The organism is Blautia intestinalis (genome assembly GCF_014297355.1).
Taxonomy (GTDB): domain Bacteria; phylum Bacillota; class Clostridia; order Lachnospirales; family Lachnospiraceae; genus Blautia_A; species Blautia_A intestinalis.
Map to the genome: position 1 here is coordinate 57,672 of NZ_JACOQE010000007.1, position 57,671 is coordinate 115,342.

Here is a 57,671-nt window from a genome sequence, read left to right on the forward strand (position 1 = left end):
AATTTCTACGATTTCCTGAGTGGAAAGTTCTCTTACTACAACCGGAACTTCTTTCAGTCCTGCAAGTTTCGCAGCTCTCCATCGTCTTTCACCAGCAACAATCTCATAGTAGTCTTTTTTATCAGACACGAGTAGAGGTTGCAGTACTCCATACTGTTTGATGGAGTCAGCCAGTTCCTGAAGTGCATCTTCATCAAATTTTTTGCGTGGCTGTTCTCTGTTTGGCTCGATCATAGATAATTTCATCATTCTCTCGCCATTGCTGTTTTCGTGCTGACTGGATTTCTTTGTTTCTGGTGTAGCTATATTTGTTTGTTTTGCAGTTTTAACTGTTGTTTTTGGCTTGCTTTGTACTGTTTTTTCTGGAAACAGTGCATCCAGGCCGCGTCCAAGTCCTGACTTTTTTCCAGCCATCATTCATCCTCCCTGTTTATTACTTCTTCTGCAAGAAGACGATATGCCTCTGCGCCCGCGGATTTTGTGTCATATAAGGTTATAGGCTGTCCATAACTCGGAGCCTCTGCCAGTCTGACATTTCGCGGAATAATCGTTTTGTAAATATTCTGCTGAAGATTATCCTTAACATTTTCTACAACTTGCAAGGAAAGATTTGTTCTTGCATCATACATAGTAAAGACGACGCCTTCCATAACAAGTTTCTTGTTCAGACGGTCTTTGACGAGGTCAATTGTATGTATCAGCTGGGACAGTCCTTCCAACGCGTAATATTCGCACTGAATTGGCACTAATACGGAGTTTGCAGCCGTCAGTGCATTAATAGTAAGCATGTTTAATGACGGTGGGCAGTCAATAATGATATAGTCATATTTTCTGCGGACTTTATCAATGATTTTCTTCAGAATATATTCTTTTTCATCTACACCAATAAGTTCAATTTCTGCTCCGGATAAGTTTACATTTGATGGAATCAAATCTACGTTTTCAACTACATCTTTTACAATTGTATTTTTTGTTTCTGCTTCTCCTAAGAGTAATTCGTATAATGTATTTTCTACATTATTTTTATCTACTCCTAACCCACTTGTGGTATTTCCCTGTGGATCCATGTCGATTGTAAGTACTTTCTTTTCTTTTTCAGCAAGGCATGCAGAAAGATTAATTGCGGTTGTTGATTTACCAACGCCACCTTTCTGGTTTGCTACTGCTATTACTCTTCCCAAGTTTCACCCTCCCTTCGGGATGTCAAGTCAACTATACATTTTTTGTGTATAGCGCACTGGTATTATTATAGCACTTTTAGTTTTATTGTTCCACAAAATGTTTCACGTGAAACATTAAATTTCGAGAAAGTTTTTAAAAATTTATTGTTTATATTTGACAAGATTGATGGGATGTTGTTTTATTTCAGCATACATTTTTTTAATATCACGCAATTGAATAAGATATGGCATGGGACAACGGCTTCGCCGTTCGGCAGTTCTAGGGTGTAATGGTTGCTAGTGTAACTGTTTGCTAATGTTTCACGTAAAACATTTCAGGAACACAGCAGGATCTATAACAGGATGGGTACGGGAGTATTAAACATCAATTCTGTTCATAGATGCTGCGTAAGTTCATATTATTATTTCAGATTACACCTTTTATTTCACGCAATTGAATAAGATATGGCATGCGACAACGGCTTCGTCGTTCGGCAGTTCTATGAGATAACCTGTCTGTTAAATGCATGCGCAGGAAATCACAAACTCGCTGACGCTCAAACAGTGTGATTTCCCACGCACAACACAGCCAGAACATCTCTAAGAACTTCTCGAACTCCTGTAGAGGTTGTCACACACCATATCTTTTCATTGCTGATATATAAAGTTGTAGCAATATACTGGGCAGCTGTGAGGGTGTAATGGTTGCTAGTGGAACTGTTTGCTAATGTTTCACGTAAAAAAAATCTATAGCAAAGCAGATGCAAAAATCTTGAGCAAATTTTATTGTGCTTTCTATCTTTCATTAGTGCTATACAAATATTTAATGTACCGAGTAACGGTGAACTATGGCAGTTGCTAATACATCCACTCAATTATGTTTCACGTGAAACATTGTTAATATACAGCGACCTCTATAACAGGACGACTGCAGGAACCTTGGCCTGATTTCGTTACGAGCTTTGCGCTAGCTGCCGTCACCGAGCGCTCTGTCTGAGCGCAGCGAGTTTGCGCGAATGGCGGCTTATCAGCGCGCGAAACGAGTAGAAATTTGGGCTTGTTCCTGCAGCCGTCCTGTTTATAGAGGATGCGTGAGTTTGTATTGTATTTCGGTGCGCATAAGATTGGAATTGTTATTTTTAGCTTGCATTTTATATTTCACGCAATTGAATAAGATATGGCATGTGTCAACGGCTTCGTCGTTCGGTAGTTCTATGAGATAACCTGTCTGTTAAATACATGCGCAGAAAATCACAAACCCGCTGACGCTCAAACAGTGTGATTTCCCACGCACAAAACAGCCAGAACATCTCTAAGAACTTCTCGAACTCCTGTAGAGGTTGTCACACACCATATCTTTTCATTGCTGACATATAAATATGTAGTGAAATGGAGTAACGATATGTGCCGGAAGTCAAACAAAGTGTTATCTGCCTGGCAATGTTTCACGTGAAACATTGTTATAATACAGCGACCTCTATAACTGGACGACTGCAGGAACCTTGGCCTAATTTCGTTACGAGCTTTGCTCTAGCTGCCGTCATCGAGCGCTCTGTCTGAGCGCAGCGAGTTTGCGCGAATGGCGGCTTATCAGCGCGCGAAGCGAGTAGAAATTTGGGTTTGTTCCTGCAGCCGCCCTGTTTATAGAGGATGCGTGAGTTTGTATTGTATTTCGGCGCGTATAAGATTAGAATTGTTATTTTTAGCTTGCATTTTATATTTCACGCAATTGAATAAGATATGGTGTGCGGCAACGGCTTCGTCGTTCGGCAGTTCTATGAGATAACCTGTCTGTTAAATGCATGCGCAGGAAATCACAAACTCGCTGACGCTCAAACAGTGTGATTTCCAACGCACAAAACAGTCAGAACATCTCTAAGAACTTCTCGAACTCCTGCAGAGGTTGTCACACACCATATCTTTTCATTGCTGATATACAAAGTTGTAGTGACATACCGGGCAGTTGTGGGGTGCAATAGTTGCTAGCGGAACTGTTTGCTAATGTTTCGCGTAAAAAAGATCTATAGCAAAGCAGATGCAAAAATCTTGAGCAAATTTTATTGTGCTTTCTATCTTTCATTAGTGCTACACAAATATTTAATGTACCGAGTAACGGTGAACTATGGCAGTTGCCAGTACATCCACTCAATTATGTTTCACGTGAAACATTTCAGGAACACAACAGAATCTGTAACAGGACAGGTACGGGAGTATTAAACATCAATTCTGCTCATAGATGCTGCGTAAGTTCATATTATTATTTCAGATTACATATTTTTATTTCACGCAATTGAATAAGATATGGCATGTGTCAACGGCTTCGTCGTTCGGTAGTTCTATGAGATAACCTGTCTGTTAAATACATGCGCAGAAAATCACAAACTCGCTGACGCTCAAACAGTGTGATTTTCCACGCATAACACAGCCAGAACATCTCTAAGAACTTCTCGAACTCCTGCAGAGGTTGTCGCATACCATATCTTTTCATTGCTGATATATAAATTTGTAGTGAAATACGAGGCAGCTGTGGGGGGTAATGCTTGCTAGTGTAGCCGTTCACTAATGTTTCACGTGAAACTTTTCATGAATACAGCAGAATCTATAACAGGACGGATACAGGAACCTTGGTCTAATTTCGTTATGAGCTTTGCGCTAGCTGCCGTCACCGAGCGCACTGTCTGAGCGCAGCGAGTTTGCGCGAATGACGGCTTATCAGCGCGCGAAGCGAGTAGAAATTTGGCCTTGTTCCAGTATCCGTCCTGTTCATAGAGACTGCGTAAATTCATATTATTATTTCAGATTACAGTTTTATATTTCACGCAATTGGATAAGATATGGCATGGGATAATAGTTTTGCTGTTCGGAATTATGTAAACTATTTTTATTATTTCTGCATCAGTCTTAGTGTCGCGTACATTTGTCTTTCCGCCTCTCCATTTTATCCTATTATCCACATCTTTCACTACTCTATTTCCTGTTTTCCTTCTCGCCCATCATTCCTGCCCTATCTATTCACACATTTCTCAACTTTCATGCATATCAATTAATAATTATTCATTTCATATTTGTCATTTCATACATCTACATTCGTCAAATCTACCACTCACATCACCATTTCCTACTTATGCTGATAATAAAAAACCGCCACCTGTGTCCGATCCCTCAACTGTAATTTATTCAGAATCGAACTCAGATAATTTCTGACCGTTCCTTCACTCAAATATAACTCCGCTGCAATCTCCTTATTACTGTTTCCGTCCGCGATCAGCCGAATAATTTTCTTTTCCCTTTCATTGATTCCATGCGCTGCATAGTCAAAACCATCCTCATTTCTTATCAAATCTGGGATTTTTGACACAATTTCCATTCCAAAGACCGTCTGCCCCGAACAAACCGCCCGGAGTGCCGGCAAAATGCTTGCATAATCCTGTTTCAAAAGATATCCCTTTGCTCCTATGCGGAGCGCTTTCACAATATATTCATCATCCAGAAAAGTTGTCAGGAGCAGTATATTTGCCTCAGGATACGCATATAAGATTTCTGTTGCTGCCTCCAGTCCATTCATATTTTTCATGCGAATATCCATCAACAGCACATCCGGTTTATGCTCGCCATATAGCCGTACAGCATCCCTTCCATCCAGTCCTGTTGCCACTACATCAACATCCTCATTCGCTTCCAGAATTGTCTTTAATGCCCCTGTAACCAGACAATCATCATCTACAATTACTATTTTCATTTTTAATCCTCATTTATCTTTATAACTTCTTTTTCTTTCTCTTCTTTTAGTCATCTGCGCTCAATCATGTTCTTTCCCTTATGGCATTTCTTTCGGTATCATTGCAAAAATCCGAAATCCTTTTTCGCCCTCAATCCGCAGTGTTCCATTTAATGCCTGCACACGGTCCTGCATGTTTTTCAGTCCGATTCCTGTATTTTTATCCATATTTCCTGTACCTCCACGCCCATTATCTTCCACGCACAACTGGTACAATGCCGGATGTTCTCTCACAGTTATTTTTACATAAGTAGCGCCACTATATTTCATAATGTTAGAAAGAGCTTCTTTTACAACACAAACATAGCAATGCTTTGTACTGCTGTCCATTTTATCGGACGCATCATATTCTAATTCAACTTTGCAGTATTTAAAGTCCCGAATAATTCTCTTTAGTTCTTCCTGTAGATTAATTGCTTCATCATGTAAATCATGCACACTTGAACGAATACTGTCCATTGCAGAATTAAGTGAATCGTCCAGTCCATTGAGTATCGGATCCAGGTTCTGATCCTTATTTAAAGCCTTAGCAGCCCCTGTCAGAAGTATTGTACGCGAAAGTACATGTCCCACATTATCATGGATTTCCCTTGCAATTCTGTTTCTTTCACGGAGTGTCGCCGCATATATTTCATAATTTTGTTTTTCTATCAGAGCTCTGTTTTTTTCTGCCAGAAGAAGTGTTTTTTCTTCTCCTTCATCAATTGTTTTTCGAAATTCTCTGTCCATTTTATCGTACTTTTCTGTTTTTCTTTCCAAAAGCACAGCAAGCAGACATCCAAAGGCAAAATTCAGCAGCATTCCATTTTGCAGATGCGTATTTCCCGTCAATAGTATTCCGCCTGTGATCACACCTGTCAATGCCGCCACCCGGATTTTCTCTTTTAGTAAAACATATTCCATCACCGGATAAAATACTACAAGTTCAGGTATAAAAAACGAAGTACCGGCAAACACCACACAACCCAGAATCTTTGTCAATCTTCGTTCAAAAAAATATTCCCCACATGAAAGAACAACGGTGCAAAGCAGTACAAAGATAAAACTCCTGTCCGCTTTTATCCATAGTAATGCTGTCATACCATACAGCAGTAATACTCCCGTATCCTGAAAATATCCCATTTCTCTCCTCCTGTTGTTATAATAATATAACACATTCCATACCTCTCAAAGTGACAAATGTCATGTTTTTCTTGTGACATCTTACACTTGGTATTGAACGCATCTTATTTTATACTGTAGTTATCAGGTATAAAAGCCTTCATATTCTCATAAGCGACGTTTATATTCCTGATATTACTACGTGAAAGTAACTATTTAACTGGAGGGATTCTTATGATCCATATAGAAAATCTGGTAAAAAGATACGGTGATCTGGTTGCACTCAACCACCTGAACCTGGATATTCATGAAGGTGAGATCTTCGGGCTGCTCGGGCCGAACGGCTCAGGGAAGACAACTGCTATCAACTGTCTGCTTTCCCTTTTGAAATATGATAAGGGAACCATTGAAATTTTCGGACAGCCAATGACACCTGACAATTATCAGGCAAAACAGCAGATTGGAATCGTACTGCAGAATGTTGCTGTTTTTGACGAACTGACCGTGTATGAAAACATCGATTATTTCTGTGGTCTGTATGTTTCTGATAAAAAGAAACGCAAAAAACTGGTTGATGATGCTATCCGATTTGTAGGACTTGAAGATTATTGTAAAATGTATCCGAAGAAACTGTCCGGTGGTCTTCTCCGCAGGCTGAATATTGCCTGTGGAATTGCCCACAAACCACGTCTTATCATCATGGACGAACCAACTGTGGCCGTCGACCCGCAAAGCCGTAATAAAATCCTCGAAGGTATTCAAAAGCTGAATGTGCAGGGATCAACGATCATCTATACTTCACATTACATGGAAGAAATTGAACAGATCTGCACTCGCATCGCAATTATGGATCATGGCCGGGTCATTGCTTCCGGTACATCTGAAGAATTAAAGAAAATGATCAAGACTGGTGAAACCATCACCGTAGAAGCCATTTTTCTGGAAGAAAAGCATCTGCAGGACATCCGCAGTCTTCCTCATGTATTTGATCTGCACTATGAAAATCAGATTCTCATACTCCGCTGCACCGGTGCACAGCATAATCTGATTCGCCTTCTGAATTATCTGCAGAGTCAGGATATCACCTTCGGAAGAGTATTTTCCGAACTTCCGACACTGAACGATGTTTTTCTGGAAATCACCGGAAAGCAGCTTCGCGATTAATAGTTTTTCAGACATATAAACGTGGTATACATAATGTATGTATATTTATTCATTATTTTGTATAATCAATGGTTACAGAAAGGATTTTTTATGCTGCATCTAATAAAATATGACATCCTGGTAAAACTCCGGAATTTTAATATGACTTTCTGGCCGCTTATTTTTCCTCTGATACTCGGCACTTTTTTCTTTTTTGCTTTTGGAAATCTCAATGATGCCGATTTTGAGACCGTACAGGTGGCTCTGGTAAGAGAAACAACCGACAATCCATTATTTGATTTTTACCTTGATCAGGTGCAAAAAAGTGACTCAGATCTGATCAGCCTGCATGAAATGACAGAACAAAAAGCTCTCGCGGCTCTGAAAAACAAAGAGATCTCCGGAATTTATCATGCCGGCATGACGCCTTCCCTGACAATCAACGCACACGGAATCCCGGAAAGTATCCTGCAGTCTATTCTGGAAAGTTATGATAACAGTCTGCACACCATACGGACGATTTTGAAAAAACATCCATCCGGACTCCTGAACGGACTTACACAGATGATGGACACCCGTGATCTGGTTCAGGAGGTTTCCCCGGGTGGAAAAACAATTGACGGTACTTCGCAGTTTTTTTACGCTCTGATCGCAATGGCATGTCTCTACGGATGTTTTATCGGTTTCGGCTCTGCAATCACGTTACAGGCCAATTTAACGGCTCTGGCGGCAAGGCGCAGTGTCACTCCCACCCATAAGCTGAAATTGATCTTATCCGAGCAGATTTCCTCTTTCCTGATCGGCTATGTAGATGTTATCATTCTGCTTATTTATCTGCGAAATATTTTGAAACTTGACTTTCAGGGACAGATAGGAAAAATGCTTCTTATTTCTCTTTTCGGAAGTCTCATCGGTGTCTCCATGGGCCTGTTTATCGGCAGTCTCAGCAAAATAGGCGAAGGAATTAAAGTTGCTGTTATCCTTGCCATTTCCATGGTCTGCAGTTTTCTTTCCGGCCTGATGAACAGTTCGATGAAAGATACCGTAGAAAAACATTGCCCGATCATCAACCGCATCAATCCTGCTGCCCTGATCTCGGATGCTTTTTACTGCATCAATGTATATGATGATCCGGCACGCTATTACCGAAATTTACTTACACTGGCAGTCATGAGCTCCGCGCTTGTTTTTGCCTCATTTTTACTGATCAGGAGGAATCGATATGACAGTATTTAAGTGTTATATGAAAATATTAAAAAAGAATATCGGACTGATCAGCATTTATCTGATAATCTTCTTTTCGACAGCCATGATCCTTCAGGCCTCCGCCAAAAAAGAGCATCTGGAAGATTTTGAAAAAACGCGGATCAACCTTGCCATTGCAGATCAGGATGACAGCACACTTTCTCACGCACTCACAAAATATCTCAAAACTATCCACAATGTATACAGGATTTCCGCAGAACCCACCGTAATGCAGGAGGAACTTTTTTACAGAAATGCAGAATATATCGTGCAGATTCCGAAAGATTTTTATAAAACCTGTATTGTAGATGAAAACCCGCTTTCTGTCACAAAAGTGCCCGGTTCTTATTCTTCTTTTTATGTAGATCAGCAGATAAATGCATGGCTGAATTCCATCCGGACTTATACTGCTGCCGGATTTTCACAGAAAGAAGCCGCTGCTGCTGCACTTGAGCAGTCTGTCTCGGAAGTTACCATGTATCACGATGAGGAAACTGCTGTCGAAACACCGGGATATACGTATTATTTCCGGTATATTCCGTTTCTGTTTCTGGCTGTATTGTGCTACTCCATGGGCTATATCCTTCTGGCATTCCGAAAAGAGGATATACAAAAACGTATGCTGGCATCTGCCATCTCCACCCGCAGACAGAACCTCGAAGGTCTGCTTGCCATGTTTACCATCAGTCTGCTTCTCTGGCTGATTGCAGTCGTCGGTGCCGGTGTTATGTATGGAAAAGAACTCCTGACTTCCAAAGTTCTGGGGTATTATCTGTTAAATACATTCCTGATGCTGACAATTGCACTTTCACTTGCATATCTGATCGGCCTTTTTATGAAAAACATCAACATGCTCAACGGAATTTCCAACATCATTTCCCTTGGTATATGTTTCCTGTCAGGTGTCTTTGTGCCGATGAATATCATGGATAAAAAAGTCCTCATGGTTGCACAGTTTCTGCCTGTTTACTGGTATGAAAACGTCAACGAGACCCTTTCCCGGTATCATGTCGTTTCCGGCAAAGTTGCTGTTGATATCTGGAAATCCATGGGAATCGAAGTCATGTTTACCTTTGCTTTGCTCGCACTGATCCTTGCTGTTTCCAAATACAAACGACAGGGATAATCGCTTAGATTTCTGCATTGATAAACAGATTAATCCCCCATTGCCGATGCTTAATGATTATTATTAACCAAGTCTCAATGAATGACTCGCAATTCTGATATATTCTTAAGTACAACAAAGCCCACAGCATCTGCTGTGGGCTTTATCTATACTCTGTCTTATGACATTTTACTGTATTAATTTCAGAAGAAAATTCCAACCTGCTCCAGGAACTGTTCCGGAGCTTCTACATGTGGGAAATGCTTCGTTTCTTTAAGTGTCGCAACCTCTACAGACGGATTGACATTCTGGTAAGCTTCTACGATCGCTTCACCATTATTTTCTGCTTCACCTTCTACGATATAAAGGCTGTTGTCAATCTCTTTGAGACCCCGGGTAATATCAATGTTCATATATTTTGAAGCTTTATTTGCATATACATTCTTTGCATAGCATCCGCCTCTGTGAGCAGCTTCATAATATGCATCCTGAAGTTCCCGATCCGGATGGAACGGATCAAATGCATAGTTCTCAATAAAGTCATCATTGACTGCACTTCTTGATACAACCATATGATAAACCAGTGTTCCGAATACCGGAATCTCCAGACATTTGCGCAGAAGCTTTTCTTTCCTGCCAGGCATCTGTTTCAGGCTGGTAAGGCTGACTGGATTCACCATCATGATCTTATTAAACAATGTCTTTTCATTATGGCATGCCATAACTACAAAGGAAGCGGAATATCCATTTACAATGACATCCGTTTTTTCTCCGATTACATTTTTAATAAAATCACAGATTGCCTGCACATAAACAAAATTTGTGTAAGTCATACCCGACTTTTCAGAACGTCCGCATCCCGGAAGATCCAGATTATATACTGTATGCTCCAGCGCAAGTTCATCCTCGATTCTGGTCCATTCATATCCGGAACCACCCGGAAGCATATCATGAATCAGAAGAATCGGGCTTCCTTTACCTTTTTTTGTATAATAAATATCGCCAAAACGCCAATGATAATAGTTTCTGACATCTGTATCCAGCATTTCCTTAAGACAGGCGGATGCTGCGATTACTTTATTTATAATATGGATAGTGGCAGTTGTTGTTGTAGCCAGTGCTGCAAGAGTAAGCAGTCGTTTACTGTGCTTGTTCATGTTCTACCTCCCTTTTTATCACCTGAATAGCTTTATTATACGCTAAAAAAAATATTTTTACAATCTATAACAGTGAAAGAAGTTTTTGTACATCTTCCATTCTGGTTGCCCAGCTGGTTGCAAATCTGACTACGGTATGGGAATCGTCAGCCTTTTCCCAGAAGCCGAACTGCACGTCCTTTTTCAGTTCTTCCATTCTGCTGTTTTCGAGTACAACAAACTGCTGATTTGTCGGTGAATCAATAAAAAACTGATATCCTTTTTTCTTTAATCCTTCTTTAAGGACTGCTGCTGTCTCAATGGCATTTTTGCCGATTTCCAGATAAAGATCATCTGTAAAAAGTGCATCAAACTGCACACCGAGGAGTCTGCCTTTTGCAAGAAGTGCGCCATGCTGTTTCACACGTGTAAGAAAATGTTTCGGCATACAGTTTCCTGTAAAGACAACCGCTTCGCCGCAAAGCGTACCGGCTTTTGTTCCACCGATATAAAATACATCACAGAGCTCTGCCAGATCCTGCAGTGTCACATCTGTTTCTTTGCTGACAAGTCCGTATATCAGTCTTGCTCCGTCGAGAAAAAGCGGCAGCTTATATTTTCTGCACACAGAAGAAAGCTCTTCCAGTTCCTTTTTGCTGTATAAAGTTCCATATTCTGTCGGATGTGAAATATAGACCATTCCCGGAAATACCATATGCTCATGGTTATCATCTCCATAGAATGTTTCTGCCAGTTCTTTAAGATCTGATGCACAGATCTTACCATTTTTTTCCGGAAGCTCCAGTACTTTATGTCCGGTAAATTCGATTGCACCGGCTTCGTGTGTACTTACATGTCCCGTGTGAGCCGCTACAACACCCTCATACGGTGCCAGCATAGTGTCAATGACAATCTGATTGGTCTGTGTGCCGCCTGTCAGCAAATAGACTTCTGCGTCCTCACAGCCGCATGCTTTCTTTATCTTTTCCTTAGCTGTTTCACAGTAATGGTCCGTGCCATAACCGGAAAGCTGTTCCATATTGGTATCAATCAGGTGCCGAAGTACTTTTTCATGTGCGCCTTCTGAATAGTCATTTACAAAATATAACATTTCTCGTTCCTCACTTGTAGTAAAATCAGGTTCATTTTATCAAAAAAATCCCCCGCGGGCAACTCGCGGGGGAAGTATTCACCGATTTATCATATCCTGATAAGCGTCATTCAGTTCTTTTACGTTCATCTTATTTACCAGATAAACCTTATCTCCTACGACTGCTGCATAGAAGTTTGTATCATACTCATAATATTCTGCAGTAGTTTCATTTCCATCTGTATCTTTGAAGATAAAGGTGTATGCCGCATCACCTTCCGGAGTATATTTCTCAGTAAGTCTCTCCTGTGCTGTTATATTGATAAGCTTATTATAAAAGGTTGTAAATGCAGTTTCATCCATATCTTCGCCATCCAGTTCATATGAAGTCGTTGTGGTCTCAGTCGCATCAGAGGAATCTGCATCGGCAGAGCTATCCTCGGATGAATCTGTACTGTCTGCATCTGTATCAGACTCTTCCTCATCTTCTGCTTTGACAGTCTCTCTTACAACATCGACTGTATGATCTCCGTCATCACTCTTTACTTCCAGCGTATCCAGATCATTTACTGATACATAATTTACGGACAGGCTGTAGAAATCAGCATCTGTGCTGTCGAGAATATCTGTCAGAGAATCTTTGGTGATCGTGTAGACTTCTTTACTGTCATCTACCTTTACATAACGGTCATCACCGGTCTCATCTCCCACATAAATGGTAAGTGTTTTCTCAACTGTCTGAGTATCCTGCTCATCCTCTGAAGAATCTGTATCTTCTGTGTCCTCATCGCTCTCCACAGCTTCTTCTTCGGTATACTTCACTGTAACTACAGCATACGGATCGTCAAATCCATATTTCGCATCATCGGTACAGTTGTAATCCACGAATTTATCATATGCAAGTGATCCAATCGCCGAAGTGACCGTTCCGGCTTTTGTTGTATCTGCCTTTTCTGTATCTTTTCCATCAGACACATTCCAGAACAGATTATCTGCATCCTGAGTAAGTTCATATCCGTCTTCTTTGTCAACTTTTACATCTGTGATTGTTGCAGAAGTGACAGATGGGAATGTACCGCTCTCGGCAAAGTCATATAATCCTCCCATAAAAGGCTCCAATGATGTACTTGATACCAGAAAGACATTTTTATCATCGTCCGCCTTCTTCACGTAATACTGATTATTTGAAGATTCCATGCCGACCTGAAGTGTTGTATCTCCATCTGCTGTTGTCAGTGTGATCGTATTCTGCGGATCATCCAGATCATACTGACTTAAATCCTCAACATCTGAGATTTCCTGATCTGCAGTAAGGGAAGCAACTCCCTTAACTGCATTATCCACAGTATCCTGATTTACCGGAAAATCTGCATCTGATTTTTCTGTCCATGTATCATCTTTTTTATCAAATTCTACATCTGCATCATCTGCTTTAAAAGAAACTGCTGTCACATCATCTGCTTTAAGTTTTACCAGATCAACACTCTTATCTTCTTCCTCAGCCTCTTTCGCTTCCTGTGAAGAAACATAAGAGTTTACGCCAACATAGGCGCCGCACGCCACACCAAGCGTCACAACAGCAGAAACAAGTTTGACTGTTTTTTTCTTCATTATGCTTTTCTCCTTTTCAGCCATACCATAAATCCAATGACAAGGAAAATAACCGGGATAATTCCCATTACCATAATTTTCCAGAAGCTTACATCATAAGCAGTCAGCGTCAGATAGGAAATCTGCAGGTTTTTGGACGGAACAGAGATGACAGAAGTTTCATCAGAGCTGCACATCCAGTTCAGAGAACTCATGATCATCTGTTCGTTTCCGCCGGATACCATCTGGTTGATCTGGCTGTCCATAAGATTGGAACTTGTATAATAAACAATCTGAGTTTCTTTGTCATCATCTAAAGTTTCTGTAATACTTACACCCAGGTCAAACGGACCGTCAACATCATCGTCGGTCTTGTCAATCGAACCACTGTTTACATCTACTTTTGAATATGCACTGTCAGAAGTAGTCAGAAGGCTGTTGACTGTAACTGTATCACGAAGATTATCTGTCTGTTTGATTCCCTGCGCATACGGCATCAGGACATAATAGCCTTTGGATGCAAAATCAGAGATTGCATCTGTGCTGTTGACTGTCGGTACCAGATAATAAGGCATCTGTGCATAATGCTGTGAATCACCCTCGATCACAATACCATCTGTTCTTTCCACACCATAATTTGCAAGAACAGCATCAAAGTTTTCCATAGATTCTTCTGTATAATCAGAGAAGATCATGGCTTTTCCGCCATTTTCCAGATAATCAATAATTGCATCTTTTTCAGATTCGGAAATATCAGAAGCAGGTGCATTGATCAACAGGCATGCCGCATCATCCGGAACTTTTTCTTCTGTGATCAGATTGAGGGACTTAATGTCAATATTTGCCTTCTGGATATCCTCCTGAAGTGTGGAATCCAGTTCTTTTTCACCATGTCCGTCCAGTGTATAAAGCACCGGAAGATTTTCAGATGTTACATAGGAAATGGCACTGTCGATCTGACCTTCCCCGTCAAAACCTGTCGTTGTATAACTGTAAGTGTTATAGTCCATAGAGGACTCATAAATGTTGTTATAATCTACAACTTTGCTTCTGTCTCCGCAAACCACGATCAAACTGTTTGCAGAAACATCATCACTTGTATATTCAGATGTAAATTTCGGATTTACTACCGGGTCTTTTTGTTCTACGGTAATATGATCGGATTCCTCATCATATTTTTCCAGAAGTTTTTTGATGGTCTCATCTTCAGAACCACTCTGGACCACCTGATAGATTGTGATATCTTTGTCCAGTTTCTTCAGGAAATCCTTTGTATCATCGCTGATGCTGTACAGCTTTTCGCTGCTGACATCAACTTCCGTATATTTGGATGGAAGTGAGCCAACGATCATATTTACTACAAGTACGATTACAATAAAAATGGCACTGATGACTACACTGTAAGAACCATTTTTGAGATACTTTTTGTTCATGGAATCCTTGATTTTCTGCTTCAGAGGCTTCTTTTCTTTCTTTGGAGCTTCATTTGCCGGATTCCCCTGATTTTCTGTCTTCTTTGCTTTAAATTTGTCTGTGAATTTCATTGTCTCCCACCTCCTTAATTCCAGCGTCTCTTCGCAATCGACTGTACGGTCAGGAATAAGCATACTGCGATCACAGACACGAAATACAGAATTCCTTTGACATCAAAAATTGCGTTTGCAAAATTGTCAAAATGGCTGCTCAGGTTAAAGATATCCAATACTTTCTGGATTCCGCCTGAGAAAAAGCTGGAATTCACGACATAAACAATCACAAGTGCAATTTCTCCGACCACGCAGACAACTGCAGAAATCAGCAAGTTTTTGATCATGGTGTAGATTATGATTGCTGCTGCCAGGATCAGGAGTCCGAATGTAATGCATGTGGAAAGTGCTCCTTCGGAGAAGAAAGAGGAAATTCCGTTCATCATATAAAAAGCAAACAGAATGACAAAGGTCAGCACTGCCGCAATGACCTGACTTTCGGTAAGGGATGAAATAAACACACCGATTGCAAGGTTTGCGCAGCCCAAAAGGAAAAATCCGAGGACTGCCGTATAAGCTGCACCCAGAGATACGGTGCCGAATTTTGTCATAAGTAATGGATAAAAGCACATGATCAGCATCGGAATCGCAAAGATTGTAACCAGTGCAAAATATTTGCCGAGAACAATTTTTTCTACAGATACCGGTGCGGTAAGGAGCAGCTGATCTGTTTTCTGTTTACGTTCTTCTGCAAGAACTCTCATTGTAAGGATCGGTACACTGATCAGAAATACGAATGTCAGTGCACTCAATGTATATTCAAAGCGTGGGTATGACGCTCCGAGCTGATATGCGGAAAAATAAATACCAGTCAGAAGCAGGATAAAAAATATAAACAAATATCCTATCATGGATGTAAGATAACTTCTCAGTTCTCTTTTATATACTGCGATCATTTATCTTCCCCCTCCTTTTTGTCTGTTTCTCCATTCTGTGCTTCCAGGATTTTTTCAGCTTCCCCAGCACTGTTTACTTCCATCTTTTTATCTGAAGTCTTTGATTTTTTATCATCTTCAGTCAGTTCAAGGAATATTTCCTCCAGAGATACTTTCTTAGACTGCATCTCAAGGATCGGACACTTCGCATCTGCCATTTTGAAGAATACTTCTTCACGGACATCACTGTCCTCATTTGTGGAAACAGTTACATTCCATGCATGCTCTTCTTTTGCATCAGCTACAGTAACATTCTTTACACCCCCAATCTGTCCGAGTGCTGTACGGATCTTGTCTTTCTCACCTTTTACAGTCAGATTCAGGGTATTAGATCCTTCTGCAAGTTTTCCGAGGTTCTCCGGTGTATCACTCGCAACAAGTTTTCCATGGGAAATGATCAATACATAATCGCAGACGGCACTTACCTCTGAAAGAATATGGGAACTCAAAATCACCGTATGTTTTTCCTTAAGGCTCTTTATCAGATCACGGATCTCGATGATTTGTTTCGGGTCCAGACCAACGGTAGGTTCGTCCAGAATGATCACTTCCGGATAACCTAAAATTGCCTGTGCAAGACCAACCCTCTGTCTGTAACCTTTTGACAGGTTTTTGATCAGACGGTTTTTCATATCTGTGATTTTTACCATTTCCATGACTTCTGCAATCATGGATTTCTTTTTATCTTTTGGGATTTTTTTGAGATCAGCGACGAAATTCATATATTCCAGCACTGTCATATCGAAATAAAGAGGTGGCATTTCCGGCAGATAACCGATACATTTCTTTGCCTGCTCTGGTTCGTCCAGTATATCATGACCGTCGATGGTTACCGTTCCCTCCGTAGATGCTATATAACCGGTAATCATATTCATCGTCGTAGATTTACCGGCTCCGTTTGGCCCCAGAAAGCCGTAGATTTTGCCCTTCTCAATTTTAAAAGAAAGGTGGTCAACTGCTGTATGGTCTCCATAGCGTTTGACCAGATTGTTTACTTCAATCACAAGTCTCTCCTCCTTTTTCATTGACATAATCGTTTTATTATTTCTGCCTCTATACAAAACGAAAGATGCCTCCAGGTGAAACAGAGATAGGGGGTATCTGGAAGCATCTTCCATTTAAGAGCCAGATCTTATGTCTGCTCTTGGAATATTCTATGAGAAAGTTGTGATAAAAATAGGATGAATCTGTGATGATTTTGTGAAAATAATTTCTGTTGATTTTGCCTTATGCAAGCGGCTCTTTCAGTGGTGTTCCTGCCTTGCGCGGATAGCGTCCCGGTGTGTTTTTTATCTTCTCGATCACAACGAGAGAACGCTGTATTTCAGAATCCGGAAGGTTAAAATAAACTACATCCTGAATTTTACCACCAAGGATTTTTACGGCCTTTTCTGCCTGCTGCAGTTCTTCCTGTACAGTGCCGGATTTGTAGGAAATAAAGTGACCTCCGACTTTTACATACGGAAGACAATACTCCGACAGCGTTGCCAGATTGGACACGGCTCTGGAAACGCACAGATCATACTGTTCACGATACACTTTATTTTTCGCAAATTCTTCCGCACGTCCATGGATTGCCGTAATATCTTCAAGCTTCAGAAGTGCAAATGTTTCCTCAAGAAAATTCACACGCTTTTTCAGGGAATCCAGAAGGCAGGCTTCCAGATGCGGAAATGCGATTTTGAGCGGAATGCCCGGGAAACCGGCTCCTGTACCGATATCCATGATCTTGTTTATTTTATTCATATCTACAGCCTTCACACAAGCAAGACTATCCAGAAAGTGCTTTACCAGCACCTCCTGAAATTCTGTGATTCCGGTCAGATTCATAACTTTATTTTTTTCAACCAGATATTCATAAAATGTAATAAACTGCTGTTTCTGTACCTCATTCAGGGTAATGCCGAGTTCCTCACATCCCTGTTCGAGTACGTTCAGATCATAATCCAATATTTTTGTCCTCCTCTTTCTCAGGAATTTCTTCTGTACTGTTCAAGATATACCAGAAGTACGGAAATATCTGCCGGTGATACACCGGAAATACGAGATGCCTGTCCAATGGAAATCGGACGGTATAATTCCAGCTTCTGTCTCGCTTCGATGCGCAGGCTTCCGACTTTTTCATAATCAAGATCTTCCGGAATCTTCTTTGCTTCCAGCTTCTTAAACTGTTCTACCTGTTTGAGCTGGCGTTTGATATAACCTTCATATTTCAGGTTGATTTCCACCTGCTGCTTCACATCCCACGGAAGTTCCGGCCTTTCCGGATCAATTGGTGCCAGATCTTCATAATTAAGTTCCGGTCTGCGGATCAGCTCGGCGATCGTTGTACCTGATTTCAGAAGTGTACTGCCCTTTTCTTCCAGAAGTTTCTGTACCTGTGGTGTTCCGCCGATCGTTGCATGTTCTGTTCTGTCAATTTCTTTCTGAATGGCTTCTTCTTTTCGAAGAACTGCCTGATAAGTTTCTTCATCGATCAGACCTACCTGATACCCTTTCTTGCGAAGACGGAGATCGGCATTATCCTGTCTCAGAAGCAGGCGATATTCTGCACGGCTGGTCATCATTCGGTACGGCTCATGGTTTTCTTTTGTTACAAGATCATCGATCAGTACGCCAATATAAGCCTCAGAGCGATCCAATACAAGCTGCTCCTGACCTTTGATCTCCATTGCGGCATTGATTCCGGCAATCAGCCCCTGTGCGGCTGCTTCTTCATATCCGGAACTTCCGTTAAACTGTCCGCCGCTGAACAGACCTTTGATCTTCTTAAATTCCAGTGTCGGATAAAGCTGACGCGGATTAATGCAGTCATATTCGATTGCATAAGCATTCTTTACGATTTTTGCATGTTCAAGACCCGGAACAGAATGATACATGGCATCCTGTACATCTTCAGGAAGTGAGCTGGACATTCCGCCGATATACATTTCATTCGTATAAAGTCCTTCCGGTTCGATAAATACCTGATGACGGTTTTTGTCTGCAAAACGAACGACTTTATCCTCGATGGACGGGCAGTATCTCGGTCCGGTTCCCTCGATCATTCCAGAATATAACGGGGAACGGTCCAGATTGTTACGGATGATCTCATGTGTTTTTTCATTTGTATAAGTCAGCCAGCATGATTTCTGTGAGATCTGTACAGACTCCGGATCTGTAGAAAAGGAAAACGGCACAACCCTTTCGTCACCAAACTGTTCTTCCATCTTCGAATAATCAATAGTATTTCCTGCAATTCGCGCCGGTGTTCCTGTCTTAAAACGAAACATTTCGATTCCGAGAGATTTCAGGGAATCTGTCAGATAATTGGCTGCCTGCAGACCATTCGGCCCGGTATAATTGCTGACATCTCCGTAGATACATCTTGCCTTCAGGTATGTTCCTGTACAGAGTACAACTGCCTGACAGTGATAAATGGCTCCGGAATACAGTTTTACACCTGTGATCTTTCCGTCTTCGACGAGAAGTTCTGTTACTTCTCCCTGTTTGATGGTCAGATTTTCCTGATTTTCCAGAGTTTTTCGCATCTCTGTACTGTATGCCTGTTTATCTGCCTGCGCTCTTAAGGAATGTACGGCAGGACCTTTTGACTTGTTCAACATTTTTGACTGAATAAATGTCTTGTCAATATTTTTACCCATTTCTCCACCGAGGGCATCCAGCTCTTTTACCAGATGACCCTTTGAGCTTCCGCCTACATTCGGATTACACGGCATCAGTGCAATACTGTCGACACTTACCGTAAACATCACTGTATCAAGCCCCAGACGCGCACCGGCAAGTGCGGCTTCACATCCGGCATGTCCTGCACCTACCACTACGATATCGCAGGTTTTTTCCAGTGTTTTATTTTCCATTATTATCTTCCCTTCTTACTTTCCTACGCAGAATTTGCTGAATATTTCATTTACAAGGTCTTCACCCACAGACTCGCCTACGATGCGTCCGAGACTTTCGTATGCACTCATCAGGTCTATGGAGAAAAAATCTTCTGCCATTCCCATGTTGATGCTTTCTTTTACCAGCTTCAGACTTTCTTTTGCCTCTTCAAGTGCTGCTTTATGACGGGCATTTGTGATATATACCTCATCATTAAAGGAAAGTTCTCCATGGAAAAACATACGCCTTATCTCATCTTCAAGCTGTCTGAGTCCTGTTTCTTCCACAACAGATACAGGAATGACCGGACTTCCTGTTTTTTCTTTTAATTCTTCAATACTCACTGCGGCTTCTAGATCGGTTTTATTGTAGATGACAATACTCTTTCGACCGGAAAGAAGTTCCATGATTTCTCTGTCATTCTCATCAAGCGGAAGTGAAGAATCCACCACATAAAGGATCAGATCCGCATCCTCAGCCATCTGTTTTGCCTTGCCGACACCGATTTTTTCCACAATGTCTTCTGTCTCACGGATACCTGCGGTATCGATCATCCGAAGTGTAATGCCGTTCAATGAAATATATTCCTCAAGAATATCTCTTGTCGTTCCTGCGATTTCTGTAACGATTGCACGGTCTTCCCCTACAAGAAAATTAAGCAGCGATGATTTTCCCGCATTTGGTTTTCCAAGAATGACAGTCTTGATTCCTTCCTGAATCATTCTTCCGTCGTCAGCAGTTTTCAACAGGTTACTTATATTTTCACTCTCTTTTTCCACAATTTCAAGTAGTTCCTGTGGATACCCGGTAAGGTCAAAATGCTCCGGATCGTCAAGTGCTGTCTCAATATAAGCAATCTGATGCAACAGCCTTGCACGGATCTCCCGGATTGCTTTCTGCACAGAACCCTTTAATTGCTCAACAGAGCTTTTCAGTGCCATTGAGTTTTTGGCCTGAATAACATCCATGACCGCCTCTGCCTGCGAAAGATCCAGTCTTCCGTTTAAAAACGCTCTTTTTGTAAATTCTCCCGGTTCTGCAATGATGGCACCGTTTTTCAGTACCGTCTCGAGAACCCTCTTCATGGCATATACACCACCATGACAATCTATTTCAACAGTGTCCTCACCTGTATATGTGTGAGGTCCTTTCATAATCATAACTAATACTTCATCTACAACTTCTTCCCCGTCATAGATAAAGCCATAATGTATCGTATGGCTTCCTACTTCACGGATATCTTTTTTGCCGTTTTTGGAACGGTAAATATTCGCAATCACATCCATTGCTTTTTCTCCGCTGATGCGGACGATGCCGATACCCGAAGCACTCATAGCTGTAGAAATTGCTGCAATTGTAGCGTCCATATTTCCTCCTGAAAAAGAAAGATGTTATTCAGGGTAAAAAGCACACGTCAAGCACGTGTTATTCACGCTTTCACCTAGAATAACATCTTTTAAAATCATATATTAGTATCTTTTTAATTTTACAACTACGTGACGGTAAGGTTCTTCACCCTCACTCACTGTCTCAACAAATTTGTTTCCCTGAAGTGCTGAGTGGATGATTCTTCTTTCGTAAGGATTCATCGGCTCAAGTACTACCGGTTTTCTTGTCTTTTTGACTTTGTAGGCAATTCCTCTTGCCAGATTTTCCAGAGTTTCTTTACGGCGTCTTCTGTAATCTTCGGTATCCAGTTTTACACGGATGTAATCGGATTTTCCTTTGTTTACAACAAGGCTTGTCAGATACTGGAGGGAATCCAGTGTCTGTCCTCTCTTACCGATGAGGATTCCCATATCTTCGCCCTCGAAATCAACTTCCAGACAGCCGTCTGTTGTGTTGTATTTGGAAGTGATGGTTACTTCTCCGAGATCCATGGAAGCAAATACATCTTTCAGGAATACAAGTGCTCTCTCTTCGATATCTTTGATTTCTTCCGGATCTGTAATGATCTCTATTGCCTTTGCAGCTCTTACCGTTTTTTCTTTTGCAGGTTTTTCTTTCTGTTCTCTGACTGGCTTCTCTTTGGAAGCTTTTTCTCTGAACTGTTTTTCCCTGACCGGTTTCGGCTGTCTTTCTTCTTTTGCTTTTTCTCCACCGGATTCTTTTTTGGTTTCCGGTGTTTTGGAAACAGACTTCACTGCTGGTTTCTGCACTTCTTTCGCAGTTTCTTCTTTAAGTGCATCGATCTTAACAGAATCTATGATCTTTTCGATTTCTTTTTCTTCAGAACTTTCTTCTACTTTGCGAGCTTTAATGATCGCCGGTTTGCTTCCGATTCCAAAAAATCCGGAGCTTCCTTCACTCACTACCTGAATATCAAGCTGATCACTGGATACACCCAGTTCAATACATGCCTTGGTAATTGCCTCATTCTTGGTTTTGGCTGAAAACTGCATATATTCACCCATGATAAAACCCCGCCTTCCCTGTTTTTTATTTATTTCTTCTTATTACGTGCATCAAAATCTCTTACCATATTTGCCTTGGCTGTGATACTTCCGGCTTTTGCGTGTGAAGCCTTTTCGTAAGCATCTTCCACCTTCTTCGCACGGCTGTTTTCATCTGTACCACTCATGCCCTTGTCAATTTTATTGATGTTTTTAACACTCTGATGTGCCTGATTGGTAATCTTCTGAGGCGGAAGACCTTCTTTAGCTCTCTTGGCTTCCATCTTTCTCATATTTTCATTTACCAGATCATCAATGTTCATCTTGTCCAGATGACGGTTTATCAGAAGCTGCTGGATACTTCTTACTACTGAACTGGCAATCCAGTAAATACCAAGACCTACCGGGAATGTGAAACAGAAGAATGCGGACATCAGCGGCATAACTGTGTTCATAGTCTTCATGGAGCTTGCCATTGCGTTGTTGCCATCATTTCCGTTCTGTGTTGCGGCCTGTGGCATAAGTTTTAAGTTGAGCATCTGAGTTGCCCATGATAAAAGCGGAATTGCAAGTGCTGCAATGATAAGGATCAGAGATCCTGTTTTAATATAGCTCAGTGGCTGATCCGCAATGTTCAGTACACCAAAAGTCTGCATCTTCTGAATTTCAGAAGCAGTTTTGCTGATCTGATCAGAAAATCCGGAAAACTGACTGATCTTCTGTAAGGATTCCCACTGGGACGGAGACAGAGCATACAGGAAATCTACGATAGAATCTGCATTTTCCGTAACCTGTCTTACTCGTGTCATCTTGTTATCTGTGATAAAGTTATTAATGATATTTGTAAATCCGTCTACTGCAAGGATTTTTGTGCAGACGCCGTTAAATACATTGTAAACACTTCCAACATAAGCCGGAATGTTCTGGATTACCTGATACAGGGCAAACAGGATCGGCATCTGGATTGCCAGCTGAACGCAGCTTCCTGTCGCAGATACACCATATTTCTGGTATACTGCCTGTGTTTCTTCCTGCATCTTCATCATGGAATCCTGATCTTTTTTACCCTGATATTTCTTCTGTATCTTCTGGATCTCAGGCTGCATGATCGCACTCAGCTTAGAAAATTTCTGCTGTTTGATCTGCAGAGGAGTCATACAAAGGTAGATCAGTATACTGAAAATAATAATACAAAGACCGATATTCTGAATTCCAACTGCATCCAGAACCTTGTAGATTGCATTCATGATCCATCCCATCACTACTGCGATCTGACCAATGATCGGGGTACCACTCTTAGTAGCCAAAATCATACTTTCCAATTTTCTAGTTCCTCCTGGATAATCTGATGGAGCCACCTCCACCTATACATTTATGGTACAGGATCATATCCTCCATGAGAAAAAGGATTACATCTTAAAATTCGCCAAGCTGCCAGTAATCCTCCCTTTAATGCACCATATTTTTCGATTGCTTCCAAACCATATTGAGAACAGGTGGGAATATAAGGACACTTTGTTCTCTTCATCGGTGATATATATTTCTGATAGAGACGTATCAGTTTAATAAGAAGTTTCTTCATTTACATTATCTCCTGCAATTCCATGCTTCCTCGCCAGATCCATAAATGCTTTCTCTATCTCATGATAGTTGGTACCATTTGCGGAGTTTCTGGCTATCACGACAATATCAAGATTCTTTTTAAATAAAGATTCATTTAAACGATAGCTTTCCCTTACCAGTCTGGTGATTCTGTGGCGGACCACACTATTCCCTACTTTTTTGCTTACTGATATTCCCAGACGATTCTTCATGTGCTGATTTGGCAGCACGTACATCACCAGATACCGATTTGCTTTTGATGTTCCACGCTTATAAACCTGTTGAAAATCTCTGTTTTTCTTTAAGGACTCTGAGTATTTCATCGAATCCCCCTTCTTTTATTATAGAAGAAAAGACCACATAACTGCGGTCTTATATCTTAGGCTGATAACTGTTTTCTTCCTTTTAATCTTCTGGCAGCTAATACTTTACGGCCACCCTTTGTGCTCATACGAGCTCTGAATCCATGAACTTTAGCTCTGGATCTTTTCTTTGGCTGAAATGTCATTTTCATAGGTAAAGCACCTCCTTTATCTATTATACCTTATTCGTAATATTTTCATAGAACATCATTTCAATTATATTCATAACACCCCTGTTCGTCAAGCAAAAATCTTAAAAAATTCTACAAAATAAGGCTTTTTTTCAATTCTCAAAAGTACCCACATGCCAGTGTGGAAAGTTATGGTTAACGTAAAGTTATCCACCATCTTGTGGATAACTTGTGGATAACTTCATTTTTTCCACTGAATCTATCCCCCAAAGACGACTTAATTTTACACATAACCCTAAAAAAAGCCTTTATTTTACAATATTTTTTATGTGGACACAGTTATACACAATCCCCATATACTTTTTTCCACAGCGTTCAGACTTATGTAAACCTATGGGCATTTATCCACCATTTCCATGTTATACACATGTGGACAACGTGGAAAACTTCTCTGTTTTTCTTTGATTTTCCCCACCCAACCCTTTAAATAATCATTGCTAAACAAAAGAATTTATTATAATATATAAACGGATATTTATGTCTTTTGACCTATAATATAAACTTTCAAAGAAACCGGGAGATAGAAACATGGATAAAGTTATTGAAAACTGGGATAAAATTCTGCAGACAGTCAAAGCAGATTATGATGTGGGCGACGTTGCCTTTAATACTTGGTTAAAACCGCTGAAAGTCTACGATGTACGGAATCATGTGATCACGATTCTGGTACCATCCGAGCAGGTTGTTTTAATAAATCTTCTTAATAAAAAGTATAAACTTCTTCTTCAGGTTACGATCTGTGAAATAACCGGAATGGAAGAGTGTGAAGTCAAATTTATATCTCCTGATGAGGCCCCTAAAAAAGAAGTTTCTTCTTATGATAATGCATCCGCATCTACAGCGATGTCTGACATTGACCGCCGCTGCGAAGAAGCTCATCTTAATCCCAAATATATTTTTGATACCTTTATCGTCGGTAACAACAATAAATTTGCCCAGGCGGCAGCCCTTGCAGTTGCAGAATCTCCGGGAGATACCTACAATCCGCTTTTTATCTACGGAGGCGCCGGACTTGGCAAGACCCACCTTATGCATTCCATCGCTCATTACATTATTGAGCATGATGAAAACAGTAAGGTTCTGTATGTTACCAGCGAAGAATTTACAAATGAGCTGATCGAAACGATCCGTAACGGAAATAACTCCGCTATGTCCAAATTCCGCGAAAAATACAGAAATATCGATGTACTTCTTGTCGATGATATCCAGTTTATTATAGGAAAGGAATCTACACAGGAAGAATTTTTCCATACTTTCAACAGCCTTCACAGTGCAAAAAAGCAGATCATCATTTCCTCTGATAAACCGCCGAAAGATATGGAAATCCTCGAGGAACGTTTCCGTTCCAGATTCGAATGGGGTCTGATCGCAGACATCACACTGCCTGATTATGAGACCCGAATGGCCATTCTTCACAAAAAAGAAGAAATGGAAGGCTATAACATCAGCGAAGAAGTCATCAAATACATTGCTACGAATATTAAATCCAACATTCGTGAGCTGGAAGGCGCATTTAATAAAGTAATGGCAAGTTCGAAGCTCGAAAAGAAAGAAGTTACCCTTGAACTGGCAGAACAGGCACTGAAAGATATCATTTCTCCTAATGAACAGAAAGTAATCACACCGGATTACATCATTTCCGTTGTTGCCGAACACTATCATGTGACTGTTGCCGACCTCTGCGGAAACAAAAGAAGCTCCAAGATCGTTATGCCGCGCCAGATTGCAATGTATCTGTGCCGAGATATTATTGATACTTCACTTAAAACGATCGGCAAAAATCTCGGTGACCGTGATCATACCACAGTTATGCACGGGATAGAGAAAATTGAAAACGAATTAAAGGTAAATGATAACCTCAGAAACTCAATCGATACACTTAAGAAAAAAATTAATCCACAGGGTTAAATGACTTTTCCACATACATTTTCAAAGTTTGAAAGTACTTTTACACGAAGTTATACAGTGAAGAAATCCCCGTTTTTCAAGGTTTGAAAGACTTTTTCACATATTCACACCCCCCTAAGGCGGCTACGGCGGATTTCTTTATATATTTTTATTTATAAAGCAGATTCCGACACAGAAAGGAGTTATACACACATGAAAATCATCTGTTCCAAAAGTAATCTTTTAAAAAGCGTAAATATATCTTTGAAAGCTGTTCCTTCTAAGACTACAATGCCAATCCTCGAATGTATCCTTATGGACGCAACAACAAATCAGATTAAATTTACAACCAATGATATGGAACTCGGTATTGAGACAATTGTAGACGGACATATTGAAGAAAAAGGTATGGTTGCTCTTGATGCAAAAATCTTTTATGAAATCATCCGAAGACTTCCGGATAATGATGTAACCATCACAACTAACAGCAATTATGTTGCAACGATCACCTGTGAAAAAGCGAAATTTACCATTCCAGGAAAGGCAGGTGAGGATTTTGCTTATCTTCCTGTTATTGAAAAAGATGAATCCCTTACTTTATCTCAGTTTACTTTGAAAGAAATGATCCGTCAGACGATCTTTTCTATTGCAGTGAATGAAAATAACCGTCTGATGACTGGAGAATTGTTCGAAATCAAAGATAACTGTCTGAAAATTATTTCTCTTGACGGTCACCGTATTTCTATCCGAAAGATGCCTCTTAAGAGAGAATATTCCGACCGTAAGATTGTCGTTCCTGGAAAGACACTCGGTGAAATAAGCAAGATTCTGTCCGGTGAGATCGATGATCAGGTAAATATTTATTTTACAAAAAACCACATTTTATTCGAGTTTGACCAGACCATGGTCGTATCCAGACTGATCGAAGGTGAATATTTCCGTATCGACCAGATGCTTTCCAGTGATTACGATACAAAAGTCAGTGTTAACAAAAAAGAATTTCTTGACTGTATCGACCGTGCAACCCTGCTTGTAAGAGAAGGTGACAAAAAACCGATCGTTATCGAGATCACAGATGGCAGCATGGAACTCAAGATTGATTCTGCGATGGGATCCATGAATGAAGAAATTGATATTGAAAAATCCGGTAAAGACATCGTGATAGGATTCAACCCGAAATTCCTCATCGATGCTTTGAAAGTTATCGACGATGAAGTGATCAACATGTATCTGATGAATCCGAAGGCACCATGCTTTATCAGAGATGATGAAGAAAACTACACATATCTGATCCTTCCGGTTAATATCAGCCAGAATCAGAGCAGATAATGTAAGTGTTAATCAGTCAGGATAATAAGAGGTGAATGGATTTGGAAATCAAAATCAGAGATGAATTTATCAAACTTGGACAGGCTTTGAAACTTGCAGGAGTTGTTGAAGATGGTGTGGAAGCCAAATATGCGATTCAGGATGGTCTGGTTCAGGTAAACGGAGAAGTGGATGAGCGCAGAGGCCGCAAAGTTTATGCAGGCGATGTGATCACATATGAAAATCAGGAAATAAAAGTAATCAAATAATATGTATATCAAATCGTTAGAGCTTAAAAATTACAGGAATTATCAGAATCTGCAGCTTGACTTCGATAAAGGAACCAATATTTTTTACGGAGATAATGCACAGGGAAAGACCAATATTCTGGAGTCGGTGTATCTTTGTGGGACGACAAAATCTCACAGAGGAAGCAAGGACAAAGAGATCATCCGGTTCGGAGAAGAAGAATCTCACATTCGAATGATGATCCGGAAAGATGAGTTTTCTTACAAAATAGATATGCACCTCCGTAAAAATAAGGCGAAAGGCGTTGCAATCAACGGACTGCCGATCAAAAAAGCCAGAGAATTATTCGGTATTGTAAACCTTGTGTTTTTTTCACCGGAAGACCTGAATATTATAAAAAATGGTCCCGGTGAGAGAAGAAGGTTTATGGATTTGGAATTATGTCAACTTGATCAGATTTATCTGACTGATCTTGCCGGGTATAATCACATAGTGAACCAGAGAAACCGTCTTCTGAAGGATCTTTATATGAATCCTTCTCTGAAGGAAACGCTTGATATCTGGGATATGCAGATGCTGCAGTATGGCACAAAGATCATCAATAAGCGCAAAGATTTTGTCCGTGATCTGAATCAGGTAATACAGGATATTCACCATAATCTGACAGGAGGAATTGAACACCTTGAAGTTGTTTATGAGCCGAGTACGGAAGCAGAAGATTTTGAAAATGTTTTGAAGAAAAACAGGGAACGGGATATCCGAATGAAGATGACATCCGCAGGACCGCATCGCGATGATCTGAGTTTGGTGGTAAATGGGATCGATATACGCAAATACGGATCTCAGGGACAGCAGCGTACGGCAGCTCTGTCTTTGAAACTTTCAGAAATATATCTCGTAAAAGAAAAAATCAAAGATACTCCGATACTTTTGCTGGATGATGTACTTTCAGAGTTGGACAGCAACAGGCAGACTTACCTTCTGGATTGTATTCATGATATTCAGACACTGATCACCTGTACCGGACTGGATGATTTTGTAAGTAACCAGTTTCATATCAACAAGGTTTTCAGAGTCATAAAGGGAGAAGTTTATAATCCGGTAAGCGGCTAAAGTATTTTGACAAGCAGGTATGCTTATGATACACTGGTTTTAACTATTGGAAAGTTGGTGAATACATTGGATAAAGAGGAATTTCGGATCAAACTTGAAGAAATAAATCGCCTTGTAGAAAAGAAAAATTACAAGGATGCCATGGAAGTTGTAGACAGTATTGACTGGCGTCGTGTGAAGAATGTCCGTACTTTATGTGTTGTAGGTGAGATTTACGCAGCAAATAAAAGATACGAGGACAGTAAGGAGATTTTTCTTCTCGCTTATCACAGAGCTCCTATTGGCAAAAATATTTTGTACCGCTTAATCGAAGTATCCCTCAGAATAAAGGATATTCAGGAAGCAGAAGAATTTTATGAAGAATTTCTGGAAATTGCCCCTAATGACAGTACCCGGTATATTCTGAATTATAAAATAAGCAAAGAAAAACAGGTTCCGCTTGATCAGCAGATCAGGATTCTGGAAGAATACAAAGAAAAAGAATTTACAGAAAGATGGTCTTACGAACTGGCAAAACTGTATTATCAGAATGGTGATACAGAGAAATGCCTGGATCTCTGTAATGAGATGGTTCTCTGGTTCAGTGAAGGCAAATATGTCATGAAAGCACTGGATCTTAAGAACCGTATGGGTATGCTGACCGGAAAAGAAAAGGAAAAATATGACAAACAGTTTATTCCGAACCTTACAACGGTAGAAGAAGCAGCTGAATTAAATACAGATAAAGATAGTCAGGAAATATCCGAAATCGAAAAAGCAGAGGATGAAGGTCCGGCCATCGAAAGCGTCCGCATTGATGAACGTGATGTAAACGGAGCAGAAAGCCTTCAGGAAAAAATCTCCAAAGGCATCCGTGATATTTTCAGCGGCAAGAAAAAAGAGGAAAGTGAAGAGCTGACTGAGGAAGAATCTGAGACACCGGCAGAAGAAGTGCAGGAAGAAATGATCAAAGATATTTCTGCTGAGGAAGAGCCGACCAATGTTCCGGAGCTTGAGCCGGAAGATGCGGTGATCCATGCACCGAAAAATCCGGGACAGTCTGTATTCAGTGATATAGAAGAACGAATCGAAGAATTTACAGAAGAAGAGATTGAGCATGATCCGGAAGAAGATGCTCAGGAGGTTTCTGAAGAGAAGAATAGCGAATCAGTAGCAGAAAGTAAAGTTGAAGAGACGCAGAATGAGAAAGATGCTGCACCGGAAAAAGCAACAGAGTTTAAGATGCCGGAGCTTGAGATTCCTGAATCCATGAAGAATTTTGATGTGGATGCTTCTATTGAGACAGAAATCCCGCAGGCACCGAATATCTGTCTTCCTGGAATGGACAAAGAAGATTCTGATAAAGAATTTGATTTTAATCTTGAAGATACAATTCTTGCGGCTGCAAGCGAACAGGGAATTGAGATTCCGAAAGAAACGATTCAGCCGAAAAAACCGGTCAAAGCACTGAAACCGGAAGAAGATCCGGATGATTTTATGACAGAAGAAGATCTTCAGAGTGCAGAAGATGAGTTCCTGAACGGTCCTGCCGGAAGAAACGCCGATGAGGATGATCTTGCAGAGACAGTTGAAATTCCGGTAAAAGAAGTAAAACATTCCAAGAAGGAAAAATCAGCGAAACCTCTTACACAGGAAGAAGAACTGGAGCAGTTCATTGATTCCATTCAGCCGGAAAATAACGCAGAGGATATCATTCCGCGTGATAAAAAAATGACTGAGGATGAAGAGAAGCTGTTTACTTATTTTGCAAAAGTTCCGGGACTGAGAGAACAGATCGTTGAAGCTCTGTATGATGTACAGATCAATGCATCCGACAAGACCTCAAAAACCGGTAACGTGATCGTCATGGGTGCTCGTGAAACAGGAAAAACACGCCTGATTTCCGGATTGATTCCTGCAATCTGTAAAGAACTCAATCTGGAAGCATCCAAGGTTGCCTATGTGTTTGCTGATCAGATCAATGGCAAGAATATTGCAGAAATCGTGAAGAAGATGTCCGGTGGTTTCCTTGTTATCGAAAATGCAAATCAGCTCACAAAAGAAACAGTCGAGCAGTTAAATAAAGCAATGGAATTCCGCACAGACGGACTGATCGTAATCATTGAAGATGAAAAAATCGGTATGCGCAAGCTGATTGCGAGATTCCCGAAATTTACATCTAAGTTTACATCTATGATTAATATTCCGGTATTCACCAATGACGAGCTTGTAAACTTTGCAAAAGTGTACACAAGAGAAAACGGATACACGATCGATCAGATGGGCATGCTTGCACTGTACAACCTGATCAGTACGAGCCAGAAAGAGGATCAGCCGATGAATATCGGTGCGGTCAAAGATATGATCGACAATGCAATCATGAAATCAAAAGGCGGTATCCGTAAACTGATATCCAAGAAAAAAGTAAATCAGGACGGATATAAAGTACTTTACGAAAAAGATTTTAATTAAAACAAACATATATCAGGAGGAAATTATGACCAGACCTTATCTCGGAAATCCCAAATATACCATTGAAGTTCTTCAAAAGTATGGATTTGTTTTCCAGAAAAGATTTGGTCAGAATTTTCTGATCGATACACATGTCCTGGACAGAATCATACAGGCTTCTGAAATCACAAAAGATGATTTTGTGCTGGAAATCGGACCGGGAATCGGAACGATGACCCAGTATCTTGCTGATTCTGCAAGAGAAGTAACTGCTGTAGAGATTGACGATGCACTGATTCCGATTCTGAAAGATACTTTGAAAGAATGGGATAATGTCAATGTGATCCACGGAGATATATTAAAGACCGATATACGTAAGATCGCAGACGAGAAGAATCAGGGACGTCCGATCAAAGTTGTGGCAAACCTGCCGTATTACATTACGACGCCGATCATTATGGGATTGTTTGAAAGTCATGTTCCGGTAGATTCGATCACAGTAATGGTTCAGAAAGAAGTCGCAGATCGTATGCAGACCGGACCGGGATCCAAAGATTACGGAGCTTTATCACTGGCAGTCCAGTATTATGCGAAACCGGAAATTGTGGCAAACGTTCCGCCGAACTGTTTTATGCCGAGGCCAAAAGTCGGAAGTGCAGTGATCAGGCTGACACGACATCAGAATCCACCTGTTACGGCAAAGGATGAAAAGCTGATGTTTCGTATCATCCGCGCTTCTTTTAACCAGAGGAGAAAGACACTTGCAAACGGCCTTAAGAATTCGCAGGAACTGAATTATACAAAAGAGCAGGTAGAAGCGGCAATCACTGAGTGTGGACTTCCGTTAAATATTCGCGGAGAGGCACTGACACTGGAGCAGTTTGCAAAACTGTCCGATATTTTTTTCGACATGAAATAAAAGAATAAACGAGAGATAAATAAAAATAACTATAAAGGGCATCCGGTGGCTGGTCGGATGCCCTTTATAGTTATTTTATTTAATTTAAAAGGAAGGAGAGTTGATTACCTTTCAGTAATCAACATATGAAAAAGAAAATTTATAAAAATAATGTTGGCTGTATTATTTTTATGGTCTTAGTATATTCGGAAATTATGATGGAATCGTGTTTAAGTTATGAAAAAACGGTGAACGATTGTCGAAGCTTTTATGAATGAGCGTGGAAAAAAAGTGAAAAAGAATTTTACAGCAATGAGAAAAAGTGTGCTATAATGCAGAGCGTACCAAAAAAGGACAGTTGATTCAGGAGGTAATTAAAAATGAAAATAAACAAATTAAGCGCATTTATTCTTGCAGGAGCTCTTACATGTACTACACCGGCAATGGTGTATGCAGATACAACATCTGATGCAGTAGACCAGGCGGTATCCGTACTGGAGAACAGTGGAGTGGATGATCTTCTTTCTGATCCGGATAAAGTAGTCGACATTATCGTTGCTGCAAAAGATGCAATCGGCCAGATTGATGTATCCGATGAAGAAATCAGCAATGCCATTGATGTGGCAGCAAGCGGACTTGGTATTTCACTTACTGATTCTGAGAAGTCTACACTGGTTCAGTTATACAACAAATTCAAAAATATGAATCTTGATGAAAATGAGCTGAGAGCCCAGATCACAAAGGTATATGATAAGCTCGAAAGTCTTGGAATTACGAAAGATGATGTCAAGGGCGTTATCGGAAAACTCATCGACATTGCAAAAAGCCTGCTTAACTAAGTAATAGTGAGTATTATATAAAATAAACAAATGAAAAATCTATGTGAAACAAGAATATGTGGCAAATTTATAAAAAAAAATGAAATGAATCTTAAAAATTGTGCAAATACACGAAAGATTCACTGCTTGTTCATAATATGTTCATAATTGACTGCTATGATAAGAACAGTTCGAAAGAGCTACACAAAACAGACGTTGTAATGTTCTTCATTACACATAAATTTTTTCATAATAATCGCCCCGGTAAACCACTGCCGGGGCACTCCTCGTTTATAAAGCCCTATTTTGGGGCTTTTTTTATTTTTGGTGTTATAATATAATAAAACAAAAAAGTAAAGGAGAACGGAATATCATGGCTGAATCAATGAAAGATTTTGAAAAAGAACTGGAAGAATCAATGAAAAAAATAGAAGAAGGCGATATTCTTACAGGAACTGTAATCAGTGTAGATGAAAAAGAAGTAATCCTTGATCTGAAATATTACGCAGAAGGTGTGATTCCGGTAGAAGATTACAGCAGAGAACCGGGATTCAATATCAAAGAAGAAGTACATGAAGGAGATGAAGTATCTGCGACAGTCGTACGCAAAGATGACGGACACGGTAATATCCTTCTTTCCAGAGTGGAAGCTTCAGATATTCTTGCATGGGACAAACTGGAAGAATTAAAGAAATCCGGAGAAATTATTAATGTAGTAGTTAAAGGCATTACAAATGCAGGGGTAATTGCTTATGTAGAAGGTGTGCGGGGATTTATTCCGGCATCAAAGCTTGCACTTGGATATGTAGAAGATACAGAAGAATATCTGAATAAACCGATTCAGGTTCAGGTCATTGATGTCGACAAAGACAGCAAGAAACTGATTCTTTCCGCAAAAGAAATTCTCAGAGCAAAAGCGGAAGAAGAAAGAAAAAATAAAGTTTCAAACCTTGAAATCGGACTGGTAACAGAAGGAACTGTAGAAAGTCTTCAGCCGTATGGTGCTTTTGTTGACCTCGGAAACGGACTTTCCGGACTGGTTCATATTTCCCAGATCTGTGAAAAACGAATCAAAAAACCATCCGAAGTTCTGGCAGTCGGTGATAAAGTAAAAGTTAAAGTAACTGCAATCAAAGACGGCAAGTTAAGCCTCAGTATCAAAGAAGCATCTGATATGATGGCGAAGGAAATCGAAGAAGAAGTCTATGAAGTACCGGATGCCGGACAGCAGGCAACCACTTCACTTGGCTCTCTTTTTGCAAATATTAAATTAGATTAAGAAACAGTTATTCAGAGGATTTTATTTTTATGAAAAAACAGGAAAAAATTTTTGTTATCGGACATAAGAATCCGGACACAGATTCTATCTGTTCAGCAATCGCTTACTGCGATATCAAAAACAGAACCACACAGGACAGCAAGTATATTGCGAAGCGTGCGGGACAGATCAATGAAGAAACAGAATACGTACTGAACCGTTTTGGTGTGCAGCCACCGGGATATTTAAGCAATATCGGTACACAGGTAAAGGATATGGATATCCGTTTAAGTCCTGAGGCAAATAAGAGCATGTCTTTAAAAAATGCATGGGATCTGATGCAGGAAAACAGCATCGTTTCTCTCCCAATAAGAGAAAAAGACGGTACTCTGGAAGGTCTGATCACGATCGGTGATATTGCCAAAACTTACATGGATACGACCGACAGTTATCTTCTTTCCCGTGCGCGGACGCAGTATCAGAGAATTGCCGAGACTATCGGAGGAAAAGTGGTTGAAGGTAACGGACACGGTTATTTTGTTCAGGGAAAGATCATGGTAGCAACCGCCAATCCGGATAAAATGAAAGAATATGTCGAAGAAAATGACATGATCATCATGGGAAACCGTGAAGAAGATCATCTGCAGGCAATTGAGCAGAATGTAAGCTGTATCATCGTCGGACTTGGAATCGAAGTGACCGAAAAGGTCCTGAAGCTGGCACATGAGAAAGATATCATCATCATTTCATCACCATATGATACATTTACAATCTCACGTCTTATCAACCAGAGTATTCCGGTGAAATATATTATGAAAACCGAAAATCTCGTAACGTTTAAAACCGAAGATTTTACAGATGATATTCAGGATGTGATGATCAAACACCGTCATCGTGCATTCCCGGTCATTGACAAAAAAGGAAAATGTATCGGTACGATCTCACGTCGTAATTTCCTTGACATGCACAGGAAAAAAGTGGTTCTCGTAGACCATAATGAAAAAGACCAGGCTGTAGATAATATAGATAAGGCTGAGATTATGGAAATCATCGATCACCACAAACTTGGAACACTGCAGACGATGCAGCCGATCAGTTTCCGCAACCAGCCGGTTGGCTGTACCGGCACGATCATGTACCAGATGTATGGCGAACAGAAGCTCGAGATTCCACCCAAAATCGCAGGACTTCTCTGTGCAGCAATCATTTCTGATACCCTGATGTTCCGTTCACCGACCTGCACACTGCAGGATAAGATGGCGGCAGGAGCACTTGCACTGATTGCAGATATTTCCATCGAAGAATTTGCGAGAGAGATGTTCAAGGCAGGAAGCAACCTGAAAGATAAATCTCCTGAGGAAATTTTTTACCAGGATTACAAGAAATTTATCGCAGAGGGAGATGTCTGCTTCGGTGTGGGACAGATCAGTTCCATGGATGCAGATGAACTTAAAGAAATCAAAGAAAGACTGCTTCCGTTTATGGTCAGCGAATGTGGCAGACACGGAGTATCCAGAGTTTACTTTATGCTCACGAATATTATGGAACAGTCCACGGAACTTCTTTTCTATGGTGAGGGAAGTGAAGAGATGGCGGTCAATGCATTCAAAATGCAGCCGGAAAATGGCACGATTTATCTGAAAGGTGTGGTATCACGTAAGAAACAGCTGATCCCGCCACTGATGGAAGCCGCACAGATGAGCGGCAGCGATTACGTATAAACAGACGGAGGGCGAAAAATGGCAAAGCAGACATGGAAACCGGGTAATATGCTGTATCCGCTTCCGGCCGTTATGGTGAGTGTTACAGACGGTAAAGGTGAAGATGATATTATAACGGTTGCATGGACAGGAACTATATGTACCAATCCTCCGATGGTTTATATTTCAGTAAGACCGGAGCGTCATTCTTATCACATGATAAAAGAGACCGGAGAGTTTGTCATTAATCTTACGACTGAGAAACTTGCTAAAGCAACAGATTTCTGTGGTGTCCGTTCAGGAAGAGATGTAGACAAATTCAAAGAGACAGGACTGACCCGCGAAAAGGCTGATATCGTGAGTGCACCGATGATTCAGGAGTCTCCTGTATCCATTGAGTGCAAAGTAAAAGAAATCAAAGAGCTTGGTTCCCATCATATGTTTCTGGCAGATGTAGTAGCTGTTCATGCAGACGAACACTATATGGACGAAAATAATCGTTTTGATCTGAATCTTGCAAAACCACTTGTGTATTCTCATGGGGAATATATGGGAACCGGAAAGCAGCTGGGAACGTTTGGATACAGTGTCAAAAAGAAGAAAAAAACGTCGAAAAAAGCAACCCGAAATGGTCACAAAGCCTGATTTTAAAAGGGATTGCAGAATTACAGTGTTTATGATAAAATATACGTTAAGCAATTTATAAAACGGGAGAAAACACTTTATGAATAATATAACATTGATTGGAATGCCGGGAGTTGGAAAAAGTACGATCGGTGTTGTGCTGGCAAAGGTGTTGGGGTATCAGTTCCTCGATTCAGATCTCCTCATTCAGAAACAGGAGAATAGGCGCCTGTGGCAGATTATCGAAGAAGAAGGATATGAGGGATTTCAGAATGTTGAGAACCGTGTAAATGCTTCCATAGAAGCAGAAAATACTGTAATTGCAACAGGTGGAAGTGTCGTCTACTGTGAAGAAGCTATGAAGCATCTGAAGTCTGTTGGGACAGTTGTTTATTTGAAATTATCTTTGAATTCTCTGGCAAAGCGCCTCGGAAATCTGAAGGGGCGCGGCGTTTTGCTGCGAGAAGGGCAGACTCTTGAGAGTCTGTATGAAGAAAGAACTCCGCTGTATGAAAAATATGCAGATATTGTGGTAGATCAGGAGGGGAAAGATCTGGAAGCAAGTCTGGAGCTTCTTTTGGAAACACTAAAAGAGAAAGCAAAGTAACTATTGTACAAGCAGGGGAGCAGAAGTGTACAGAAGAAATTTTTATTTACAAATAGCAAATATATGCTATAATACGAAATTGAGCTTTCGGTACAGGCACCTGAAAGTGAGATAGAAATTTATTTCTGGCATTCGCTTCGGCTTACGGAGTGAAAATAATTATAGAGGTGTTTTATGGAACAGTATGTAATCAAAGGCGGCAATCCATTAGTGGGTGAAGTTGAAATAGGTGGCGCCAAAAATGCTGCACTTGCAATTCTTTCTGCAGCCATTATGACGGATGAAACGATCCTTATCGAAAATCTGCCGGACGTAAGAGACATAAATGTTTTGTTAGAAGCAATTGCCGGGATAGGGGCTCAGGTTGACAGAATCGACAGATCTACAGTCAAGATCAACGGATCTACAATTGCAGATATCAGTGTTGATTATGAATATATTAAAAAAATCCGTGCATCTTATTATCTGTTAGGTGCATTACTTGGTAAATACAAACATGCGGAAGTACCGCTTCCGGGCGGATGTAACATTGGAAGCCGTCCGATCGATCAGCATCTTAAGGGATTCCGTGCACTCGGTGCATCAGTAAAGATCCTTCATGGAGCAATCGTTGCAGAGACCGAAAACCTTCATGGAAGTCATATTTTCCTTGATGTTGTGTCCGTTGGAGCTACGATCAATATCATGATGGCAGCAGCAATGGCATCAGGACGTACGATCATTGAGAATGCAGCACGTGAGCCACATGTCGTTGATGTCGCCAACTTCCTGAACAGCATGGGAGCCAACATTAAAGGTGCAGGTACTGACGTAATACGTATCAAAGGAGTAGAGAAGCTTCACCGTACCGAATATTCTATTATTCCGGATCAGATCGAAGCGGGAACCTTTATGTTTGCAGCCGCTGCAACAGGCGGAGATGTAACTGTGAAGAATGTTATTCCGAAACATCTGGAGGCAACTACAGCAAAGCTTGAAGAAATCGGATGTGAGGTTGAGGAATTTGATGATGCAGTGCGTGTTCGTGCAGGCAAGAGACTTCACCGTACACATGTAAAGACTCTTCCTTATCCGGGATATCCTACCGATATGCAGCCGCAGATTGCTGTAACGCTTGCACTGGCAGAAGGTACAAGTATCGTTACAGAGAGCATCTTTGAAAACCGCTTCAAATACGCGGACGAGCTTTCCAGAATGGGAGCCAACATCAAGGTTGAAGGTAACTCAGCAATCATTGACGGCGTAAGGAAACTGACAGGAGCAAGAGTCAGTGCACCGGATCTCCGTGCCGGAGCAGCACTTGTAATTGCCGGTCTTGCAGCAGATGGCATTACGGTTGTAGATGATATCGTATATATCCAGAGAGGATACGAGAATTTCGAAGAGAAACTGAGAAGTCTCGGTGCTGAGATCGAGAAGGTTTCCAGCGAGAAAGAGATTCAGAAATTCCGTCTTCGTGTTGGATGATAAAAATTGTCAAAAATTTAGCAGAGTTACTACTTGACATTTATATGAAATAAGTATATTGTAAGTTCTGCAATAACTTAATAAAGCGGCCTTTTATTCAGAGTGGTGGAGATACAAAGGATCTGTGAAGCCACGGCAACCCCTTTTTATGAGGAAGGTGCCAACCTGAGCGAGTCATCGAACAATAAGAGGATTGAAATCGAATTCAAGACAGTCCTGTTGTTGGGGCTGTCTTTATTTTTGTTATACAGGCTGAAAAAGTTACGAAGTAACGGAACAATCCGTATAACAAGATTAACTAATTGGTTTTAAACACAGAAAGAGGTTTAACAATGGAAAAAGAGAAAATTTTATTTACTTCTGAATCAGTAACAGAAGGTCATCCGGACAAAATGTGTGATGCTATTTCTGATGCTATTCTTGATGCAATTATGAAAGAAGATCCGATGGGACGTGTTGCATGCGAGACATCAGCTACAACAGGTCTTGTACTTGTAATGGGTGAGATCACTACAAGTGCTTATGTTGATATCCAGAAAATCGTAAGAGATACTGTAAGAGAAATCGGTTATACCCGTGGCAAATATGGCTTTGATGCAGATACATGTGCAGTTATCACTGCAATTGATGAGCAGTCGGCAGATATTGCAATGGGTGTAGACAAAGCTCTGGAAGCAAAAATGGGTGAAGATGAGATAGACGCGATCGGTGCCGGAGACCAGGGTATGATGTTCGGATATGCTTCTAATGAGACAGAGGAGTATATGCCATATGCAATCAACATGGCCCATAAACTTGCACGTCAGCTTACAAAAGTTCGTAAAGACGGAACACTGCCATACTTAAGACCAGATGGAAAGACTCAGGTAACTGTAGAATACAGCGAAGAGGGCAAACCGATTCGTATCGATGCAGTTGTATGCTCTACACAGCATGATCCGGAAGTTACACAGGAACAGATTCATGAAGATATTAAGAAATATGTTTTTGATGCAATCATTCCGGCAGATATGGTAGATGATGATACAAAATACTTTATCAATCCGACAGGACGTTTCGTAATCGGTGGACCTCACGGCGACAGTGGACTGACAGGACGTAAGATCATCGTTGATACTTATGGCGGAGCAGGACGTCACGGTGGCGGTGCTTTCTCCGGTAAGGACTGCACAAAGGTTGACCGTTCCGCCGCATATGCAGCTCGTTATGTTGCAAAAAATATTGTAGCAGCAGGACTGGCTGATAAATGCGAAATCCAGCTTTCTTACGCAATCGGAGTTGCAAGACCGACCTCCATCAATGTAAATACATTTGGAACAGGTAAAGTTTCTGATGGAAAACTTGTTGAGATTATCCGTGAAAACTTTGATCTTCGTCCGGCTGGAATCATTCGTATGCTTGACCTGAGAAGACCTATTTACAAACAGACTGCAGCTTATGGCCACTTCGGACGTACAGATGTAGATCTTCCATGGGAAAAACTGGACAAAGTAGAAGACCTCAAAAAATATCTCTAAGAAACAGAACAGGGATAAAGAATAAACTCTTTTTACTGATTTAATAGAAAATTTAGAGATAAGAATATAGTGATATGATATAATGAACGCATATATCGAACAAATGGTTCGTAATATGCGTTCATTTTTTATTGCATATAGAGGAGGCACCGGTGGCGCGTCCGCTGATTTTATCAAGAGGTGAATAGATAACATGAAATTAAAAAATAGAATCATTGTAGGTTTTCTGATGATCATATTGATGCCGATGCTTTTGCTGGCGGCTACGCTGTTTGGAATCAGTGAGGCACAGCACCGCAATTCATCGGGCAGTGATACGGTGCAGGAAAGTGCATATGATATTACGATTGCGGATACCGGAAGCAGCCAGACCAGTATACAGATCATGACGAAGGATCTTTTTTTTACCGCGCTTGTGATATTGATTTTTACAAGTGTTTCCATCGGCCTCTGGATATACAGAAGTGTGGCAGCTCCGCTGGTTAAATTACGAAAAGCAACGCAAAATATAAAAGAAGGCAATCTGGACTTTGTGCTGGAAGTAGACGGGACAGATGAGTTTGCAGAATTGTGCCGGGACTTTGAAGAGATGAGGCGGCGGCTGAAAGAATCAGCAGAAGAAAAGGTTCTTCTCGATAAAGAAAATAAAGAACTCATCAGTAACATTTCCCATGACCTGAAGACCCCGATCACAGCCGTAAAGGGGTATGTAGAGGGAATCATGGACGGGGTTGCGGATACGCCGGAGAAGATGGACCGCTACGTCCGCACCATTTACAACAAAACAAACGAGATGGATCATCTGATCAATGAGCTTACTTTTTACTCAAAAATCGATACCAACCGCATCCCATATACATTCAGCAAATTAAATGTGGATGATTATTTTTCAGACTGTGCGGAGGAAGTGGGGCTGGAACTGGAGACGAGAGGCATTCAGCTTTACTATGCAAATTACGTCGAAAAGGATGTTCTTGTCATTGCAGACGGAGAGCAGATACGGCGTGTGATTCATAACATCATCAGCAATGCAATCAAGTATATGGATAAAACAAAAGGCGTGATACAGATCCGTGTGAAAGATGTCGGAGATTTTATACAGGTTGAAATAGAAGATAATGGTAAAGGCATTGCATCCAAGGACCTGACCTATATTTTTGACCGATTTTACAGAACCGATGTTTCGCGAAATTCTTCCAAAGGAGGAAGCGGAATCGGTCTTTCCATCGTTCGTAAGATCCTTGAAGACCATGGCGGCAAGGTATGGGCAACCAGCCGTGAGGGAATCGGAACAATCATGTACTTTGTTTTAAGAAAATACCAGGAGGTACCTATGAAATGAGCAAAATTCTGATCATTGAAGATGAAGAAGCAATTGCAGATCTGGAGAAGGATTATCTGGAACTGTCAGGATTTGAAGTAGAAATAGCAAACAGAGGAGATGTGGGCCTTGAAAAAGCACTAAAAGAAGAATATGATCTGATTATTCTTGATCTGATGCTTCCGGAGGTAGATGGATTTGATATCTGCCGTCAGGTACGCCAGGAAAAAAATATTCCGATCATCATGGTTTCAGCAAAGAAAGACGACATTGATAAAATCCGTGGTCTGGGGCTTGGTGCAGATGACTACATGACGAAACCGTTCAGTCCGAGTGAACTGGTTGCACGTGTAAAGGCACATATGGAGAGATACAACAGACTGGTTGGCTCCGTGGCAGTAAAGAACGACATTATTGAGATCCGCGGAATCAAGATTGACAAGACGGCGAGACGAATCTGGGTAAACGGAGAAGAAAAGACTTTTACAACGAAGGAATTTGATCTTCTGACATTTCTTGCTGAGAATCCAAACCGTGTATTTACAAAAGCGGAGTTGTTCCGTCAGATCTGGGACATGGAATCCGTAGGGGATATTGCAACTGTCACGGTTCATATCAAGAAGATCCGTGAAAAAATCGAATTCAATACGGCGAAGCCGCAATATATAGAAACTATATGGGGTGTCGGTTATCGCTTCAAGGTATAAATCATATGGAAAAATTATATAAAAAACTCGAAAGCTACGGTCAGTCGGATTATTATCCGTTTCATATGCCGGGACATAAGCGCAATCCGGATTCGGTAAGAGGTGATTTCCCTTTCGAGAGAGACATTACCGAAATAGAAGGTTTTGATAATCTTCATCATCCGGAAGACATTCTTCTTGAGGCGCAGAAAAATGTCTCAAAGCTTTATGGAACAAAAGAAAGTTATTACAGTGTGAATGGAAGTACCGCAGCTCTGCTTGCGGCTGTTTCTGCAGCAGTTCCGAGGAAGGGACAGATACTCGTGGCAAGAAACTGTCATAAAGCAGTTTATCATGCCATGTATCTGAGAGAGTTAAAACCAACTTACATTTATCCACAGATGGATATGAAGTGGTGGATAAACGGCGGGATTTTTCCGGACAAAGTGGAAAGATGTCTTGCAGAGAATCCCGAGATCAAAGCAGTATTGATTACTTCACCGACTTATGACGGAGTGGTTTCTGATGTTAAGGCAATTGCTGAGATTGCGCACAAATATGAGATTCCGCTGATTGTTGATGAGGCACATGGAGCACATTTTCAGTTCTCGAATTATTTTCCTACTTCAGCAGTGGAACTTGGAGCAGACCTTGTAATCCAGAGCTTTCACAAAACGCTTCCGGCTATGACGCAGACTGCAATTCTTCATAACTGCAGTGGCAGAGTGGATGGAAGACTTATTCGGAGATTTATGGAAATCTATCAGACGAGCAGCCCGTCTTATATTCTTATGGCAAGTATCGATGCATGTATCGATACGGTGACAGCAGAAGGACACGAAATGTTCCGTGAATTTACAAAAATGCTGGAACAGGCACGAAAGAGGCTTTCGCAGTGCAGATATATCTGTCTGGCAGATCCGGAAAAGGATGTAAATGGTGTTTTTGATTATGACCGTTCGAAACTGATTTTTTCTACGGTCAATTCTACACTGACAGGAGCGCAGTTGTATGATATCCTTCTGGAGAGATACCATATACAGATGGAGATGGAAACTGAAACGTATGCTCTCGCACTTGCAGCAGTCGGAGACAGAGAAGAGGGATTTGAACGTCTTTGTCAGGCAATCGAGGAGATAGACCGGGAAGAAGAGCAAAAAGTGAAAAAGCTTGATCTGACAGGAATGGAAGAACGTAAAATGGACGCGAAAGCTATGCACTGTGTCCTGAATCAGGTACTTTCTGTTTCTGAGGCAATGGAGACGGAGAGCGAAAGCTGTATTCTGGAAGAATGTATCGGCAGGATATCGGCAGAGTTTGCTTATCTGTATCCGCCGGGAATACCACTTCTTACTCCGGGAGAGCAGATTACGGGAAAGTTTATCCGTAATATAAAAATATATACGGAAGAAGGCCTGTATCTGCAGGGGCTTGAAGACTATACGAACCAGTCCATCCGTGTGGTAAAACAGACAACAAAGGAGCAATACGAAGAAACTAATGGGTAAGATTTTTTATATCATGGGAAAAAGTGCGTCAGGAAAAGATAAAATCTATTCCAGACTTGCAGGAAATAAAGAACTGAATCTCAAGAAACTGATTCTCTACACGACCAGACCGGTAAGAGACGGAGAAGAAAACGGCAAACAGTATTATTTTACAGACGAAAAAAAACTTCAGGAATTTAAGACAGAAGGAAAAGTCATCGAAGCAAGAGCTTACAATACAGTATACGGTGTGTGGACTTATTTCACGGCAGATGATGGACAGATAGACCTTAAGAAGGGACATTATCTGGGAATCGGCACACTGGAATCCTATCAGAAAATGAGAAATTATTACGGGGAGTCAAATGTAATTCCTGTTTATATCGAAGTGGAAGACGGTGAAAGACTGATCAGGGCTATCAAGAGGGAAAAAGAGCAGGAAACACCGAAATATGAGGAACTGTGCCGCAGATTTCTTGCAGATCAGGAAGATTTTTCCGAAGAGAAGATTCGGGAGGCCGGAATCAGCCGAAGATTCGAAAATGATGATCTTGATGTATGTGTCAGAAATATTACCGATTTTATAAATTCCATGTCATAAACAAAAATAGTTTTGATTGGCTATTAAAGTATGATATAATGACAATATAACGAACAAAGATTCGTATATAGAAACTATAGACAAGAGAGGTGATTCTGAATGGTCAGTTTCAATAACATTATAGGGCATAAGGATATTGTAAAACATTTACAAAATGCGATTAAGACAGAAAAGATATCCCATTCATACATTTTTACGGGCAGACCGGGATCCGGCAAGAAGCTTATTGCAACGACGTATGCAATGACGCTGCAGTGTGAAGCTGGCGGAACTGAGCCATGTCAGAAGTGTGATTCCTGTAAGAAGGCACTAGGCAAGAATCATCCGGATATTATAATGGTCAACCATGAGAAACCGGGAACCATTTCCATTGACGAGATCCGTGAGCAGGTGATTCATGATGTCGCAGTGAAGCCGTATTGCAGCCCGCATAAGATTTATATTATCCCTGATGCGGAAATGATGACAGTACAGGCTCAGAATGCTCTGTTAAAAACAATCGAAGAACCGCCGGAATATGCAGTGATCATGCTGCTGACCAGCAATATAGATGCGCTTCTTCCTACAATTCGGTCAAGATGTGTACGTCTTGACCTGAAAGTAGTAGATGACAACCTTGTTAAAAAATACTTGATGGAGAGACTGCATGTGCCGGATTATCAGGCAGAGATCGATGCGTCTTTTGCACAGGGAAGTATCGGCAGAGCCAAAGATGCGGCTACGTCAGAGGAGTTTTCTTCCATGACGGAGAATGCCTTAAAGATACTGAAATATGTTAATACAATGGAAGTATATGAGCTTGCGGACGAGATTAATTCTCTTTCGGGCGAAAAGCAGAATATAGGAGATTATCTGGATATTTTCCAGTTCTGGTTCAGAGATGTTCTGATGTTTAAGGCTACTCAGGAAGTTGACAACCTTGTATTTAAACAGGAAATTAATTATATAAAGGAACAGGCGAGCCAGCGCTCCTATGAAAATCTGGAAAAGATTCTGGAGGCACTCGAAAAGACAAAAGTCCGTCTTCGTGCAAATGTTAACTTCGAGCTTGCACTTGAATTACTGTTCCTGACGATCAGGGAGAGATAGAATGACAAAAATTGTTGGTATCAGATTTAGAAACGTGGGCAAGATTTATTATTTTGACCCGAAAAACTATAAAATGCAGATCGGCGATCATGTAATCGTTGAGACCGCGCGTGGAATCGAATTCGGACGAGTTGTTCTCGGACCGAAGGAAGTAGGAGAGAATGAAGTAGTACATCCGCTGAAAGAAGTACTCAGAGTTGCGACAGAAGCAGACGAAGAAAGAGAAAAACAGAATCGTCTGAAAGAGAAAGACGCATTCAAGATCTGCCAGAAGAAAATCCGTGAACATGGTCTGGAAATGAAACTGATTGATGCGGAGTATACTTTTGACAATAATAAAGTACTATTTTATTTTACCGCCGACGGAAGAATCGATTTCCGCCAGCTGGTAAAGGATCTTGCATCTATTTTCAAGACTCGAATCGAACTTCGTCAGATCGGTGTAAGAGATGAGACAAAAATCCTCGGTGGAATCGGTATCTGCGGAAGATGTCTCTGCTGTCATACGTACCTGTCAGAGTTTGCACCGGTATCGATCAAAATGGCGAAAGAGCAGAATCTTTCTCTGAATCAGACAAAGATTTCCGGTGTCTGTGGAAGACTGATGTGTTGCCTTAAGAACGAGCAGGAAACATACGAGGAACTCAATAAGAATCTTCCGGGAACAGGCGACACTGTCACACTTCCGGGTGGACTGCAGGGAACCGTACACAGTGTCAACGTTCTCCGTCAGCGGGTAAAAGTTATCGTTGAGGTGAACGATGAAAAGGAAATTCAGGAATTTGCGGTAAATGAACTGAAATTCCGCCCACGGAAGAAAAAAGCAAAGGCTTCCGAAAAAGAAGGCAAAGAAACAAAAGAATCAGAACAAAAAGAAGGAGATTCCAAATCCCATGGCAAAAAATCCGCAGAGTGATCTTGTACAGCCGAATGAACGGGTAGACGATCTTCAGAATGGTTTTTATGTGATTCAGAATCCTGAGAAATTCTGTTTTGGCATGGATGCGGTTCTTTTATCTGGCTTTGCAAACATAAGAAAAAATGAGACGGTACTTGATATGGGTACCGGTACAGGGATTATTCCGATTCTCCTGAAATCAAAGGGCAAAGGAGGTCATCTGACCGGGCTTGAGATTCAGGAGGAATGTGCGGATATGGCCAGACGCAGTGTGAGATACAACAGTCTGGAATCCGATATTGATATTATATGCGGAGATATTAAAGAGGCTGCTGCGACTTTTGGAGCAGCTTCTTTTGATGTAGTGACCAGTAATCCTCCTTATATGATCGGACAGCACGGAATTCAGAATCCATATATGGCAAAAGCAATCGCACGTCATGAAATCCTGTGTACGCTGGAAGATGTGGTAAGTCAGGCGGCAAATGTATTAAAAGATCGTGGAAGATTTTTTATGGTGCATCGACCGTTCCGTCTTGCAGAGATTTTTCAGGTGCTGATGAAATACAAACTGGAGCCAAAAAGAATGCAGCTTGTTTATCCGTATGTTAATAAAGAACCGAACATGGTTCTGATCGAGGCGCGAAAAGGCTGTAATTCCAGAATTTCCGTAGAACCGCCATTGATCGTTTATGAGAAACCGGGTACATACACAAAAGAAATTCTTGAAATATATGAAATGATATAAAATCAACAGAAAGACATAAAAGAAAGGAGTTGCTTCGGATGAGCGGCAGACTTTATCTATGTGCGACACCTATCGGAAATCTTGAGGACATTACGCTTCGAGTACTCCGCACATTACAGGAAGTAGACTTGATCGCAGCAGAAGATACCAGAAACAGTATCAAGCTTCTGAACCACTTCGAAATAAAAACACCCATGACCAGCTATCATGAGTATAATAAAATAGAAAAAGCATACACACTGATAGAAAAAATGCAGAATGGAATGAATATTGCACTTATTACAGATGCGGGTACTCCGGGAATTTCTGATCCGGGAGAAGAACTGGCTGCAATGTGTTATGATGCAGGAATCGAAGTGACATCCCTGCCGGGACCGGCAGCTTGTATTACGGCACTTACTTTATCAGGACTTCCAACCCGACGATTCGCATTTGAGGCATTTCTTCCGATGGAGAAGAAGGAGCGCCGGGAGATTCTGAGCGAACTGGTAAATGAGACAAGGACGATCATTATTTATGAAGCCCCGCACAAACTGGTGCGTACGCTGAAAGATCTTTATGAAACGCTGGGAAATCGTCGTATGACGCTTTGCCGTGAGCTGACGAAGAAACATGAAACAGCTTTTCGTACAACAATAGCAGATCTTATTGCACATTATGAGAATGAGAAGCCACTTGGTGAATGCGTTCTTGTAATTGAGGGCAAAAGCCGCCAGGAGCTCAAAGAAGAGGCAGTTGCTTCCTGGGAAGAAATATCAATAGAAGAACATATGGAGATTTATGAAAAACAGGGTATTTCCCGTAAGGATGCGATGAAACAGGTTGCAAAAGACCGTGGTGTATCAAAAAGAGATATCTATAGTTATTTGATGAAATAAGATGGGACTGTCCCAAAATATTATTTTTTTAGAAAAGAAAAAATTTTTTGGCATATACACTGGTTATAACATATAAATAATGTTATGATTATGTAAATGACGTATAACAGTATACTTAAAAAAATGTTTTACAATGATTATGACATCCATAAACATTGCTGATTATGGGAGAAATAATTATGGGAAGAAGAATATTAAAAATTCAAATGTTGGGATGCTTTTCTCTGGAATATGATGGCAAAGAACTGGTTCTGGATCGCAACAAAGTATCCAAGACCACGCAGTTGTTTCAGCTGATACTTCTTCACTCACAGGACGGGGGCATATCCAAAGTGGCTCTGATCGAGGCATTGTACGGGAGAAGCGACGTCGAAAACAAAAACGGCAGTCTTAACAACACGATATTTCGGCTTCGAAAACAGCTATATCCGTATAAATGGCGGAATGTGTACCTGGGATCCTGACATCAAGGTCGCAGTAGACGTATGCGAATTTAAGCAGACGAAAAGCTTGCCGAGGTTGCAGATGCTTCTTCATTAAAACCGGTAGAGGCTGTTTCGGATGAGCAGGGCAAGGTTGTTTACAGCGATATGGAAGAGGGCATGTACCTGGTGATCGGTGCAGCAGAGAGCTCCGTTAAGGTAACACCGATGCTCTTAACAGTTCCTTTTGCAAGCACAGAGGAAGGATGGATCTACGACGTACAGGCTTATCCAAAGGCAGAGAAGAGCAACACAGCAGGTATTACAGTTGAGAAGAGACTTTATCGTATTAACCCGAATACGTTTGAACTGGATGAAATAACTTCTGACGATGCAACTTACAAGGTTGGTCTTTTTCTTGATAAGGATGGAACAATCCCATATGGTGATGACTACATCAGAACAATCCATATCCAGAATGCACAGTCAGGCAAAGCTTCCTACAGTAATGTCCTCAGAGGCACCTATTATATATTCGAGCTTGATGAGAACAACAAGGCAATCAAGCTGAATACTGGGGTGGAGATTGATAAAGAAAACCGCTTCCAGTACAATGTTACGAATGCAGCAGGCAAGAAAGACAACAGTGTTGTAGTGGATGACAATACGGTTGCTACAGATATTGCAGCTTATGTAAATAACATTTTTATAACTCTTCCGGAAGGCTTCTTTGTAAATGGAAAGATCGAGATTACAAAGAACGTTGTAGTGGACGGTGTGAAGAAGAATGTAGACGACAAGTTCTATGCAACTGTATTTGATGATTCTGGTAAGGTGGTAAGTACCGTTGAACTGAAGCAGAATGATAAAGTAACTGTTACGGTTCCATTCTCAGAAGATATAAAAGATACTGTTACTTATGCAGTTAAGGAAACCGATAAGAATGGTAATGTGCTCGATAAAGATGCTTTCGCATATGTAGTAAGTGGTGAAGACAGTGTTAAGCTGAATGAGTCTGATCAGTATCATGGAAGCATCGAGATTACCAATACCAAGAAGGATGCTACTGTAACACCTAGCGGAAGCAATGGTGGTTCTGGTACATCTAACGGTGGAAGTGGTGCATCCAGTCATGGCGGAAGTGCAACAAGTCCAGTTAAGACTGGTGACCCGATGAATCCGGCATTCTGGGGTCTGGTTCTTCTGGTATCTGTGATCGTGATTGCAGGTGGAGTAATTGTTTACAAAAAGAGAAAACAGAAATAAAGTGTAAGACGTTTGATGAGAGTCTGGTGTAAACCGGGCTCTCGTTATTTTTATTATGGAAAATGCAGTTGTTTTGTGTTATAACCTGACTTTTGCAGTTAAATTCAAATAAAATAAATCCCTTTAAAACGGGGATTCGCGGTTGGAAAGAAAATGGTTTTGTGCTATAATAAACATGTATTATTATGCCTATTTTTAAAATGACAGAGGCATCTGTCTGCAGATAAATATAGAATGACAGGAGGAAGCACATGGGCGGAGAGAATACAGAATACGGCGCGGACCAGATACAGATTCTGGAAGGTCTGGAAGCCGTTCGTAAAAGACCGGGTATGTACATTGGAAGTACATCCAGCAGGGGCCTGCATCATCTTGTATATGAGATCGTGGATAATGCGGTAGACGAAGCGTTGGCAGGATTTTGTACAGAAATTCAGGTAACGATCAATCCCGATAATTCCATTACAGTAGTAGATAACGGACGAGGTATTCCGGTTGGTATTAACCATAAAGCAGGAATACCGGCAGTAGAAGTTGTATTTACCATTCTTCATGCCGGCGGTAAATTCGGCGGTGGGGGATACAAGGTATCCGGTGGTCTTCACGGTGTAGGTGCATCAGTTGTTAATGCACTGTCTGAATGGCTGGAAGTCAGCATTTATCACGAGGGAAAAGAATACAAACAGCGTTATGAGAGAGGTCATACAATGTATCCTCTGAAGGTTGTAGGTGACTGTGAGGAAGGCAAGACCGGAACGACTGTAACATTCCTTCCGGATAAAGAAATCTTCGAAGAAACCGTTTATGATTACGATATTCTGAAACAGCGTCTCCGTGAGATGGCATTTCTTACCAAGGGACTGCGCATCGTTCTCAGGGATGAACGTGAAGACTCTAAGAAAGAAAAAACATTCCACTACGAGGGCGGTATCCGCGAATTTGTAACCTACCTGAACAGAAGCAAGGAATCCCTTTATCCTGAAGTTATTTACTGTGAGGGAGAAAAGGATGGCGTGGCAGTAGAGGTTGCCATGCAGCATAATGATTCTTATACAGAAAACAGCTACGGATTTGTAAACAATATCAATACACCGGAAGGCGGTACACATATTGTCGGATTTCGTAATGCATTAACTAAGACATTTAATGATTATGCAAGAAAAAATAAACTGCTCAAGGACAGTGAGCCGAACTTAAGCGGTGACGATATCCGCGAGGGACTTACCGCCATCGTAAGTGTCAAGATCGAAGAGCCTCAGTTTGAAGGACAGACGAAGCAGAAACTCGGCAACAGTGAAGCGCGTGGTGCCGTTGACTATGTAGTCAGCAGACAGCTGGAAATCTTCCTTGAGCAGAATCCGACTGTGGCAAAAGCAACTGTAGAGAAATCTGTTCTTGCACAGAGGGCAAGAGAGGCTGCACGCAAGGCCAGAGACCTTACCAGAAGAAAATCAGCTCTTGACGGAATGGCACTGCCGGGCAAACTTGCAGACTGTTCCGATAAAGACCCGAAAAACTGTGAGATTTACATCGTAGAGGGGGATTCTGCGGGCGGTTCTGCAAAGACTGCAAGAAACCGTGCGACACAGGCCATCCTTCCACTTCGAGGAAAAATCCTCAACGTAGAAAAAGCCCGTCTTGACAGAATTTACAGCAATGCAGAGATCAAGGCTATGATCACTGCTTTTGGTACAGGTATCCATGATGATTTTGATATCAGCAAACTCCGTTATCACAAGATCATTATCATGACTGATGCCGATGTTGACGGTGCACATATTGCAACCCTGCTTCTGACATTCCTGTACAGATTTATGCCGGAACTGATCAAACAGGGTTATGTATATCTGGCACAGCCGCCACTGTACAAAGTAGAAAAAAATAAAAAAGTCTGGTATGCATACGATGATGCGGAACTGAACAGCATCCTTGAACAGATCGGACGTGACAATAATAATAAAATCCAGCGATACAAAGGACTTGGAGAGATGGATGCAGAGCAGCTCTGGGAGACAACCATGGATCCAGAGAAACGTATCCTCCTGCGTGTGACTATGGATGAGTCCGCAACATCAGAAATCGACCTGACATTTACCACTCTGATGGGTGATAAAGTTGAGCCGAGACGAGAATTTATCGAAGAAAATGCCCGCTTTGTAGAAAATCTGGATATCTAGGAGAATAAAGAATGGAAGACAATATTTTTGATAAAATCCATGAGGTGGATCTGCAGAAGACCATGGAAAAATCTTATATAGATTATGCCATGAGTGTTATTGCCTCCCGTGCCCTTCCGGACGTCAGAGATGGTCTGAAACCGGTACAGAGAAGGGTACTGTATTCCATGATAGAGCTGAACAACGGTCCGGATAAGCCACATCGTAAATGTGCCCGTATCGTCGGTGATACCATGGGTAAATATCACCCGCATGGAGACAGCTCTATTTATGGAGCTCTTGTAAATATGGCACAGGACTGGTCTACGAGATATCCACTGGTAGACGGTCATGGAAACTTTGGTTCCGTGGATGGTGACGGTGCAGCTGCGATGCGATATACAGAGGCTCGTCTGAGCAAGATTTCCATGGAAATGCTTGCGGATATCAATAAAGATACCGTAGACTTCCAGCCGAACTTTGATGAGACCGAGCGTGAGCCGGTAGTACTTCCGGCCCGTTATCCGAACCTTCTTGTAAATGGAACTTCCGGTATTGCGGTTGGTATGGCTACGAATATTCCACCTCACAATCTGAGAGAGGTTATCGGTGCAGTTGTCAAGATCATTGACAACATTATTGAAGAGGACAGAGATACTACGATCGAAGAACTCCTTGAAATCGTGAAAGGACCTGACTTCCCGACAGGTGCAACGATCCTCGGTACAAGAGGTATCGAAGAAGCTTATCGTACCGGCCGTGGTAAGATCCGTGTCCGTGCGGTGACAAATATCGAAACTTTACCAAACGGAAAATCACGTATCATTGTGACAGAGCTTCCGTATCTGGTAAATAAAGCACGTCTGATCGAAAAGATCGCAGAGCTGGTACGTGAAAAGAAAATCGACGGAATTACCGACCTTAACGACCATTCCAGCCGTGAAGGTATGCGTATCTGTATCGATCTCCGCAAAGATGCCAATGCAAATGTAGTTCTGAATCAGCTGTACAAGCATACACAGCTTCAGGATACTTTTGGTGTAATCATGCTTTGTCTGGTAGCTGTAAACGGAAGCCTTCAGCCAAAAGTCCTGACTCTTCCGGAGATGCTGAAATACTATCTTGCGCATCAGGAAGATGTCGTTACAAGACGTACCAAATATGATCTGAATAAGGCGCAGGAACGTGCGCATATATTAGAAGGTCTGCTGAAAGCACTGGATAATATTGACGAAGTCATCCGCATTATCCGTGGTTCAAGAAGTGTACAGGTTGCCAAACAGGAATTGATGGACAGATTTGAACTGACTGATGTTCAGGCACAGGCAATCGTAGACATGCGTCTTCGTGCGCTTACCGGTTTGGAAAGAGAGAAACTGGAAGCAGAATATGCAGAATTAATGGAAAAAATCCGTAAATTAAAAGCAATTCTGGCAGACAGAAATACACTCCTTCGTGTGATCCGTGAAGAAATCCTTGCGATTTCCGAAAAATACGGTGACGACAGAAGAACAGCAATCGGATTTGACGCATATGACATTTCTATGGAAGACATGATTCCGAGAGAAAATACAGTCATCACTATGACAAAACTCGGTTACATCAAGCGAATGACCGTAGATAACTTCCGTAGCCAGAACCGTGGCGGCAGAGGAATCAAGGGAATGCAGACACTTGATGATGACTATATTGAAGAACTGATGATGACAACTACGCATCATTATGTCATGTTCTTTACAAATACCGGCCGTGTATATCGACTGAAAGCATATGAGATTCCGGAAGCCGGAAGAACAGCCAGAGGTACGGCAATCATCAACCTGCTCCAGCTTATGCCGGGTGAACGTATCACTGCAGTTATCCCGATCAGTAAGTTTGAAGAGGGACACTATCTGATGATGGCTACCAGAAAAGGCCTTGTAAAGAAAACTCCGATTCAGGACTATGCAAATGTCCGCAAAATCGGTCTTGCTGCAATTTCACTTCGCGATGACGATGAACTGATCGAGGTAAAAGCTACCAATGATAAGAAAGATGTCATTCTGGTAACGAAATACGGTCAGTGTATCCGCTTCAAAGAAACCGATGTCAGAAGTACCGGCCGTGTATCTATGGGTGTACGCGGTATTAACCTGCTGGATGGCGATGAAGTTGTGGCAATGCAGCTTAACACACAGGGATATTATCTGCTTGTTGTATCCGAAAACGGTATGGGCAAGAGAACATCTATCAGTGAATTTACCTGCCAGAACCGTGGCGGTAAGGGTGTGAAGTGCTACAAGATAACCGAAAAGACAGGTAATGTTATCGGCGCCAAAGCAGTAAATGAAGAAAACGAAATTATGATGATTACTACAGAGGGTATTATTATCCGTCTGCAGTGTTCGGATATCTCAATCCTCGGAAGAATCACATCAGGAGTAAAACTGATCAATCTTTCAGAAGGAGTGACTGTTGCAAGTTTTGCAAAAGTACGTGAAAAAGACGAAGACAAAGCAGAGAAAGAAAGTTCTGAAGATACCGAAAATACAGAAGAAATTTCCGAAGATGCTACCATAGAAGAAAATCAGGACAGCACAGAGAAATAAAGGGGAAAGTAAATCATCATGGACAGGGAAAAAGCTGCAACAAATGTAAGAAAACGCTCCGGTGCTTCCGGGGCACATGCAAAAGCCGCAGCAGCCAAAAAAAGACAGCAGGCAAGACATAAAAACACCGCAAAAGGACGGTCTTCACGAAGAACATCAGGAAGAGCGGATATAGCAGCAGTGTTTGCCAGACTTCCAAAGAAAGTTCTGGCAGCTGCGGCTGTACTGATCGTGCTGATCATTGTGATCGTATTTGCGGCAAGAGGATGCGGTGTCAGTCATAAGACACCGGAGAAAGTAGTCAGAACGCTTGTAGAGGCTTATACGTCAGGAAGCGAAAGCAAGGCAAAGAAATGCTACGGAGTTTCCAAAGCTGATGATAATCTGCAGCAGGAAATGGATGCTACCGTAAATTACTACAAAGCTTTCGCTGCAGACAAGGCAGAAATTACGCAGTGTGGTCAGATTTACCAGAATGGCAAGATTACATATATGTATGTGATTTATGATCTGGTACTTAAGAACGGCCAGAGTTATCCGTGTATCAGTACTTATATGGTGCAGAAAAAGGATGATGGCAAATATTATGTAATGACACCTTCGGAAATCACTGATGATATAAGTAAACAGGCTGCAACCAAATATGCAGAGTTTATGAATACGCAGGTTTATAAGGATTATACAACCGCTTATGATAAATTCATTAAGAAAAATCCGGGATATGAAGAACAGATTGCGGCAAAACTGAAATAGAATCCTTTGAAGAGGCGGTGCGCGTAAATGAAAAGAATTATAATGATGGTGTTAAGAAACATCCTGTTTGTGCCGTGGGGCTGGTTTATGCTAAATAAATATGCGGCAAATGTGGATCGCTATACAGAAGGCGAGAGATATGCACTCCTGAAAAAAATCGACCATAAGGCAAATGTGGGTGGAAATATTACCGTGAAGTCTTATGGAGTTGAAAACATTCCCAACGAAAATGGTTTTATGTTTTATCCGAATCATCAGGGATTATATGATGTGCTGGCCATTCTGGAAGCCTGTCCGACACCTTTTTCTGTAGTTGCAAAGAAAGAAGTGGGAAACGTACCGTTTTTACGACAGGTATTTGCCTGTATGAAGGCATATATTATGGATCGAGAAGATATCCGGCAGTCCATGCAGATAATCCTCAATGTCACAAAAGAAGTCAAAAACGGACGCAATTACCTGATCTTTGCAGAGGGAACCAGAAGCAAACACGGAAACCATCCGCAGGAATTTAAGGGTGGAAGTTTTAAGGCGGCAATGAAGGCAAAATGTCCGATCGTGCCGGTGGCACTGATTGACACCTATAAAGCATTTGATACGGGATCTGCAGAACCATTGACGGTACAGGTGCATTTCCTGAAGCCAATGCATTATGAAGAGTATAAAGATATGAAATCCACAGAAATCGCAGCCGAAGTCAGAAAAAGAGTAGAAGCAACGATTCAGGAATATGGTGGATGGGACGAATAAAATTAAGATAGCAGGACAGCCGGGGGTAAATCTCCCGGCTGTTTTCTGTATAAGAATGAGCCGCAGTTCAGGTATTTTCCTTATCGAGGGCCTGCTTCATGAGTGTGCAATCTTTACTGAACTTACAGTCTCCGTACTCGCAGCTTGAATCCAGAAGATGAAGGCCGTCCGGAAGTTGTTCAAATTCGCATATGACTGTCTGAGTCATGTCAAAATTTCTACAGTATCCGGTAAAAAACTCTTCTATAATCTCTGCCATAAAAATCCCTTCTTTCGCTTTTTCAGAAATCTGTTTTCTTTTAAAAATCAGTCTAACACAGAAACTTCGAAAATCCAACAAAAACGCGGCAATAACAGTCTTGCGTGAATAGCTGTTTTTTGAACGTCAACTGTGTTTGACTTTATAATAAGTCTGCCCGTATAGTTAAAGTAGAGATTATAGAAGTAAAAAGTCCAGGCGACTGGCAGCAGATAAAAGAGAAGATTTGGAGGAAACAGGAATGGGCAGAAGTTATTGGATATGGTATCCGGGAGATTTTGAATTATATCATGGGATGAAACAGAATTTCAGCCGTGTGGAGAGAGGCTTTGGCTGGCCGGCTTTCTGGAAAAGTGAAGGTTTCCGCAACAGAGTGGCTTTCCGTCGTACTTATCAGCTGGAAAAAGAAACTTCTTTTACCGTATATTCAAATGCCATCGGCCATGTATTGGTTGGCGATAAGAAATATCCGTTTGGAAAGAAAATCGTCTGTGGTTCGGGAGAAGTTGCAGTTGGAGTTCACACAGGCTGCATTGAAGCTTTTCCATGTATTTATGTGGAGGGAGAAGTAATCTGCTCAGATAAGGGATGGATTGTAGAAGATTATGATAAAGAACCACTGCCGGCCGGCAAAAGCAAATACTTTACAGAACCGAATCAGAATCCGACAGTCTGGGAATACAGCGAAAAAGTATATGAACCAGTCAGTGTAACAGAATATAATGGCGGAACACTGTATGAGTTTGAAACAGAACTGAATGCGGTTCTGGAAGCAGAGTTCAAAAACGGATACCAGCCGGTGCTGATCTGCTGTGGAGAGTCAAGGGAAGAAGCAATTGATCCGGTCCACTGCTATTATAGCTGGCAGCCGGACAAGGAGACAGGCAAGTGTCCGTGCTGTGCAGTAAGATTTGCATATATTCCTGACTGCAAGCCGGGTGAAGTTATCCTCAGGGCAAACCATCAGTATGTGGATATTCCGGTAAAAGCATCTTTTCATTGTGGAGAAGATCGATTAAATCAGATCTGGTCTGTAGCAGAGCATACATTCCGGCTTTGCAGCGGCATTTTCTTTATTGACGGAGTAAAACGTGATAAATGGATCTGGTCGGGTGATGCTTATCAGAGCTTTTTTGTAAACCGTTACCTGATGGCGGATGCGGATATTGACCAGAGAACAATTCTGGCACTCCGTGGTAACGACCCGATGACAAAACATATCAATACAATTGTAGATTATTCACTGCTGTGGTTACTCGGTGTAGATTATCATAATGAAGGATATGGTGACAGGGACTTTCTGGAACTTGTTTATCCGAAGATGGTTTCTCTTATGGGATTCTGCAATGGCAGACGCGATGAGCATGGTTTCCTGATCGGGAAAGAAAAAGACTGGGTATATATTGACTGGGCGGATATGGATAAAGACGGCCCGCTCTGTGCAGAGCAGATGCTTTACGCTGCCTGTTTTCGCGCAATGGCGGAAATCAGCGAACAGATTGGTAAAGATGGAAGCGTTTACAGAGCAGAATATGAAAAACTGACTGCTGTCATCGAAAAATTCTTCTGGGATGAGGAAAAAGGTGCTTATATCGATTCCTTCACGTCCGGCAGACGAAATGTGACAAGACATGCAAACATTTTTGCAATTTTA

Annotated in this window: 50 protein-coding genes and 1 riboswitch (2 of these 51 cut by a window edge); of the genes, 31 read left to right on the forward strand and 19 right to left on the reverse strand. The window is 41.3% G+C overall.

The window, feature by feature from the left end:
* The 4 genes from H8Z79_RS11680 to H8Z79_RS11695 all read right to left on the reverse strand — a co-directional run.
* Positions 1–414, reverse strand: partial view of a ParB/RepB/Spo0J family partition protein gene (locus tag H8Z79_RS11680; protein ID WP_118040489.1) — the start only. 528 nt of this gene lie to the left of the window's left edge; only the first 414 of its 942 coding nucleotides appear in the window; its start codon is at positions 412–414; its stop codon lies off the left edge, out of view.
* Positions 414–1,181, reverse strand: coding sequence for a ParA family protein (locus H8Z79_RS11685; RefSeq protein ID WP_118040487.1), 768 nt, complete (start codon positions 1,179–1,181; stop codon positions 414–416). Before H8Z79_RS11685 ends, H8Z79_RS11680 begins: the two co-directional genes overlap by 1 nt.
* Positions 1,182–4,278: 3,097 nt before the next feature.
* The gene (locus H8Z79_RS11690) at positions 4,279–4,899 is read right to left on the reverse strand and encodes a response regulator (protein WP_118040485.1); all 621 of its coding nucleotides are present in this window, start codon (positions 4,897–4,899) and stop codon (positions 4,279–4,281) included.
* 78 nt (positions 4,900–4,977) lie between these two features.
* On the reverse strand, positions 4,978–6,060 hold the full coding sequence (locus H8Z79_RS11695; protein ID WP_118040483.1) for a sensor histidine kinase: 1,083 nt from the start codon (positions 6,058–6,060) through the stop codon (positions 4,978–4,980).
* A gap of 213 nt (positions 6,061–6,273) precedes the next feature.
* On the opposite strand from H8Z79_RS11695, the gene H8Z79_RS11700 reads away from it, so the two are divergent.
* The 3 genes from H8Z79_RS11700 (at position 6,274) to H8Z79_RS11710 (ending at position 9,553) form a co-directional block, all read left to right on the forward strand.
* On the forward strand, positions 6,274–7,203 hold the full coding sequence (locus H8Z79_RS11700) for an ABC transporter ATP-binding protein (protein ID WP_118040481.1): 930 nt from the start codon (positions 6,274–6,276) through the stop codon (positions 7,201–7,203).
* 90 nt (positions 7,204–7,293) lie between these two features.
* The gene (locus H8Z79_RS11705) at positions 7,294–8,418 is read left to right on the forward strand and encodes an ABC transporter permease (protein ID WP_015541416.1); all 1,125 of its coding nucleotides are present in this window, start codon (positions 7,294–7,296) and stop codon (positions 8,416–8,418) included.
* The gene (locus H8Z79_RS11710) at positions 8,405–9,553 is read left to right on the forward strand and encodes an ABC transporter permease (RefSeq protein ID WP_118040479.1); all 1,149 of its coding nucleotides are present in this window, start codon (positions 8,405–8,407) and stop codon (positions 9,551–9,553) included. Before H8Z79_RS11705 ends, H8Z79_RS11710 begins: the two co-directional genes overlap by 14 nt.
* Before the next feature lie 182 nt (positions 9,554–9,735).
* On the opposite strand, the gene H8Z79_RS11715 is transcribed toward H8Z79_RS11710, so the two are convergent.
* From H8Z79_RS11715 to rpmH, 14 genes are all read right to left on the reverse strand, one after another.
* Positions 9,736–10,689, reverse strand: coding sequence for an alpha/beta fold hydrolase (locus H8Z79_RS11715; protein ID WP_118040477.1), 954 nt, complete (start codon positions 10,687–10,689; stop codon positions 9,736–9,738).
* Between the two features lie 64 nt (positions 10,690–10,753).
* A complete protein-coding gene (locus H8Z79_RS11720; protein WP_118040475.1) occupies positions 10,754–11,779 on the reverse strand; it encodes a threonine aldolase family protein in 1,026 nt (341 codons plus the stop codon).
* 78 nt (positions 11,780–11,857) lie between these two features.
* Positions 11,858–13,369 carry a DUF4340 domain-containing protein gene (locus tag H8Z79_RS11725; protein ID WP_118040473.1) on the reverse strand — a complete coding sequence of 504 codons (1,512 nt, stop codon included), beginning with the start codon at positions 13,367–13,369 and terminating at the stop codon, positions 11,858–11,860.
* Positions 13,369–14,892 carry a GldG family protein gene (locus H8Z79_RS11730; RefSeq protein WP_015541421.1) on the reverse strand — a complete coding sequence of 508 codons (1,524 nt, stop codon included), beginning with the start codon at positions 14,890–14,892 and terminating at the stop codon, positions 13,369–13,371. The genes H8Z79_RS11725 and H8Z79_RS11730 overlap by 1 nt, the downstream gene beginning before the upstream one ends.
* Before the next feature lie 14 nt (positions 14,893–14,906).
* A complete protein-coding gene (locus tag H8Z79_RS11735) occupies positions 14,907–15,770 on the reverse strand; it encodes an ABC transporter permease (protein WP_015541422.1) in 864 nt (287 codons plus the stop codon).
* Positions 15,767–16,813, reverse strand: coding sequence for an ABC transporter ATP-binding protein (locus H8Z79_RS11740; protein ID WP_118040471.1), 1,047 nt, complete (start codon positions 16,811–16,813; stop codon positions 15,767–15,769). The genes H8Z79_RS11735 and H8Z79_RS11740 overlap by 4 nt, the downstream gene beginning before the upstream one ends.
* A 223-nt stretch (positions 16,814–17,036) precedes the next feature.
* Positions 17,037–17,759: a 16S rRNA (guanine(527)-N(7))-methyltransferase RsmG gene (rsmG, locus tag H8Z79_RS11745; RefSeq protein ID WP_182279246.1), complete on the reverse strand. Its 723-nt coding sequence runs from the start codon at positions 17,757–17,759 to the stop codon at positions 17,037–17,039.
* A 20-nt stretch (positions 17,760–17,779) separates the two neighbouring features.
* On the reverse strand, positions 17,780–19,669 hold the full coding sequence (gene mnmG / locus H8Z79_RS11750) for a tRNA uridine-5-carboxymethylaminomethyl(34) synthesis enzyme MnmG (RefSeq protein WP_118040469.1): 1,890 nt from the start codon (positions 19,667–19,669) through the stop codon (positions 17,780–17,782).
* A 15-nt stretch (positions 19,670–19,684) separates the two neighbouring features.
* Complete coding sequence (gene mnmE / locus H8Z79_RS11755) at positions 19,685–21,058, reverse strand: tRNA uridine-5-carboxymethylaminomethyl(34) synthesis GTPase MnmE (RefSeq protein ID WP_015541425.1); 1,374 nt, start codon at positions 21,056–21,058, stop codon at positions 19,685–19,687.
* Between the two features lie 102 nt (positions 21,059–21,160).
* Complete coding sequence (jag, locus tag H8Z79_RS11760) at positions 21,161–22,105, reverse strand: RNA-binding cell elongation regulator Jag/EloR (protein WP_015541426.1); 945 nt, start codon at positions 22,103–22,105, stop codon at positions 21,161–21,163.
* 29 nt (positions 22,106–22,134) lie between these two features.
* A complete protein-coding gene (locus H8Z79_RS11765) occupies positions 22,135–23,397 on the reverse strand; it encodes a YidC/Oxa1 family membrane protein insertase (RefSeq protein ID WP_072523412.1) in 1,263 nt (420 codons plus the stop codon).
* Positions 23,398–23,456: 59 nt separating this feature from the next.
* Positions 23,457–23,666, reverse strand: coding sequence for a membrane protein insertion efficiency factor YidD (yidD, locus tag H8Z79_RS11770; RefSeq protein ID WP_015541427.1), 210 nt, complete (start codon positions 23,664–23,666; stop codon positions 23,457–23,459).
* Positions 23,647–24,009, reverse strand: coding sequence for a ribonuclease P protein component (gene rnpA, locus H8Z79_RS11775; RefSeq protein ID WP_015541428.1), 363 nt, complete (start codon positions 24,007–24,009; stop codon positions 23,647–23,649). Before rnpA ends, yidD begins: the two co-directional genes overlap by 20 nt.
* A 56-nt stretch (positions 24,010–24,065) precedes the next feature.
* Positions 24,066–24,200 carry a 50S ribosomal protein L34 gene (gene rpmH / locus H8Z79_RS11780; RefSeq protein ID WP_005423866.1) on the reverse strand — a complete coding sequence of 45 codons (135 nt, stop codon included), beginning with the start codon at positions 24,198–24,200 and terminating at the stop codon, positions 24,066–24,068.
* A 567-nt stretch (positions 24,201–24,767) separates the two neighbouring features.
* Between rpmH and dnaA the strand changes: the two genes are divergently transcribed.
* The 27 genes from dnaA to H8Z79_RS11915 all read left to right on the forward strand — a co-directional run bounded on the left by dnaA (position 24,768) and on the right by H8Z79_RS11915 (position 55,758).
* Positions 24,768–26,147, forward strand: a complete 1,380-nt coding sequence (gene dnaA / locus H8Z79_RS11785; protein WP_015541429.1) for a chromosomal replication initiator protein DnaA — start codon at positions 24,768–24,770, stop codon at positions 26,145–26,147.
* Positions 26,148–26,339: 192 nt separating this feature from the next.
* A complete protein-coding gene (gene dnaN / locus H8Z79_RS11790; protein WP_118040467.1) occupies positions 26,340–27,455 on the forward strand; it encodes a DNA polymerase III subunit beta in 1,116 nt (371 codons plus the stop codon).
* A 35-nt stretch (positions 27,456–27,490) separates the two neighbouring features.
* Positions 27,491–27,703, forward strand: a complete 213-nt coding sequence (locus H8Z79_RS11795; RefSeq protein WP_015541431.1) for an RNA-binding S4 domain-containing protein — start codon at positions 27,491–27,493, stop codon at positions 27,701–27,703.
* Between the two features lies 1 nt (position 27,704).
* Positions 27,705–28,796: a DNA replication/repair protein RecF gene (recF, locus tag H8Z79_RS11800; protein ID WP_015541432.1), complete on the forward strand. Its 1,092-nt coding sequence runs from the start codon at positions 27,705–27,707 to the stop codon at positions 28,794–28,796.
* Between the two features lie 57 nt (positions 28,797–28,853).
* Positions 28,854–31,247 carry a hypothetical protein gene (locus H8Z79_RS11805; protein ID WP_243023238.1) on the forward strand — a complete coding sequence of 798 codons (2,394 nt, stop codon included), beginning with the start codon at positions 28,854–28,856 and terminating at the stop codon, positions 31,245–31,247.
* Between the two features lie 25 nt (positions 31,248–31,272).
* The gene (gene rsmA / locus H8Z79_RS11810; protein WP_015541433.1) at positions 31,273–32,145 is read left to right on the forward strand and encodes a 16S rRNA (adenine(1518)-N(6)/adenine(1519)-N(6))-dimethyltransferase RsmA; all 873 of its coding nucleotides are present in this window, start codon (positions 31,273–31,275) and stop codon (positions 32,143–32,145) included.
* 359 nt (positions 32,146–32,504) lie between these two features.
* On the forward strand, positions 32,505–32,963 hold the full coding sequence (locus tag H8Z79_RS11815; protein ID WP_015541434.1) for a DUF1002 domain-containing protein: 459 nt from the start codon (positions 32,505–32,507) through the stop codon (positions 32,961–32,963).
* A gap of 352 nt (positions 32,964–33,315) precedes the next feature.
* Positions 33,316–34,221, forward strand: a complete 906-nt coding sequence (locus H8Z79_RS11820) for a S1 RNA-binding domain-containing protein (protein ID WP_118049668.1) — start codon at positions 33,316–33,318, stop codon at positions 34,219–34,221.
* A 29-nt stretch (positions 34,222–34,250) separates the two neighbouring features.
* Positions 34,251–35,921 carry a putative manganese-dependent inorganic diphosphatase gene (locus H8Z79_RS11825; protein ID WP_118040463.1) on the forward strand — a complete coding sequence of 557 codons (1,671 nt, stop codon included), beginning with the start codon at positions 34,251–34,253 and terminating at the stop codon, positions 35,919–35,921.
* Positions 35,922–35,939: 18 nt separating this feature from the next.
* Positions 35,940–36,545: a flavin reductase family protein gene (locus tag H8Z79_RS11830; protein ID WP_015541437.1), complete on the forward strand. Its 606-nt coding sequence runs from the start codon at positions 35,940–35,942 to the stop codon at positions 36,543–36,545.
* Positions 36,546–36,624: 79 nt separating this feature from the next.
* Positions 36,625–37,131 (forward strand): shikimate kinase, encoded by a 507-nt coding sequence (locus H8Z79_RS11835; protein ID WP_015541438.1) that lies wholly within the window; start codon positions 36,625–36,627, stop codon positions 37,129–37,131.
* Between the two features lie 174 nt (positions 37,132–37,305).
* Positions 37,306–38,598, forward strand: a complete 1,293-nt coding sequence (locus H8Z79_RS11840) for a UDP-N-acetylglucosamine 1-carboxyvinyltransferase (RefSeq protein ID WP_118040461.1) — start codon at positions 37,306–37,308, stop codon at positions 38,596–38,598.
* 90 nt (positions 38,599–38,688) lie between these two features.
* Positions 38,689–38,789: riboswitch (SAM riboswitch) on the forward strand.
* Positions 38,790–38,930: 141 nt separating this feature from the next.
* A complete protein-coding gene (metK, locus tag H8Z79_RS11845) occupies positions 38,931–40,115 on the forward strand; it encodes a methionine adenosyltransferase (protein ID WP_015541440.1) in 1,185 nt (394 codons plus the stop codon).
* Between the two features lie 193 nt (positions 40,116–40,308).
* Complete coding sequence (locus H8Z79_RS11850; protein ID WP_118040459.1) at positions 40,309–41,457, forward strand: sensor histidine kinase; 1,149 nt, start codon at positions 40,309–40,311, stop codon at positions 41,455–41,457.
* Positions 41,454–42,143, forward strand: coding sequence for a response regulator transcription factor (locus tag H8Z79_RS11855; RefSeq protein ID WP_015541442.1), 690 nt, complete (start codon positions 41,454–41,456; stop codon positions 42,141–42,143). Before H8Z79_RS11850 ends, H8Z79_RS11855 begins: the two co-directional genes overlap by 4 nt.
* A 5-nt stretch (positions 42,144–42,148) precedes the next feature.
* Complete coding sequence (locus H8Z79_RS11860; RefSeq protein ID WP_118040457.1) at positions 42,149–43,630, forward strand: aminotransferase class I/II-fold pyridoxal phosphate-dependent enzyme; 1,482 nt, start codon at positions 42,149–42,151, stop codon at positions 43,628–43,630.
* Positions 43,623–44,210, forward strand: coding sequence for a nucleoside/nucleotide kinase family protein (locus H8Z79_RS11865; RefSeq protein ID WP_118040456.1), 588 nt, complete (start codon positions 43,623–43,625; stop codon positions 44,208–44,210). The genes H8Z79_RS11860 and H8Z79_RS11865 overlap by 8 nt, the downstream gene beginning before the upstream one ends.
* Positions 44,211–44,309: 99 nt before the next feature.
* On the forward strand, positions 44,310–45,299 hold the full coding sequence (gene holB, locus H8Z79_RS11870) for a DNA polymerase III subunit delta' (protein WP_118040454.1): 990 nt from the start codon (positions 44,310–44,312) through the stop codon (positions 45,297–45,299).
* A 1-nt stretch (position 45,300) separates the two neighbouring features.
* The gene (locus H8Z79_RS11875) at positions 45,301–46,215 is read left to right on the forward strand and encodes a PSP1 domain-containing protein (RefSeq protein ID WP_015541446.1); all 915 of its coding nucleotides are present in this window, start codon (positions 45,301–45,303) and stop codon (positions 46,213–46,215) included.
* Positions 46,193–46,945 (forward strand): tRNA1(Val) (adenine(37)-N6)-methyltransferase, encoded by a 753-nt coding sequence (locus tag H8Z79_RS11880; RefSeq protein ID WP_015541447.1) that lies wholly within the window; start codon positions 46,193–46,195, stop codon positions 46,943–46,945. The genes H8Z79_RS11875 and H8Z79_RS11880 overlap by 23 nt, the downstream gene beginning before the upstream one ends.
* A 38-nt stretch (positions 46,946–46,983) precedes the next feature.
* On the forward strand, positions 46,984–47,823 hold the full coding sequence (gene rsmI / locus H8Z79_RS11885) for a 16S rRNA (cytidine(1402)-2'-O)-methyltransferase (protein WP_015541448.1): 840 nt from the start codon (positions 46,984–46,986) through the stop codon (positions 47,821–47,823).
* Between the two features lie 179 nt (positions 47,824–48,002).
* Positions 48,003–48,287 carry a hypothetical protein gene (locus H8Z79_RS11890; RefSeq protein WP_118040452.1) on the forward strand — a complete coding sequence of 95 codons (285 nt, stop codon included), beginning with the start codon at positions 48,003–48,005 and terminating at the stop codon, positions 48,285–48,287.
* A 138-nt stretch (positions 48,288–48,425) separates the two neighbouring features.
* Positions 48,426–49,511, forward strand: a complete 1,086-nt coding sequence (locus tag H8Z79_RS11895) for a hypothetical protein (protein WP_225876979.1) — start codon at positions 48,426–48,428, stop codon at positions 49,509–49,511.
* 251 nt (positions 49,512–49,762) lie between these two features.
* Positions 49,763–51,688 (forward strand): DNA topoisomerase (ATP-hydrolyzing) subunit B, encoded by a 1,926-nt coding sequence (gyrB, locus tag H8Z79_RS11900; RefSeq protein ID WP_118040448.1) that lies wholly within the window; start codon positions 49,763–49,765, stop codon positions 51,686–51,688.
* A gap of 11 nt (positions 51,689–51,699) precedes the next feature.
* Complete coding sequence (gene gyrA, locus H8Z79_RS11905; protein ID WP_118040446.1) at positions 51,700–54,255, forward strand: DNA gyrase subunit A; 2,556 nt, start codon at positions 51,700–51,702, stop codon at positions 54,253–54,255.
* Between the two features lie 18 nt (positions 54,256–54,273).
* Complete coding sequence (locus tag H8Z79_RS11910) at positions 54,274–55,008, forward strand: hypothetical protein (RefSeq protein ID WP_118040444.1); 735 nt, start codon at positions 54,274–54,276, stop codon at positions 55,006–55,008.
* Positions 55,009–55,035: 27 nt separating this feature from the next.
* Complete coding sequence (locus H8Z79_RS11915; protein ID WP_015541454.1) at positions 55,036–55,758, forward strand: lysophospholipid acyltransferase family protein; 723 nt, start codon at positions 55,036–55,038, stop codon at positions 55,756–55,758.
* Between the two features lie 67 nt (positions 55,759–55,825).
* Here the strand turns inward: H8Z79_RS11915 and H8Z79_RS11920 are convergent, their stop codons facing one another.
* Positions 55,826–56,017, reverse strand: coding sequence for a ubiquinone biosynthesis protein UbiE (locus H8Z79_RS11920; protein ID WP_118040436.1), 192 nt, complete (start codon positions 56,015–56,017; stop codon positions 55,826–55,828).
* Between the two features lie 241 nt (positions 56,018–56,258).
* Between H8Z79_RS11920 and H8Z79_RS11925 the strand changes: the two genes are divergently transcribed.
* A protein-coding gene (locus H8Z79_RS11925) for an alpha-L-rhamnosidase-related protein (protein ID WP_118040434.1) crosses the window boundary here: on the forward strand, positions 56,259–57,671 show its 5' portion. The gene runs 552 nt beyond the window's last position; 1,413 of the gene's 1,965 nt are visible here — the first part of the coding sequence; its start codon is at positions 56,259–56,261; its stop codon lies off the right edge, out of view.

Bases quoted from the DNA above. Each gene is read 5' to 3' on its own strand.
- H8Z79_RS11690 (WP_118040485.1), bottom strand. From the start codon at position 4,899: ATGAAAATAGTAATTGTAGATGATGATTGTCTGGTTACAGGGGCATTA.
- H8Z79_RS11695 (WP_118040483.1), bottom strand. From the start codon at position 6,060: ATGGGATATTTTCAGGATACGGGAGTATTACTGCTGTATGGTATGACA.
- H8Z79_RS11700 (WP_118040481.1), top strand. From the start codon at position 6,274: ATGATCCATATAGAAAATCTGGTAAAAAGATACGGTGATCTGGTTGCA.
- H8Z79_RS11705 (WP_015541416.1), top strand. From the start codon at position 7,294: ATGCTGCATCTAATAAAATATGACATCCTGGTAAAACTCCGGAATTTT.
- H8Z79_RS11710 (WP_118040479.1), top strand. From the start codon at position 8,405: ATGACAGTATTTAAGTGTTATATGAAAATATTAAAAAAGAATATCGGA.
- H8Z79_RS11715 (WP_118040477.1), bottom strand. From the start codon at position 10,689: ATGAACAAGCACAGTAAACGACTGCTTACTCTTGCAGCACTGGCTACA.
- H8Z79_RS11720 (WP_118040475.1), bottom strand. From the start codon at position 11,779: ATGTTATATTTTGTAAATGACTATTCAGAAGGCGCACATGAAAAAGTA.
- H8Z79_RS11725 (WP_118040473.1), bottom strand. From the start codon at position 13,369: ATGAAGAAAAAAACAGTCAAACTTGTTTCTGCTGTTGTGACGCTTGGT.
- H8Z79_RS11730 (WP_015541421.1), bottom strand. From the start codon at position 14,892: ATGAAATTCACAGACAAATTTAAAGCAAAGAAGACAGAAAATCAGGGG.
- H8Z79_RS11735 (WP_015541422.1), bottom strand. From the start codon at position 15,770: ATGATCGCAGTATATAAAAGAGAACTGAGAAGTTATCTTACATCCATG.
- mnmG (WP_118040469.1), bottom strand. From the start codon at position 19,669: ATGGAAAATAAAACACTGGAAAAAACCTGCGATATCGTAGTGGTAGGT.
- mnmE (WP_015541425.1), bottom strand. From the start codon at position 21,058: ATGGACGCTACAATTGCAGCAATTTCTACAGCTATGAGTGCTTCGGGT.
- jag (WP_015541426.1), bottom strand. From the start codon at position 22,105: ATGGGTGAATATATGCAGTTTTCAGCCAAAACCAAGAATGAGGCAATT.
- H8Z79_RS11765 (WP_072523412.1), bottom strand. From the start codon at position 23,397: ATGATTTTGGCTACTAAGAGTGGTACCCCGATCATTGGTCAGATCGCA.
- yidD (WP_015541427.1), bottom strand. From the start codon at position 23,666: ATGAAGAAACTTCTTATTAAACTGATACGTCTCTATCAGAAATATATA.
- rnpA (WP_015541428.1), bottom strand. From the start codon at position 24,009: ATGAAATACTCAGAGTCCTTAAAGAAAAACAGAGATTTTCAACAGGTT.
- rpmH (WP_005423866.1), bottom strand. From the start codon at position 24,200: ATGAAAATGACATTTCAGCCAAAGAAAAGATCCAGAGCTAAAGTTCAT.
- dnaA (WP_015541429.1), top strand. From the start codon at position 24,768: ATGGATAAAGTTATTGAAAACTGGGATAAAATTCTGCAGACAGTCAAA.
- dnaN (WP_118040467.1), top strand. From the start codon at position 26,340: ATGAAAATCATCTGTTCCAAAAGTAATCTTTTAAAAAGCGTAAATATA.
- H8Z79_RS11795 (WP_015541431.1), top strand. From the start codon at position 27,491: ATGGATTTGGAAATCAAAATCAGAGATGAATTTATCAAACTTGGACAG.
- recF (WP_015541432.1), top strand. From the start codon at position 27,705: ATGTATATCAAATCGTTAGAGCTTAAAAATTACAGGAATTATCAGAAT.
- rsmA (WP_015541433.1), top strand. From the start codon at position 31,273: ATGACCAGACCTTATCTCGGAAATCCCAAATATACCATTGAAGTTCTT.
- H8Z79_RS11815 (WP_015541434.1), top strand. From the start codon at position 32,505: ATGAAAATAAACAAATTAAGCGCATTTATTCTTGCAGGAGCTCTTACA.
- H8Z79_RS11820 (WP_118049668.1), top strand. From the start codon at position 33,316: ATGGCTGAATCAATGAAAGATTTTGAAAAAGAACTGGAAGAATCAATG.
- H8Z79_RS11825 (WP_118040463.1), top strand. From the start codon at position 34,251: ATGAAAAAACAGGAAAAAATTTTTGTTATCGGACATAAGAATCCGGAC.
- H8Z79_RS11830 (WP_015541437.1), top strand. From the start codon at position 35,940: ATGGCAAAGCAGACATGGAAACCGGGTAATATGCTGTATCCGCTTCCG.
- H8Z79_RS11835 (WP_015541438.1), top strand. From the start codon at position 36,625: ATGAATAATATAACATTGATTGGAATGCCGGGAGTTGGAAAAAGTACG.
- H8Z79_RS11840 (WP_118040461.1), top strand. From the start codon at position 37,306: ATGGAACAGTATGTAATCAAAGGCGGCAATCCATTAGTGGGTGAAGTT.
- metK (WP_015541440.1), top strand. From the start codon at position 38,931: ATGGAAAAAGAGAAAATTTTATTTACTTCTGAATCAGTAACAGAAGGT.
- H8Z79_RS11850 (WP_118040459.1), top strand. From the start codon at position 40,309: ATGAAATTAAAAAATAGAATCATTGTAGGTTTTCTGATGATCATATTG.
- H8Z79_RS11855 (WP_015541442.1), top strand. From the start codon at position 41,454: ATGAGCAAAATTCTGATCATTGAAGATGAAGAAGCAATTGCAGATCTG.
- H8Z79_RS11860 (WP_118040457.1), top strand. From the start codon at position 42,149: ATGGAAAAATTATATAAAAAACTCGAAAGCTACGGTCAGTCGGATTAT.
- H8Z79_RS11865 (WP_118040456.1), top strand. From the start codon at position 43,623: ATGGGTAAGATTTTTTATATCATGGGAAAAAGTGCGTCAGGAAAAGAT.
- holB (WP_118040454.1), top strand. From the start codon at position 44,310: ATGGTCAGTTTCAATAACATTATAGGGCATAAGGATATTGTAAAACAT.
- H8Z79_RS11875 (WP_015541446.1), top strand. From the start codon at position 45,301: ATGACAAAAATTGTTGGTATCAGATTTAGAAACGTGGGCAAGATTTAT.
- H8Z79_RS11880 (WP_015541447.1), top strand. From the start codon at position 46,193: ATGGCAAAAAATCCGCAGAGTGATCTTGTACAGCCGAATGAACGGGTA.
- rsmI (WP_015541448.1), top strand. From the start codon at position 46,984: ATGAGCGGCAGACTTTATCTATGTGCGACACCTATCGGAAATCTTGAG.
- H8Z79_RS11890 (WP_118040452.1), top strand. From the start codon at position 48,003: ATGGGAAGAAGAATATTAAAAATTCAAATGTTGGGATGCTTTTCTCTG.
- H8Z79_RS11895 (WP_225876979.1), top strand. From the start codon at position 48,426: ATGTACCTGGTGATCGGTGCAGCAGAGAGCTCCGTTAAGGTAACACCG.
- gyrB (WP_118040448.1), top strand. From the start codon at position 49,763: ATGGGCGGAGAGAATACAGAATACGGCGCGGACCAGATACAGATTCTG.
- gyrA (WP_118040446.1), top strand. From the start codon at position 51,700: ATGGAAGACAATATTTTTGATAAAATCCATGAGGTGGATCTGCAGAAG.
- H8Z79_RS11910 (WP_118040444.1), top strand. From the start codon at position 54,274: ATGGACAGGGAAAAAGCTGCAACAAATGTAAGAAAACGCTCCGGTGCT.
- H8Z79_RS11915 (WP_015541454.1), top strand. From the start codon at position 55,036: ATGAAAAGAATTATAATGATGGTGTTAAGAAACATCCTGTTTGTGCCG.
- H8Z79_RS11920 (WP_118040436.1), bottom strand. From the start codon at position 56,017: ATGGCAGAGATTATAGAAGAGTTTTTTACCGGATACTGTAGAAATTTT.